Origin of the sequence: Streptomyces sp. NPDC002779 (genome assembly GCF_042888685.1) — a bacterium.
Taxonomy (GTDB): domain Bacteria; phylum Actinomycetota; class Actinomycetes; order Streptomycetales; family Streptomycetaceae; genus Streptomyces.
Genome location: NZ_JBIAQC010000023.1, coordinates 1 through 48,193 on the forward strand (window position 1 = coordinate 1; position 48,193 = coordinate 48,193).

General features: G+C 72.5%; 34 protein-coding genes and 1 pseudogene. 16 read left to right on the plus strand and 19 right to left on the minus strand.

Features of this window, described 5'->3' with window-relative positions; genetic code table 11:
- Positions 1–533: 533 nt before the first annotated feature.
- From ACFYW5_RS34540 to ACFYW5_RS34555, 4 genes and pseudogenes are all read left to right on the plus strand, one after another.
- Positions 534–2,306, plus strand: coding sequence for a S8 family serine peptidase (locus ACFYW5_RS34540; RefSeq protein ID WP_389421098.1), 1,773 nt, complete (start codon positions 534–536; stop codon positions 2,304–2,306).
- An 867-nt stretch (positions 2,307–3,173) separates the two neighbouring features.
- On the plus strand, positions 3,174–5,078 hold the full coding sequence (locus ACFYW5_RS34545) for a SpoIIE family protein phosphatase (RefSeq protein WP_389421099.1): 1,905 nt from the start codon (positions 3,174–3,176) through the stop codon (positions 5,076–5,078).
- A gap of 691 nt (positions 5,079–5,769) precedes the next feature.
- Complete coding sequence (locus ACFYW5_RS34550; RefSeq protein WP_389421100.1) at positions 5,770–6,267, plus strand: hemerythrin domain-containing protein; 498 nt, start codon at positions 5,770–5,772, stop codon at positions 6,265–6,267.
- Between the two features lie 382 nt (positions 6,268–6,649).
- Positions 6,650–6,772: pseudogene (locus ACFYW5_RS34555) on the plus strand (IS3 family transposase); the annotation flags it as partial.
- Between the two features lie 481 nt (positions 6,773–7,253).
- On the opposite strand, the gene ACFYW5_RS34560 reads toward ACFYW5_RS34555, so the two are convergent.
- From ACFYW5_RS34560 to paaA, 11 genes are all read right to left on the minus strand, one after another.
- Positions 7,254–9,341 (minus strand): NACHT domain-containing protein, encoded by a 2,088-nt coding sequence (locus ACFYW5_RS34560; protein WP_389421101.1) that lies wholly within the window; start codon positions 9,339–9,341, stop codon positions 7,254–7,256.
- Between the two features lie 811 nt (positions 9,342–10,152).
- Complete coding sequence (locus tag ACFYW5_RS34565) at positions 10,153–10,308, minus strand: hypothetical protein (protein WP_389421102.1); 156 nt, start codon at positions 10,306–10,308, stop codon at positions 10,153–10,155.
- 433 nt (positions 10,309–10,741) lie between these two features.
- Complete coding sequence (locus tag ACFYW5_RS34570; RefSeq protein WP_389421103.1) at positions 10,742–12,001, minus strand: kynureninase; 1,260 nt, start codon at positions 11,999–12,001, stop codon at positions 10,742–10,744.
- Positions 11,998–12,846 (minus strand): alpha/beta hydrolase family protein, encoded by an 849-nt coding sequence (locus ACFYW5_RS34575; protein ID WP_389421104.1) that lies wholly within the window; start codon positions 12,844–12,846, stop codon positions 11,998–12,000. The genes ACFYW5_RS34570 and ACFYW5_RS34575 overlap by 4 nt, the downstream gene beginning before the upstream one ends.
- Entirely contained in the window at positions 12,836–13,684 is an 849-nt protein-coding gene (locus tag ACFYW5_RS34580) for a tryptophan 2,3-dioxygenase (protein ID WP_389421105.1), read from the minus strand. Before ACFYW5_RS34580 ends, ACFYW5_RS34575 begins: the two co-directional genes overlap by 11 nt.
- A 25-nt stretch (positions 13,685–13,709) precedes the next feature.
- Complete coding sequence (locus tag ACFYW5_RS34585; RefSeq protein WP_389421106.1) at positions 13,710–14,486, minus strand: SDR family oxidoreductase; 777 nt, start codon at positions 14,484–14,486, stop codon at positions 13,710–13,712.
- A 33-nt stretch (positions 14,487–14,519) separates the two neighbouring features.
- Positions 14,520–15,635, minus strand: coding sequence for a 2Fe-2S iron-sulfur cluster-binding protein (locus ACFYW5_RS34590; RefSeq protein WP_389421107.1), 1,116 nt, complete (start codon positions 15,633–15,635; stop codon positions 14,520–14,522).
- A gap of 10 nt (positions 15,636–15,645) precedes the next feature.
- Positions 15,646–16,164 (minus strand): 1,2-phenylacetyl-CoA epoxidase subunit PaaD, encoded by a 519-nt coding sequence (gene paaD / locus ACFYW5_RS34595; protein ID WP_389421108.1) that lies wholly within the window; start codon positions 16,162–16,164, stop codon positions 15,646–15,648.
- On the minus strand, positions 16,161–16,901 hold the full coding sequence (gene paaC, locus ACFYW5_RS34600) for a 1,2-phenylacetyl-CoA epoxidase subunit PaaC (RefSeq protein ID WP_389421130.1): 741 nt from the start codon (positions 16,899–16,901) through the stop codon (positions 16,161–16,163). Before paaC ends, paaD begins: the two co-directional genes overlap by 4 nt.
- A gap of 55 nt (positions 16,902–16,956) precedes the next feature.
- Positions 16,957–17,268, minus strand: coding sequence for a 1,2-phenylacetyl-CoA epoxidase subunit PaaB (gene paaB / locus ACFYW5_RS34605; RefSeq protein WP_389421109.1), 312 nt, complete (start codon positions 17,266–17,268; stop codon positions 16,957–16,959).
- Positions 17,265–18,275: a 1,2-phenylacetyl-CoA epoxidase subunit PaaA gene (paaA, locus tag ACFYW5_RS34610; RefSeq protein ID WP_389421110.1), complete on the minus strand. Its 1,011-nt coding sequence runs from the start codon at positions 18,273–18,275 to the stop codon at positions 17,265–17,267. The genes paaB and paaA overlap by 4 nt, the downstream gene beginning before the upstream one ends.
- A 324-nt stretch (positions 18,276–18,599) precedes the next feature.
- Here paaA and ACFYW5_RS34615 point away from each other — a divergent pair, with 324 nt between their 5' ends.
- From ACFYW5_RS34615 to ACFYW5_RS34625, 3 genes are all read left to right on the plus strand, one after another.
- Positions 18,600–18,848, plus strand: a complete 249-nt coding sequence (locus tag ACFYW5_RS34615; protein ID WP_389421111.1) for an acyl carrier protein — start codon at positions 18,600–18,602, stop codon at positions 18,846–18,848.
- The gene (locus tag ACFYW5_RS34620) at positions 18,848–20,332 is read left to right on the plus strand and encodes a class I adenylate-forming enzyme family protein (RefSeq protein ID WP_389421112.1); all 1,485 of its coding nucleotides are present in this window, start codon (positions 18,848–18,850) and stop codon (positions 20,330–20,332) included. The genes ACFYW5_RS34615 and ACFYW5_RS34620 overlap by 1 nt, the downstream gene beginning before the upstream one ends.
- A 198-nt stretch (positions 20,333–20,530) precedes the next feature.
- Entirely contained in the window at positions 20,531–21,229 is a 699-nt protein-coding gene (locus tag ACFYW5_RS34625; protein ID WP_389421113.1) for a 4'-phosphopantetheinyl transferase superfamily protein, read from the plus strand.
- A 53-nt stretch (positions 21,230–21,282) separates the two neighbouring features.
- On the opposite strand, the gene ACFYW5_RS34630 is transcribed toward ACFYW5_RS34625, so the two are convergent.
- From ACFYW5_RS34630 to ACFYW5_RS34645, 4 genes are all read right to left on the minus strand, one after another.
- A complete protein-coding gene (locus ACFYW5_RS34630) occupies positions 21,283–21,477 on the minus strand; it encodes an antitoxin (protein ID WP_389421114.1) in 195 nt (64 codons plus the stop codon).
- Positions 21,478–21,548: 71 nt separating this feature from the next.
- Complete coding sequence (gene ccrA / locus ACFYW5_RS34635) at positions 21,549–22,778, minus strand: crotonyl-CoA carboxylase/reductase (RefSeq protein WP_389421115.1); 1,230 nt, start codon at positions 22,776–22,778, stop codon at positions 21,549–21,551.
- Between the two features lie 37 nt (positions 22,779–22,815).
- Positions 22,816–26,925, minus strand: coding sequence for an alpha/beta fold hydrolase (locus ACFYW5_RS34640; RefSeq protein ID WP_389421116.1), 4,110 nt, complete (start codon positions 26,923–26,925; stop codon positions 22,816–22,818).
- Positions 26,918–35,536 (minus strand): amino acid adenylation domain-containing protein, encoded by an 8,619-nt coding sequence (locus ACFYW5_RS34645; RefSeq protein ID WP_389421117.1) that lies wholly within the window; start codon positions 35,534–35,536, stop codon positions 26,918–26,920. Before ACFYW5_RS34645 ends, ACFYW5_RS34640 begins: the two co-directional genes overlap by 8 nt.
- A gap of 485 nt (positions 35,537–36,021) precedes the next feature.
- On the opposite strand from ACFYW5_RS34645, the gene ACFYW5_RS34650 reads away from it, so the two are divergent.
- Together ACFYW5_RS34650 and ACFYW5_RS34655 are read left to right on the plus strand one after the other, a co-directional pair.
- Positions 36,022–37,326 (plus strand): condensation domain-containing protein, encoded by a 1,305-nt coding sequence (locus tag ACFYW5_RS34650; protein ID WP_389421118.1) that lies wholly within the window; start codon positions 36,022–36,024, stop codon positions 37,324–37,326.
- 61 nt (positions 37,327–37,387) lie between these two features.
- A complete protein-coding gene (locus ACFYW5_RS34655; protein ID WP_389421119.1) occupies positions 37,388–37,906 on the plus strand; it encodes an RNA polymerase sigma factor in 519 nt (172 codons plus the stop codon).
- Between the two features lie 78 nt (positions 37,907–37,984).
- Here ACFYW5_RS34655 and ACFYW5_RS34660 read toward each other — a convergent pair whose 3' ends face one another.
- Entirely contained in the window at positions 37,985–38,671 is a 687-nt protein-coding gene (locus ACFYW5_RS34660) for a PAS domain-containing protein (RefSeq protein WP_389421120.1), read from the minus strand.
- 998 nt (positions 38,672–39,669) lie between these two features.
- Here ACFYW5_RS34660 and ACFYW5_RS34665 point away from each other — a divergent pair.
- Positions 39,670–40,431, plus strand: coding sequence for an isocitrate lyase/phosphoenolpyruvate mutase family protein (locus ACFYW5_RS34665; RefSeq protein ID WP_389421121.1), 762 nt, complete (start codon positions 39,670–39,672; stop codon positions 40,429–40,431).
- 174 nt (positions 40,432–40,605) lie between these two features.
- Here ACFYW5_RS34665 and ACFYW5_RS34670 read toward each other — a convergent pair whose 3' ends face one another.
- From ACFYW5_RS34670 to ACFYW5_RS34680, 3 genes are all read right to left on the minus strand, one after another.
- Positions 40,606–40,785, minus strand: coding sequence for a hypothetical protein (locus tag ACFYW5_RS34670; RefSeq protein WP_389421122.1), 180 nt, complete (start codon positions 40,783–40,785; stop codon positions 40,606–40,608).
- A 23-nt stretch (positions 40,786–40,808) separates the two neighbouring features.
- Positions 40,809–41,012, minus strand: a complete 204-nt coding sequence (locus tag ACFYW5_RS34675; protein ID WP_389421123.1) for a hypothetical protein — start codon at positions 41,010–41,012, stop codon at positions 40,809–40,811.
- Between the two features lie 273 nt (positions 41,013–41,285).
- Positions 41,286–42,278: an NAD(P)-dependent oxidoreductase gene (locus ACFYW5_RS34680; protein ID WP_389421131.1), complete on the minus strand. Its 993-nt coding sequence runs from the start codon at positions 42,276–42,278 to the stop codon at positions 41,286–41,288.
- 32 nt (positions 42,279–42,310) lie between these two features.
- On the opposite strand from ACFYW5_RS34680, the gene ACFYW5_RS34685 reads away from it, so the two are divergent.
- The 6 genes from ACFYW5_RS34685 to ACFYW5_RS34710 all read left to right on the plus strand — a co-directional run bounded on the left by ACFYW5_RS34685 (position 42,311) and on the right by ACFYW5_RS34710 (position 47,995).
- Positions 42,311–42,955 carry a TetR/AcrR family transcriptional regulator gene (locus ACFYW5_RS34685; protein WP_389421124.1) on the plus strand — a complete coding sequence of 215 codons (645 nt, stop codon included), beginning with the start codon at positions 42,311–42,313 and terminating at the stop codon, positions 42,953–42,955.
- A 48-nt stretch (positions 42,956–43,003) separates the two neighbouring features.
- The gene (locus tag ACFYW5_RS34690; RefSeq protein WP_389421125.1) at positions 43,004–43,249 is read left to right on the plus strand and encodes a hypothetical protein; all 246 of its coding nucleotides are present in this window, start codon (positions 43,004–43,006) and stop codon (positions 43,247–43,249) included.
- Between the two features lie 559 nt (positions 43,250–43,808).
- Positions 43,809–44,903, plus strand: coding sequence for a polysaccharide lyase family 1 protein (locus ACFYW5_RS34695; RefSeq protein ID WP_389421126.1), 1,095 nt, complete (start codon positions 43,809–43,811; stop codon positions 44,901–44,903).
- 11 nt (positions 44,904–44,914) lie between these two features.
- A complete protein-coding gene (locus ACFYW5_RS34700) occupies positions 44,915–45,913 on the plus strand; it encodes a polysaccharide lyase family 1 protein (RefSeq protein ID WP_389421127.1) in 999 nt (332 codons plus the stop codon).
- An 11-nt stretch (positions 45,914–45,924) separates the two neighbouring features.
- Complete coding sequence (locus tag ACFYW5_RS34705; protein WP_389421128.1) at positions 45,925–46,953, plus strand: polysaccharide lyase family 1 protein; 1,029 nt, start codon at positions 45,925–45,927, stop codon at positions 46,951–46,953.
- Between the two features lie 25 nt (positions 46,954–46,978).
- A complete protein-coding gene (locus tag ACFYW5_RS34710; protein WP_389421129.1) occupies positions 46,979–47,995 on the plus strand; it encodes a polysaccharide lyase family 1 protein in 1,017 nt (338 codons plus the stop codon).
- The last annotated feature ends 198 nt before the right edge of the window (positions 47,996–48,193 follow it).

The window sequence follows — 48,193 nt, forward strand, 5'->3', positions numbered from 1 at the left end:
CCCACCACAGTCACTGCCCGCTTGGACGACTTCGCCTGCCTCCAGCCGACAAAGCCCCCGGACCCCGCGTCTGGACTCGTATGAAATCGCTGAGCGACTGCGATGCTGGCGAACGACGCGGCCACGCCGCGGTTGCCGCTTACGCCTCGGCCCAATAGTCCATCAGCACACGGCGTATGAGGCCCTCGCTTCGGCCCCTCAGCAGGGCCTCGCACCGACGGCCGCGGCGGGTCCTTCGCTGTCGAGCCCCTCTGGGGCGACCGCCGCTCGGTCTCCACGCGTCCCTCAAGGGGAGGACCGCGTACCGGTCTACCTCCTCCCTGTTTCCTCGACCACGGTTCTCCGCGCTTGTACCTATAGTCGAAATTCAGCCACCGATTATCGAACTCCTCTGCCGTAAAAGACACTTCCATAATTAGCCGCGTGCATGACACCTTGCGTCCACCACCTGTTTCGTACGACCCGGCCTGACCCCCGGGTCATCGGAGGACGCATTGATACCCCACAGATCCAGCCGCCCTCGACGTACCCTCGTGCTGGCCGCCGGGCTCAGCGCGACGCTTGCCTTCGGGGCCCCCGTCGCGCTCGCCGACACCGCCCCCGTCTCCCCCTCCGGCACCGACGCACCTGCTCCCGCGGCGGCGCCCCGGGCCGCGGCCCCCGCTTCCTCAAGTGCGACCTGGGTTGCCGGCACCCGCGCGTACCTCGTGATCACCGCCCCGGGTGACACCACGGCGGTCCGCAACGCGGTGACCGCCAACGGCGGAACGGTCTTCCAGTACTACGACGCGATCGGTGTCATCACCGCCCACTCCGCGTCCGCCTCCTTCGCCGCGACGATGCGCGGTGTGAGCGGGGTTCAGCAGGTCGGCGCCACCCGCACCTCCGACGTGCCGGCGGACGCCTACAACCCGGCGCTGCCCGCCAACCCGGCACAGTCCACGACCCCTTCGGGCGAGCCGGTCCGCGCCGACATGACCCAGATCAAGGCCGACCAGGCATGGGCCGTCACCACCGGCTCCGCGTCCGTCAAGGTCGGCATCCTGGACACCGGTGTGGACGACCAGCACCAGGACCTGGCGCCGAACTTCAACGCCGCGGACTCCGCGTCCTGCGCGTACGGCAAGCCGGACACCCGTACCGGCGCTTGGCGCGACATCGGCACCCACGGCACACACGTGGCCGGCACGGTCGCGGCTGCCAAGAACGGCAAGGGCGTCATCGGCGTGGCCCCAGGCGTGAAGATCTCCTCGGTGCGCATCGCCGAGCCCGGCAGCTCGCTCTTCTTCGCCGAGAACACCATCTGCGGCTTCATGTGGGCTGGCGACCACGGCTTCAAGGTCACCAACAACAGCTACTACACCGACCCGTGGCAGTTCAACTGCCCGGACAACGCCGACCAGGCCGCGATCATCGAGGGCGTCAAGCGCGCCCAGGAGTATGCGGAGGCCAAGGGCTCGCTCCAGGTCGCGGCGGCCGGCAACTCCAACCTCGACCTGGCCAACAAGACGACCGACACCGAGAGCCCGAACGACTCGACGCCGGTCACTCGCACCATCACCAATGCCTGCCTGGACATCCCGACCGAGCTGCCGGGCGTCGTCACCGTCTCGGCGATGGGCACCACCGCGAAGGCCTCCTACTCCAACTACGGCCTGAACGTCGTCGACATCACGGCCCCGGGCGGAGACACCACCGGCATCTACAGCACCCTGCCGGGCGGCAAGTACGGATCCAAGAGCGGCACTTCGATGGCCTCGCCGCATGTCGCCGGCGTGGCGGCGCTACTGGCCAGCACCAACCCCGGCATCACCCCCGCGCAGCTGCGCGACAAGCTGGCCACCCAGGCCAACGACGTCGCCTGCCCGTCGGACAGCCGCTGCAAGGGCACCACGGCCAAGAACGGCTTCTTCGGCGAGGGACAGGTCGACGCCCTCAAGGCCGTCGGCAGCACCCCGCCGCCCGGCAAGTACTTTGAGAACACAGCCGACTTCGCCGTCGGTGACAACACGACCGTGGAGAGCCCGATCACCGTCAGCGGCGTAACCGGAAACGCCCCGGCGACCCTCAAGGTAGGTGTGAACATCGTGCACACCTACATCGGGGACCTGAAGGTCGACCTGATCGCCCCGGACAGCACCGTCTACACGGTCCACAACCGCTCGGGCGGCAGCACCGACAACATCAGCCAGGTCTACACCGTCAACGCCTCCTCGGAGGTCGCGAACGGCACCTGGAAGCTCCGGGTCAACGACAACGCCGGCGGCGACACGGGCAGGATCGACTCCTGGAACGTCACATTCTAAAAGTCGTCCTCCCCCGACGAAACCCTGCTGGAAGCGTTGCCGGGCTCAAGCCGTAGGCACGCCGACATCGAATGCGGCAGGGTACTGCCCGGCGCGTACTCCACGGCCCGACGAGCCGGACAGCCCCCTATGCCCGGTGGCGGGTCGCGAGAAGCGACCCGCCACCGAGCATGATCTTTAACGTCCTCACGTCGCACCGGCATCGCGGTCTTCGTCGTGGCCCTGGCCTATCTTGGCCTGCACATGCGACGCTCCGGTCGACGCCGCCCGCTGCGCTGACTTGAGACGCTCTGCGAAAACGCGGCGGCGCATGCCGAGTGAAGTCGGCCGTCCGGGCGCGGCACCCGTACCGCGCGTGCCTCAGCACGAGGGAGTTCAGTAGCACCAGCGTGCGGGCCGACGCCGCGCCCCCTTGGTGCTGCGTCGCCGAGTACCACGAGTGGGTAAAGACTGCGCGTGTCTCTTTCGGTACCCGGGCCGGATCGACGACACTTGTCGTAAGACAAGAGTTGCTCAGTGGTGAACACACGAGCATGGCATCCGCTGGCCTGCCGGCGCAGGGACAGTGGGAGATGTGCAGCGATGACCGCGATAGCCGCTGGAGCGGGTGAGGCCTCGGACGGGGATCGTCCGACTGGTCTGCCCGCAGGGCTCCTGCCCGAGGTGTTCGAGTGTCTGCCGGACGCTGTGACTGTCTCCGTTGCCGTGCGGGATGCCGACGGGCGTGCGGTGGATATGCGGCTGGAATCTATGAACGCAGCCGCTCGGGCCGGGCAGCCCGGCCAGGCGGCGCCTATCGGGGGGTTGTGCAGCGAGCTGTGGCCGCAGATGGTCGACAATGGCTCCTTCGCCGCTTGCATGAGGGTCTTGGACACCGGTGAGCCTGCGCAGGGAGCATTCACCTGGACGCAGGTGAGCGCGTATCGGGCGGCGGACTACGAGTTCCAGGCCGTGCGGGTCGGAGCGGATCATCTGCTGTGGGTGCTGCGCGACAACAGCGAACGTGTGCTGAGAGCCGAGCTGCTGGCCGAGGTCACCGCAGCGCTGGCGGCGGCGGACACCGTCGCCTCGGTCATGACGGTTCTCACCACGCATATCATGCCGGCCGTCGGGGCCGTGGTCGGTGCCGCCGTCCTGAGCGAGCCGGGCAGTGACTGCTACACGGTGCGGCACCTCCATGACGCGGATCAGACGCTCCAGCCTCCCGCTCCCTTCAGCGTCCACGCGCCCTACCCCATGGCCCACACCGCCCGAACCGGCCAGGCCCTGTTCTTCGCCGACCCGGCCGAGCGGGCGCAGGCCTTCCCCGAAGCCGCTCATTTCTTCACTGAACGATTCCAGTCGACGGCAGTCCTGCCCTTGCGCGTGGAGGAACGTCTCTTCGGCGCGGTCAGTTTCCATTTCTCCGTGCGCCACGTTTTCGCCGACTCCGAGCGTGGCTTCCTGAGCGCTCTGGCAGGGCAGTGCGCTCAGGCCCTAGACCGTGCCCGGCTGCTGCGCGAGTCCGCTGACAGGCAGGCCCAGCTCCAGGCTCTGTCCGATGTCAGCCGTGTCCTGGCCACATCCCTGGACCCGGAGACGACCTTCGCCAACATCGCAGCCACTGTGGTGCCGCGACTTGCCGACGGATGCCTTATCCATGTCATCGACGAAGCCGGGCAGCCGGCCCTGGTCGCCCTGGCCCACCGCGACCCCGCGCAAGAGCAAGCCTTGCGCGCGCTGCTGCGCGACTACCCTCCGCGGCTGGACGCCGAAGGCGGAGTCGGAGCTGTGGTCCGTACCGGCCGATACGAACTGGTCACCGATGTCGTCCGCACGCTGGACCGTCTGGCACGCAGCCCGGAACATCAAGCAGCCCTGCGCGGTCTGATTCCGGCGGCGTCCTGGCTTGCGGTTCCCATGACGCAGACCGGGGCCGTGATCGGCGCCATGGTCCTGATCCAGGCCGCCCCTGCGCAGAGCCTGTTCACCGAACGTGACATCCCCTTCGCCCAAGAGCTCGCGCAACGCGCCGCACAGGCAGTCGACAACGCACGGCGCTTCACAGAACAGAGCCAGGTCGCCAGCGCCCTTCAGAAAAGCCTGATGCCGGCCAGCCTGCCGGACATGCCCGGCGTGGAGCTCGCGGCGTGCTATCACCCCGGAGCCCGGGGCAGCCTGGTCGGCGGCGACTTCTACGACATCGTCCCGACCGGCCGCCGCAGCTGGGCCCTGGCCATCGGAGACGTATGCGGCAAAGGCCCTGAAGCAGCTGCGCTGACCGGCCTGGTACGCCACACCGCGCGCGCCGCCGGACGCCTGGGGACCGACCCGCGCACGGTGCTGGAGGCGGTCAACAGCGCCATCATCGCGGACCGGCCTGCTCACCGCTTCTGCACCGCCGCCTACGCCGACCTGGACCTGAGCGCCTCACCGGCTCGCCTGCGCCTGACCCTTGGCGGGCACCCGCACCCCCTGCTGCGCCGGGTCGACGGAACGGTCACCCGGCTGGGCAGAGCAGGCACCCTCCTTGGTGTCGTGAACGACCCCCCTCTGCACACCACTGAGGACGACCTTCATCCCGGGGACCTGCTCCTGCTGTATACCGACGGGGTCACCGAGCGCCGCTTGGGCGCCGCCATGCTCAGCGAGGACGGCGTGCGCGACATTCTCGTCCGTACGCGCCATTCTTCCGCCTCGGCCACCGTCGCCGCACTCGAGCAGCAGGTGCTCGGCTATGGCCCGACACCGCCAGAGGACGACTTCGCCATCCTCGCCCTGCGCATCACCTGACGCGAGACAGGTATGCGGCAGCTAGCCACATCCGGCCACCAGGCCCATGTGGTGCGGGCGAGCCTCACACAGCTGAAGCGCTCACGTGCGCGCCGCCGGCCCGGGCGCAGTTCCTCTTACTGACCCTGTCAGACAACCTTCATCTACCACCCTGACCCGGACATACCACACCCCTTGTCCGCATAGCCCAAAAGAACAGCGACTGGCTCATCCGGGCCAACGGTGACGAGGTGATCAAGCGAAATGCGATCGACCCCGTGGCCTGGTCACGAACAGCTGCCCGCTCGCCAGCGCGGGACCCGGGTTAGTCCAGAACCTGTTCGGGAGTGCTCTGAGCGGCGAAGTGCATCGCCCTTTCCCCACGCCGCAGACCTCCCAGCACGTAGGCGGTGACCACCCGGAATTTTCTCCGCATCGTCCGCGAACGCCAGACACAAGTGCTCGCCGTGGCCCGTCTCTTCGACCAAGTGCTCCCTGTCAGCCCGCATCGTCACTTCAGTCCCACGACGTTCAGCCCGCCATGAGCTCATGCGGGTAGCCAGGTCCGAAGAACTGGTTCCCACGTGAACCATCGGGCTGCCGCGCCAGGAGCATCGCCCCGAAGGTTTCCACGCGAAAGGCGTACGCCTGACCTGCGAGGACCGGGGTATCCGAGAGCGGAATCCCATCCGCTGACCCGTAGGAGGCCACCATGCCGTCCACAGACGTCGTCGAACTCATCCTGCAGGACCACCGACGCATGGAAGATCTCTTCCGCACCATGCGCAACGCCGAAGCCGACCGCGCGGCCGCCCTCGAAGAATTCGCGCATCTGCTGATCGCCCACGCCTCCGCCGAGGAGGACGAGGTCTACCCGGCTCTGCGGCGCTACAAGAACGTCGACGGCGAGGACGTCGATCACAGCGTGCACGAACACCAGGAGGCCAACGAGGCCCTGCTCGCCCTGCTCGAAGTCGACGACATCGGCTCCGATGAGTGGGACGAAAAACTGGAAGAGCTCGTCACCGCGGTCAACCATCATGCCGACGAGGAGGAGCGGACCCTGCTCAACGACGCGCGGGAGAACGTCGCCGACGACCGCCGCTCGCAGCTGGGCGAGGCGTTCCGCGAAACCCGCGCGAAGTACCTGGAAAACGACTGCGGCAGCATCGACAGCGTACGCAAACTGGTCGCTTCCAGCAGCAAGTGATCCCGCCGCACGGAACGTCACCTGTCGGCGCCTCCACTCAGCGGCGCCGACAGCGCGCAGGCCACCTCCGTGCGTGCGAAGCCGTGCGTCTCAAGGGCGCTGCACCTGGCCCGGGTGGTCACCGGCTCGCCGACACGGCGGGCAGGCGGGCCTGCGTCCTGGGTAACCGGGTTCACATGCGGTAAGGGCTGCCGTGAAGGTGGGGCTCGGGCTGGCGCGTCTCGGTGAACACCGTGGCCCGCCTCATGGCCGAACTCGGCCTAGCCGGACGGAAGACACGCCGTCGGCACGGGCTGACCCGGCCAGGCAAACGGCCGACGGCCCGGACTTCGTGCGCCGTGACTTCACCGCGGACGCTCCGGACCAGGTGTGGTGCGGTGATATGACCGAGATCATCACCGGTGAGGGCAAGCTCTACCTGGCCACCGTCATCGACCTCCTCTCGCGTCGATTGCTCGGCTACGCGATGGGCGCCTGTCACGAAGCCGAGCTCGTCGTCGCCTCCCTGAACATGGCCGCGGCCACCCGCGGCGGCGACGTCAGGGGTGTGATCCACCCGCACCGAGGCCCGGCTGAGGATCGCGACCTGGATCACCGGCTTCTACAACACCCAACGGCTACACGGCGTATGCAGGTACCAGAGCCCGATCGACTACGAACGAACCCACCAGGCCAACCCTGCCGTGGAGTTGGCCGCTCGAAAGATCTCCACGGCACGAGGGGATTGACATCAGCAGGTTCTCCGAACGCGCCCCGCACAGTACGCGGTAGTGAAACAAGGACGCACGTCTGTCCACGCACGCCGGCAAAAACGAGCCGCGAGCTTCGCCTCAATGCCCGCACTGACCCCTTGTATCCCTCGCCTACCGGCGCGGGTTGTCAGGCGCACAGGGCCCACCGGGCTGGTACTGCCCCGGCGCACGATCTGCTGCAGCTTCTGGCCCTCCTGGTCGGTCAGTCTGCGCACCCGCACAGTGGTCAGAGCACTAGCGGGATGCCGATACCTGCCCGGAGGTGCGTGGGATCGTTCCAGGTTGGTCGGCGAGCCACTCCTGCAGCTCGCGGTGGCGGAACTGATAGGCGTTGCCCGAGATGCGTAGCAGCCCGCCCTGGTAGGCCCAGTTGAGGAATGTCCCGAGCCTCCAGGGCAGGACCCGCCGCGCGCACAGCAGCAGCAGCACGGCGTAGCGTGTCCAGGCGTTTGCCACAAGGATCACCGCGAGCAGTGACACGGCACCCAGCGAAATACCGAATGCGGTCCCCATGGTGACCCCTGCTCCTGTCCCTACGACCAAGCCGAAGACCACCGCAACCAGGAGCCCTGAGACAAGGTCGCCGCGCAGCAGCCTCAGCGGATCGCTCACCGGGCGGTCCGCATCTCCCACGGGGCGGGAGGTGGCCCTGCCGAGGAAGGCCGTACTCATCACCATGACGAGCCCCGCCCCGATACCGAGAGCGGCCAGTGCGCCTGTGGCGAAGCGATTCGGGCGCATGTCGACCATGATCGACACTAAGGCCGCGCCCATGGTGCCCAGCATCGCCAGAGCACCCTGCAGACACGACGCCACAGCACGCATCCGCCGGTAGGGCATGAGCCGTCTTGGCCGGGGCCACGGTTGGCTCCACCGCGGCAGCCCCCAGAGGCACACCACGACGGCCGCGGCGACGACGAACAGGAGCGGCGGCGCGGGGCGAGTCAGCGAGGCCAACAGACCGAACCCGACCGCGGCCAGAGCGATGAGTACGGTGCACAGCGCCAGGTGGGCAAGACGCACCCGGCGGGGACCGGCCAGCAGCCACAGCCTGTGCGGCACGATGTCCAGCTCGGGTGCCGCTGGCGGGTGTGGATCGGCGAGACCCGCGCCCATCGGTCGGCCACGCCACAGCGCCAGACCGCTCACCGGAGGCACGGCTCGCAGGTGCCGTGCCAGCAGCCCCAGCCATTCCTGAACCGCCTGTGCGTCATAGCGGCCGGGATTCTTGGGGTGCAGCTGCACCGAGGCTGGCACGAACTCCTCCAGCAGATGCGTCTGTACGCTTCCGGCGGCGGCCCGCACGCACAGATGGGCCGGATCCCTGCCGGCGGCGTACACAGTAGCGGCCAGCGCCAGTTGCCACGGCGTCGACAGCGCCGCGGCCAGGCGACCTTGAGGATGCTGCTCCAGCTCGTCGAGCACGGGCCGCCAGCCGTTGTGCATGGCGCGACCGGCCAGGTAGTGGCGGGCCTGCTCGGCAATGACGGGCACCAAGTCGATCCACGCCGAGTCCCGCAGACCCCTGCCCGCGCCGCTGAGCACCTCGTACTGGTCGGTGCGGCAGGTGAGGACCACGGGTGCCGGAGCGCGTCCCTGGAATCGGGCGTTGAGCTTCTCCAGTGCGCTACGGGCGCGCGGTGTTGCGGCGAGTGACGCGGCAGACGGGTCCATCTCGTCCAGCCCGTCGAGGACGGGCAGCACGCGCCCCTGCCGCACCAGATGCCGAGCGACGGCCGGGTGCCGGTCGTACTCCTCCACCAGCTGCTCGACCAACCAGTCCTCGAACGCACGGTGTGTGTCCCAGCCGGCCAGGGCGAGTCGCACCGGTACGGGGTCTTCGGGCCTGCGGTCCTCCAGCAGGGCCAGCACCAACTCCACCGCCAGCACGGTCTTGCCTGCCCCGGCCCGTCCCGTGATCACTACGCGCCCGTAGCGGGTGAACCGGTAGAACGAGCCGACCTCTCCCAGCTGCCCGCCGGACACAGGCCCCGAAGGGCCTTGCACGACCACGGACCGCGCCTGCTCGCGGATCCGGAACTCCACATCGATCGCCACATGGTCGGCGCCCAGCAACTGCCTGCGCTGAAACGTCTCCAACTCCACGACACAGGCTGCGAGATCCTCGGCCAGCACCGGCGAGTCCACCGGCTCCCACGGACTGCGCCGCAGCCCCACCACCGAAACGATCAGGGCCACAACCGCGACCGCGAGAGCCACCACACTCGCCGTGTCCTGTGGCTCCAAGCCACCACCGACCAGAGCCTGCAGGGTCCATACCCCGCATCCCGCCACGGCGACGCCGCTGGCAGCGAACACCACCTGCCAGCCCCGCCGATGACCGCGTCCCCCAACCCGCATGTGTTCACTATCGCCGTTCCGCGCACCGACCGCGCGGACTTCCAGCTACCGCGATCAGCGTCTCGCCCCGGCGGAACCCCGACCAGCTCTGACCACGGAGCACTTCGCCCCGGTCCTCGGCGTGCTGAAAGTCCCCGGTGACCGCGCCAGTTCCTCGCCGAGGCGGTCCGCACCACGAACGAGGAGTTCGCCGGCACCCTCGGCGTGAACCTCATCGCGCCTCCGAGCACGATGGCCGTGCGCAGCCCCGCGCTGGCGAAGCTGTCTCCGAAGTCCGCTACGGCACCATTGCGTCGAACGCCTGGACCGGCGTCGGCTGTCTCACCGCAACCGCCTCCTGGGATGCTTTCCCGGGGCACACCCCGCGACGACGTGCAGAGCGGCATCGGCGTCGTGCACGACGCGCTCTTCATGGACGGGCCCGAGCGCACCGTGGTCCGGAGCCCGTCCACCCTGCTGCGCCCCAGGCGCTCCTGCACGGGGTTCAGCTTGATCGGGCTGGCACTCTGGGCACCGATGCAGCACGCCCGTCGCTTCTGTACCAAAGCGGCAGCATCCGCCTCACCCCGCAGCCAGGCAACTCATCGCCAACGAGACAGGGCGGGGTCGGCGCATGGCCCCGCCCACGGGATTCCCAACTGTCTCTCTGGCCGGGCTCTCACCTCGTCCCGGCCTCGAGTGGTCCAGAAGCTCCTCACGGTGTGGACTTTCCGACGCGCAGGGAGTCATGGACACATCGCTCGTCGCAGAGAGTTGGTGAGGCGCCCTGATTTTAGAAGAAGTGCTTGCGTCCACCGACCGCGCGACCGGTCGCACCCAGGAGCCACAGGATGACGCCCACCAGAATGAGGATGCCACCGATCGTCGTCAGCAGACCCATGCCTACAAGCAGGCCGATGATCAGCAGAATAAGTCCAAGAATGATCATTTTGTACCCCATCGTCAATTCCGGCTCAGGCGCGTGTGCGTATGAGCTTCACAAGGGCCTGAGTTCGTCCCTTGGTGGGTAGATCCCGACCAGCTCCGAATGCCAGGACCTTGGTGCGATAGCCCTTGTGCCCGGCGACACGGTGTTCACGCCCTCCTTCGGAACTTCGTTCAGAACGCCATCTCCTCGACCGTCCTCTGCTCCGGAAGGTCCTGCCACCCCGGACGGTTCGGACGTTGGTGACGGAGACACCGGGCAGCGGCGCCTACGGGCAGACGCCCCTGTAACGGGGGGACACTGAAATACCGTCCTGACCAGGTTGAATCCGGGTTCGGCAGTCGGCTACAGCCCACTTTCGATACACGGCCTGCGCTCGACCCCTTCGCTGTCTCCTGGTGGCGGCCCCGGTGCGCCTGGCCGCCGCCCGGTCCCCTCAGGTCACCGGTCCCGTGGTCGGCGGCGCGGGGTCGTAGGCGGCGTCCCGGGTGATGTCGCGCAGGCGCAGCGCGGCCGTGAGGAGGTCCCGGTGGGAGGTGAAGAGGGCGCTGACGCCGAAGCGCAGCAGGTCGGGTGCGCGCATGTCGGCGATCACGCCCCGCTCGGCGAGGGCGACGGCCAGTCCGCGGGCGTGCGGGTGGCGCAGGGTGACCTGGCTGCCGCGGCGGGCGGGGTCGGCCGGGGTGACGGAGGTGAAGCCGAGGGGGGTGAGGAGGGTGTCCGCGCAGTCGAGGAGGAACCCCGTCAGCGACAGGCTCTTGGCGCGGACATCGGCCAGGTCGACGCCGTCGAAGGCGGTGAGAGCCGCTTCGAGGGCGAGCAGCGACAGCACCGGCGGAGTGCCGATGCGGGCACGGGCGATGCCGGGGGCGGGCGTGTACTCCTGCGCCAGGGCGAACGGGTCGGCGTGGCCGGTCCAGCCGGGCAGCGGCGTCTCCAGGACTGCGTGGTGGCGGCGCGCCACGTACAGGAAGGCGGGGGCGCCGGGGCCGCCGGAGAGGAACTTGTAGCCGCAGCCGACGGCCAGGTCCACGCCGACCGCGTCGACGTCGAGGGGCAGGGCGCCGGCCGCGTGGCACAGGTCCCACAGCGTGAGGGCGCCGGAGTCGTGGGCGGCGCCGGTCAGTGCCCGCATGTCGTACAGCTCCCCGGTGCGGAAGTCGACGGGCGAGTAGCTGACGACGGCGACCCGGTGGCCCTCGGCATCGAGGAAGCGCGGGAGGTCCGCGGGCTCCACCCGCCGTACCTTCAGGTCCCGGCGGCGGGCGACCGCGTCGGCGAGGTAGCGGTCGGTGGGGAAGTGCCCAGGGTCGGTGACCAGCAGCGGGCGGTCCGGGCGGAGCGCGGCGGCGGCGTCGAGCGCGGTGAACAGCTGCACGCTGGTGGAGTCGCCCGCGACCGTCTGGCCGGGCGCGGCCCCGATGAGCGCGCCGATGGTGTCCCCGACCCGCAGGGGAGCTTCCCACCAGCCGTTCGCGTTCCAGGAACCGATGAGGCCGGTGGCCCACTGGTGCCGCACCACGTCGTCCAGGGCCGCGGGGACGGCGGCGGGCAGCGGGCCGAGGGAGTTGCCGTCGAGGTAGACGACGTCCGGCGGGAGGAGGAAGCGGGCGCGGAGGGGGGCCAGGGGATCGTCGGTGTCGAGCCGTGCGGCTCGCCCGCGCAGGTCGGCGGGGGCGGACAGTGCGGCGGTCATCGGTGTGCGGCCTCCTCGGCCGCGCGACCGGAGCCCTTCGGGGGGAAGGCGGCGGCCATGTCGCGGAGGGTGTCGGCGACCGCGCGGGCGCCGGGCGCTTCCGGTTCGATGAGGGTGTAGTGGCCGGTGCCGGGCAGGACGACCGTCCTGAGGTCCTGGTGCACGGCCGCGTAGTCGCCGAACTGGGTGAGTGGGACCTCCTCGTCGGCGGCGCCGTGCAGCAGCACGGTGGGGACGCCGGTGGTGCCGGTGTCGCGCAGCAGGGTGAGGGGGTCGACCTCGGGAAGCCGCTGCGCGAAGTGCTCATCGCCGCCGAGGAGTTGGAGGGCGGCGTCGTTGCTGAGGCGGTCGCGGCGGGTGGCGGTGAGGTCGGTGATCGGCGCGAGGGCGAGGACGCTCGTGGGCAGGGTGCGGGTGTGCCAGCGGGAATCGGGTGGCAGCAGTCCCCGGGCGGCGCACCACAGTGCCAGGTGGCCGCCGGAGCAGTGGCCCGCCAGGACGTAGGGGCGCCCCTGGGGCAGGGTGTCCACGATGCGGGCCACGTCGTCGAAGGTCTCGGGGTAGCCGCCCGCGCCGCCGGAGCGGCGGAAGCCGGGGAGCAGCACCTCGAAGCCCTGCCGGGACAGCCAGGCCGCGAACGGGGTCAGGTGCATGCGGTCGTAGCGCCAGTAGCCGCCGTGCAGCAGGATCACCAGTGGGGCGTCGGGGTCGTCGGACGGCCAGGCGTCGTAGGACTGGTGGGGGTGGTCGCCGTAGCGGCCGTGCGCCGGTGCCAGGACCGGCTTCAGGCTCAGGACCCGCTGCTCCTCCTCGGCGGCGAAGGCGGAGACGGCCCTAGATGTCACCACGCACCTCCCACAGTTCGGGGAAGACCGGGCGGGTGGCCCGCTGCTCCAGCCAGGCGAGCCCGGCGGAGCCCGCGCTGCCGGGTTTGGCGCCCATGGCGCGGCGCACCACCAGGACGTGGTCGTGGCGCCAGCGGGTGACGAGTTCGGCGATGTCGGTGAGCAGTTCGCCCAGCGCGAGGTGGGGGTGGTGCTGTGGCCCGGCGTAGATCCGCCGCCACGCCTCGGTCACTCCGGGGTCACTGGTGTACGGGCTGGTCATGTCGCGTTCGCGGACGTGGCGCGGGACGGGCAGGCCCTGCCGGTGGAGGTAGGCCAGTACCTCGTCGTACAGGGACGGTTCGCGGTAGGTCTCGGCGAGGGCGTCGTGGACGGCCGGGTCGCCGCGGTGGGCGCGCAGCAGCCCGGCGGACTTGTCGCCGAGGAGGAACTCCACGTGCCGGTACATCGCCGACTGGAACCCCGACGCCCGGCCGAAGGCGGCTCGGAAACCGTTGAACTGGGCGGGCGTCAGGGCGGCGATGGGCGCCCAGGCGCCGAGCAGAGCGGTCAGCGCGCGGCGGCTGCGCGTCAGGGCGTCCATGGCCGCGTGCAGGTCGTCCTTGGCGAAGGCCACCCGTGCCGTGCGCCACTCGTGCACGATCAGGGTGAACCACAGTTCCATCACCTGGGTGGTGACGAGGAAGCCCATCTCGTCCGGGGCCTCGGTGAGGGGGTGCTGGAGGGAGTTGAGCACGGACGCGTGGACGTACGTGTCGTAGGGGCTGGCGCCCGCGAAGGGCCGGGTCAGGGCGTCGTCCGTCACCGGCTCGTCGAGGGCGGACGTGCGGTCGTTCATCGCATCTCCTAGGAATGCGGCCGGGTCACACACCGAGGTGGGCGCCGCCGGAGGCGTCGATCCACTGGCCGGTCACCCAGCGGGCGTCGTCGCTCGCGACGAAGGAGACGACGTCGGCGATGTCCACCGGGTCGCCGAGCCGGCCGAACGTGGAGGCCTCGGAGTAGCGGCGGCGGATCTCCGGGACGGCGAGGGTGGGGTTGATCTCCGTCTCGGTGTAGCCGGGTGCGACGGCGTTGACGGTGATGCCCCGGGGTCCCAGTTCCTGGGCCAGGGAGAGGGTGAGGTAGTCGAGGGCGGCCTTGGTCATGGTGTAGGAGACGATCGCCGGGAAGGCGACGCGGGTGGCGACGGAGGAGATGTTGACGATTCGGCCGCCGTCGCGCAGGCGGTCCAGGCCGCGCTGGATGATGAAGAACGGCGCCTTGGTGTTGATCGCGAAGACGCGGTCGTAGTCGGCCTCGGTCACCTGGGCGAGGGGGCGGGGGACGGTGATGCCCGCGTTGTTGACGAGGATGTCCAGGCCCGCCGGGGCGTCCCGCTCCGCCAGGGCCGCGTCGAAGGCGGCCCAGAGGGTGTCGGCGTCGCCGGGGACGCCGAGTTCGGCGTGCACGGGGAAGGCGCGTCCGCCGTCGGCGTCGATCTCCTTGACGGTCCGCTCGGCGGCCGTCCGGTCGTGGCCGTAGTGGACGGCCACCAGGGCGCCCTCGCGGGCGAGGCGGCGGCTGATGGCTCTGCCGATGCCCCGGCTGCCTCCGGTGACCAGGGCGGTCTTTCCCTCGTGGCGGGCGGTGGCGGTCATCGTGGGTCTCCTTCGCTTCAGGGAGTGTACGGATCAGGTGTCGAAGTCGAGGGTGATCTCGGGGGTGAGCGGCCGGGCGCGGCAGACGAGGGTGTAGCCGGCGGCGTGGTCCCGTGCGTCCAGGGCGTGCTGGCCGTCGGCCGTCACCTGCCCGGACAGGACCTTGGCGCGGCAACTGCCGCATACGCCCTCGCGGCAGGCGTACGGCACGTCGGGGTGGGCGCGCAGCAGGGCGTCGAGGAGGACCGGGTCGTGGGGCTGAACGGTGGCGACACGGCGGCGGCCGTCGAGCAGGGCGGTGACCTGGACCTGTCCCGCCCCGGGTGCGGGTGTGGCCGGTTCCGGTGGCCGCTGTGCCGTCCCCCCGGGCGTGAACAGCTCCCAGCGGACGAGCGCCGGATCGGCGCCCTCCTCGGCCAGGACCCGCCGCGCGGTGTCGACGAGGCCGGGCGGTCCGCACAGGGCGTGGGCGGTGTCCGGGCCGGGGCAGGCGTCCACGGCCGCCAGCAGGCGGCGCAGCCCGGCCGCGTCGAGCCGTCCCGCGAGCGGGCCGCCCCCGCTCCCCCGGTCCTCGCGGGTCAGTACGTGCAGGACGGTGCACCGGTCGACGAACTCGTCCTTCACCTCGGCCAGTTCGTCGGCCAGCAGGGCGTCGGCGGCGGTACGGACCGAGTGGACGAGGGTGACGCGGCAGGCCGGGTCCCGGCGCAGCGCGTGGGCGGCCATCGGGGCCAGCGGGGTGATGCCGGTGCCGCCCGCGAGGAGGACGTGGTGGGCGCCGAGCAGCTCCGGCAGGGCGAAGGTGCCGGTGGGCGGGGAGAGTTCGAGGTGGTCGCCGGGTGCGAGGCGGGTGGCGGCGTGGGTTCCGAAGCCGTCGGGGGCGCCCTGTTTGATCACCAGGCGGAGGGTCGCGGGGGCGTGCGGGGGCGGGCAGACCGAGTAGCTGCGGCGGAATTCGCCGTCGCCGTGGCGGTGCCGGACGATGACGTGCCGGCCGGGGTGGTGGGCGAAGACCTCGCGCAGGGCGGCGGGCACGTCGAAGGTGACGGCCACCGTGTCGGCGGTCGGGTGGCGGACCTCGGTGACGCGGAGCCGGTGCCAGCGGGGGCGGGGTGAGGCGGCGGGCGGGGCAGGGGCGGCGGTGTTCACGGTGGGTGCCTTACTGCGCGGTCAGGTGGGGGAAGGGCTCGCGGCATGCCGTGCACCACAGCACCGACTGGCAGCGGGAGGGCCCGAAGGGGCTGTGCGGCCGGGTGGCCCGTGAGCCGCAGTGCGGGCAGGGCACCTCGCCGAGACCGACGAGGACCGGGCCGGGGCCACCGGGGGCCGGGGTGACGGGCGGGGCGATGCCGTGCGCGGCGAGTCGGCGCCGGCCCTCGGGGGTGATGCGGTCCGTCGTCCAGGGCGGCGCGAGGACCTGCCGGACCCGGCCCTCGGGGTGGCCGCAGGCGGTCAGGACCTCCCGTACGGCGGCGGTGATCTCGCCCAGCGCGGGGCAGCCCAGGTAGGTGGGGGTGATCTCCACCTCCAGTACGCCGTCGGCGGCCGGGGCGACGGAGCCCACCACGCCGAGGTCGCCGAGGCCGATCACCGGCAGTTCCGGGTCCGGGAGCGCCGCCACCCGTTCGCGCACCTCCTGGGCGGAGCGGCGGGAGGTGTCCGGTACGGTCCCGCTCACCAGGTGCCTCCGGGGAACTGCCGCCGCACCGACTGCAGTTCGGCGATGAGCGGCCCGAACTCCTCGGTGTGCAGCCCCGAGCGGCCTCCCGTGGCCGACCAGGCGGGCCGGGGCACGGTGAGCCCGGCCCCGGTGACGACCTCGGTGACCTGCCCGAGCCACGTCTCGCGCAGCGGTGCCGGGGAGGGCACCGTGCCGGAGGCGGCCAGGCGGCGCAGCACCTCGTCCTCCTCGAAGAGTTCGGCGGTGTACGGCCACACCCGTTCCAGGCCGTCCCTCATACGGCGGGCGCTCTCCTTCGTGCCGCGCCCCAGCGTCACCGTCCAGCGGTCGGCGTGCAGCCGGTGGTAGGCGACCTCCTTGGCGGCGCGGGCGCCGAACGCGGCGAGGTCGGGGTCGGCGCAGTGCGCGAGGGCCTCGTAGTACAGGACGGCGTAGTGGGTGTAGGCGAGCTGCCGGGCCACGGTCACCGCGAAGTCGCCGTTGGGGAGTTCGGTCAGCAGGGCGTTGGTGAACTCGCGGTCCGGGCGGCCGTAGGCGAGGTCGTCCTCGGTGCGGCCGGTGCCGTCGAGCCGTCCGGCGCGGGTGAGCAGGGCGCGGGCGTGGCCGATCAGGTCGAGGGCGATGTTGGACAGGGCGAGGTCCTCGTCGATGGTCGGCGCGCGGGTGATCCACTGGCACAGCCGCTGGCCGAGGACGAGCGCGTCGTCGCCGAGGCGCAGCAGGTGCCGGGCCAGGTCGGGTGCGGCGGAGGGTCCGTTCGGCCGGGGGTCCGGGCGCGCCGCCGGGGCGTCACTCGTGATGCTCACCTTCGGGGCCTTTCTCGGTCAGCGGCGCGAAGTGCTCGGGGTAGCGGTAGGGCTTGTGGCGGGCGCCCGCGAAGTACGGGTCGCGTTCGTCCGGGGACGCCGTGTGGACGGCGTCGGAGCGGACCACCCACACCGACAGCGGGTCGCCCCGGCGCGTGTACAGGTCGCGGGCCGCGGCCAGTGCCGCGTCCGGTGCGGCCGCGCGCACCGAGCCCACGTGCTGGTGGGCCAGGCCCCGGCGGGCCCGCACGAAGACCTCCCAGGACGCCGGTGCGCCCTCCCCCGTCCCGCTCATCCGTCCTCTCCTCCCCGCGCGTCTTCGACGGCGGCGTACGCGGCGGCGGCCTCGCGGACCCAGGCGCCGTCCTCGTGCGCGGCTCGGCGGTGCGCGATGCGCTGGCGCGCCCAGTGGGTGTCGTCGCCCAGTGCCTCGCGGTAGGTGTCCCAGTCGACCGGGGTGAAGTCGTAGTGGCCGCGCTCCTCGTTCCAGCGGATCGCCGGGTCGGGCAGCGTCAGGCCGAGGCGTTCGGCCTGCGGGACGCAGGAGTCGACGAAGCGCTGGCGCAGCTCGTCGTTGGTGTGGCGCTTGATTCCCCAGGCCATCGCGCGGCGGGAGACTCCGGCGCCCAGTGCGGCGCTCGGCGCGTCGGCGCCGCCCGCCTCGGTGTCGGGCGGCCCGAACATCAGCGCCACGGCCGGCAGCCACCAGCGGTCGACCGCGTCCTGGGCCATCTCCTTCTGCTCCGGCGTCCCCTCGCACAGGGCGCGCATCAGGTCGTAGCCCTGCCGGACGTGGAACGCCTCCTCCTGGCAGACGCGGCGCATCGCCCGGCCGTACGGCCCGTACGACGTGCGGCACAGGGGTGCCTGGTTGATGACGGCGGCGCCGTCCGTCAGCCACGCGATGGCCCCGGTGTCCGCCCACGTGAGCGCGGGATGGTTGAAGGTGGCGGAGGCCCGCTGCTGCCCGCGGTGCAGGGCGTCCAGCAGGTCGGCGCGGTCCACGCCGAGCGTCTCGGCGGCGGAGTACAGGTACAGGCCGTGACCGGCCTCGTCCTGGACCTTGGCGATGAGGACCGACTTGCGGTGCAGGGACGGGGCGCGGGTGAGCCAGGCGCCCTCCGGCTGCATGCCGATGATCTCGGAGTGGGCGTGCTGGGCGATCTGGCGGACCAGCATGCGGCGGTATCCGTCGGGCATCCAGTCGCGCGGTTCGATCGTCTCACCGGCGGCGACGAGCGCGTCGAAGTGCGCGAGCAGGTCGCCCTCGTCCACGGCGGGGGCGGTGGCCGGCGCGGTCACCGGCCACCGCCCGGGCGTCCGGTGACCGCCGCGGCGGTGCCGTACCGCGGGCACCGTCCGGGGGTGCGGGCCCGTACCGGCTGCCTGGGCACGCGCATCACTCCTTCGGTTCGGGACCGCCCGTGCGGGGCCGGGCGGAGCGGGTGGCTTCGTAGCGGTAAGAGGCCCTGGGCGCGGCCCGGCTATCCCCGCGGCGGCCGGTTCGGGCGCGTGACAAAGCTCACGGGCCGGTCCGGGGAGTGCGGCCCGGTCCCGTGCGCCTCTTCAGGGGGTGACAGTCGTACATCGCGCGGCGGCCGGCACGCCGAGGCGGAAGGGGAAATCATGAGCACCATCAGGGAGTTGCTGGTCGAACTCACCGGTACGGCCGAGTACGCCGACCAGGTCGGCGACGACGTCGCCCTGGTCGACACCGGCATCGACTCCGGTGATCTGGTGCGTCTCGTGCTGCTCGTGGAGCAGCGGCTCGGCGTGGAGATCACCGCCGAGGACGTGCAGGAGCTGCGCACCATCGCCGACTACGAACGTTTCGTGGCCGAGCGCACGGTCGCCGGCGCGAGCGGCGGTGCGTGATGTGGCTGACGCAGCTGCTGGAACGCAACCGCCAGTGCTGCCCCGACCGGACCGCCCTGGTCGACGAGGAACGCAGCGTCACCTGGGCCCAGTTCCACGACCGCACGCTGGAACTGGCGTACGGGCTGGCCGAGTTGGGCATCGAGCGGGGTGACCGGGTCGCCGTGCTCGCCAAGGACCGGATCGAGGTCCTGGAGAGCTACTTCGCGCTGGCCCGGCTCGGCGCGCTGTTCGTGCCGCTGAACCACAGCCTGGCCGAGCCCGAGGTCGCCGGGATCGTGGAACGCGTCGCCGCGGTGGCCGTCATCGGGGAGACGGAACTGCTGGACCGGCACCCCGAGCTGCCCGCGTCGGTGCGGATCCGGCTGGCGCTGGACAAGCCCGCCTTCGCGGCGCTGGGCACCCTGGCCGGGGCGCGGGAGCTGCCGCGGGTGGCCGACACCGACCCGATCGCCGTCCTGCACACCTCGGCGACCACCGGGCAGGCCAAGGGGGTGACCGTCGACAGCGGGTCGTTCCGGGCGATCGCCCTGGGCTGGCTGGTGATGGCCCGCCCCACCGACGGCATCGTCATGGTCAACTGCTGCCCGCTGTACCACGGCAGCATGGTCGTGTCCCTGACCTACCTGGCGGCCGGTGCCACGGTCGTGCTGATGCCCGGTTTCACTCCGCAGCGGGCGCTGGCCGCGGTGGAGCGGCACCGGGCCACGCACATGTGGCTGGTGCCGCAGATGCTGCGCTTCATGCTCCAGGCCAAGGGGTCCCACCGCACCGACCTGTCGTCCCTGCGGGAGATCCTGTACGGCGCCGCCCCCATGCCGCTCGACGTCTACACCGACGCGGTCGGGCGGCTCGACTGCGGCTTCCGGCAGGTGTACGGCATGACCGAGGTGGGCGGCCCGTTCGTCACGCTCGGTCCCGACGAGCACCCCGCCCCGGGGGACGTCACCGCCCGCATCCCCTGCGGCCGGGTCGTCCCGGGCATGTCCGCCCGCGCGGTGGGCGAGGACGGCCGGGAGGTGCCGCGCGGCGAGATCGGGGAGATCGTGGTGCGCGGGCCGGGCGTCATGCAGGGTTACTGGAACGACCCGGAGGCCACCGCCGAAATCACCCTCGACGGGTGGACCAGGACGGGTGACCTCGGCTTCGTCGACGACGAGGGCCGCATCAGCCTGGTGGACCGCACGAAGGACGTCATCATCCGTGCGGGCCAGAACGTCTACCCCTCGGAGATCGAGCGCGCTCTGATGACCCATCCGGCGGTCCGGGACGCGGCGGTCGTCGGGATGCCCGACGAGGACTACGGCGAGGTGCCGCTCGCGTACGTCGCCCTGGAACCGGGCGCGGAGGCGGGCGCGGCGGCGCTGCTCGCGCATGTCGGGGGGCTGCTCGCGCCGTACAAGCGCCCGCGGCGGGTGGAGTTCATCGAGCAGGTGCCGCGCAACCCCGCCGGGAAGATCGTCAAGAAACTGCTGCGGGTGTGACGCGTGCGGCGGACGCCGATGACCCCACGTTCCGCGCGGACCGGGCCGGCCGGGACGGAGACGTCCTGCCCGGCCCGGAACGGTCGGGAGTCCTCGGGCGCGGCGGGCGGTGAGGCCGGGCGGGCGGCAGGGAGCGCCCCTTGGCGGGCAGCAGGAAGTGAGCCTGGGCGGGCGGCTGGGAGTGGCCCCTGGCAGACCGTGGGCGGTGAGGCCGGGCGGGCGGCAGCCCGAGGGCCCGCCCGGGCCGCGGATGACGCGTCCGCGCGGGCAGCGGGCGGAGCGCTCGGGCTGGGCGTCGCGGCCGTCTGCGAGCCGGGGCCGCAACCGGCCGGGCCCGCCGAGGCGGCCGCAGCGGCGTCGATGCCGCCGAAGCGTCGGCTGGAGTTCCTGGCCGGACGCCGGGCCGCCCGGCGGGCGCTGCGCGCGGTAGGGCTGGAGTGCGGGGAGATTTCCAGGTCGGGCCGGCTGCCGGTGTTTCCGCCGGGCCGGGCGGCGTCGATCTCGCACAGTGCCGGGATCGCCGTCGCAGTTGCCCGCGCCCCGGGCCGGGACCTGCCGCTCGGCTGCGACCTGGAACTGCGTCCCCTCCCGCGCGGCGCGGCCCGCCTGGTGCTGCGCGCGGACGAGGAGGCGCTGCTCGGTGCGGGAGCGCAGGCCTGGTCGGTGACGGAGCTGTTCTCCGCGAAGGAGGCCGCCTGGAAGGCCCTCGTGGGGCCGGACGGCGAGCACCCGGCCGGACCGGTGGAGAGCCTGCGCGACCTGCAGGTCCGCCCCGACGGGGACGGTCTGCGCGTCTGCCCGCGCGCGGAACCCGCACACGCGGTGCGGGTGCGGGTGGTGCGCGTCGGGGCGGGCGTGTTCAGCTACGTCGTCGGCCGGGCCGACGCCCACGGCTGAGCGGGGTCTCCCTGCCCCCGGCGCGCCGGGGGCAGGGAGACCCCGCTACCGGGTCAGCGCTGCGTGTTGCCGCCGTCCCGGTAGGTACGCCGTGCCGCGTCGGCGGCCGTGTCGGTCTTGGCGTCGTACTTGTTGCCGGTCCGCTCGTCGACCACGCGCTCGGCGCCCGAGACGCCCTTGTCGGCCTGGTCGGGGGGGCCCTTGGCCATCTGCTTGGCCTTGTTCATCATGTCGCCCAGCTTGCCCATGAGAAGTACCTCCGGCGGGGGTGGCGTGAAAGTCGTACCCCGCCGCAGGTACCCCTCTGAACCGGGACGAATCACCCCCGGTCGCCCACTCGGGCGGCCATGTTCCCCGCCGGATGGCGGTTGTCGTGGATGAGCTGGTGGGCGAGGCCGATCTCCTCGAAATCGAAGGTCCGGGACAAACACGGGTCGATGACGCCCTGGTCGATCAGCCGGGTGATCTCCCGTGCCTCGCGGGCGGTGGCGACGTGCGAGCCCTGCAGGCGCTTCTGCCGCATCCACATGAAGCGCAGGTCCACGTCGCCGTTGTAGCCGGTCGTGCCGCCGCACAGGACGACCATGCCGCCGTTGTCACACAGGTACAGGGACGTGGGGATAGTGTCGGCGCCGGAGTGCTCCAGCACGATGCGCGGGCTGCGGCGCTCGCCGAGCACCTCCCAGAAAGCCCGTCCGAAGGCGCGGGCCCCCGACAGCCAGCGGCCCATCGCCTCGTCGTCGGAGGTGTCCGGCAGCCGCCCCCAGTGGTCGAACCGCCGCCGGTCGATCCAGCCCTCCGCGCCCAGCTTGAGGCAGAACTCGCCGCGCTCCTCGCTGGAGACGACCGCGACGGGGATGCCGCCGACGTGCCGCACCAGCTGGATGGCGATGCAGCCGAGGCCGCCTGCGCCGCCCCAGATCAGCACCGGATCACCAGGGCGCACGGTGTGCGGGGACCAGCCGAACAGCTGGCGGTAGGCGGTGGCGGCGGTCGCCATGTAGCAGGCGGCCTGCGCCCAGGACAGCCGGACGGGCTTGGGGTGGAGCATGTAGTCGTCGACGACGGCGAACTGGGCGAAAGAGCCGTAGTTCTCCTCGTAGCCCCACACCCGCTGGCTGGTGGACCAGGTGGGGTCGCCGCCGAGGCGGATGTCCTCGGCCCTCTCGTCCCAGCGGTTGGCGAGGACGACGACCTCGTCGCCGAGCTTCACCCCGCGGACGTCCTCACCGACCGCCCAGACGATCCCGGACAGGTCGGAGCCGCCGATGTGGAAGTCCTCGGTGGCGCCCGCCTTCTGCCGGGCGGCGATCACGTCGAGCGGCTCGCCCAGCGCCGCCCAGACGTTGTTGTAGTTGATGCCGGCGGCCATCACCTTCACCAGGACCTGGCCGCGGCCCACGGGCGGGACGTCGACCACCTCGGTACGGAAGGCGTCGACGGGTTGTCCGTAGCGCTCACGGCGGATGAGCGAGGCGTACATCTTCGTCGGGACGGTGCCGATCTCGGGCGCGTCCCCGAGTTCGTAGAGGTCCTGGGTCGTTCTCACGCTGGTTCTCCTCAACACTCAACACGGGTGCACGGGTTCACGGGTTCACGGGGGGTGTGGCGGTCCGGTCGCCGGGGCCGCGCAGGGCCTTGGCGACCGCCTCACCGATGCGGGCGATCGGTTCGGGTTCGGTCATCTCGTAGTGGCCGCAGGGCACGTGGTGGTCGTGGAGGGTGCCGTCGACGTAGGGCCGCCAGCTGTCGGCCTTGCCGGGCAGCACCGCCAAGTCCGCCGGGAAGTCGGTGGGCTGCTCCTCGGCGGCGCTGAAGAACAGCACGTCTCCGCGGTAGACGCCGGGGGCGAACTGGGGTGCGATGCGCAGGTTGTTGCGCATGACGGCGGCGATGGCGGCGGCCTCGGCGCGGGTGACCGGCACGCTCGCCGGGTCGGCAAGGACGCGGGCGTCGATCCGCTCCAGGACGCTCTCCACGGCTGCCTCCGCGTCGACGGGGAGACCGGCCACCCGCGACAGCAGGGCCGCCACCTGGCGTTCGGCCGCGTCGGGGTCGTGGGCGGTGCCGTGCGGCTGGGGGGCGTCGAGCAGGGCGAGGAGTTCGACGCGCTCGCCGTCGCGCTGGAGGGCGCAGGCCATGGCGTGGGCGACGAATCCGCCGTAGGACCAGCCCAGCAGCCGGTACGGACCGTGCGGCTGCACCTGGCGCACCAGGTCGAGGTAGTGGGCGACCATGGCGGCGGCGTCCGGCGCGGGCGGCCGGGTGCCGTCGAGGCCGGCCGCCTGGATGCCGTGGACGGGCTGGTCGCCGCCGAGGTGGGGCAGCAGACCGGTGTAGCGCCAGGAGACGCCGGCGCCGGGGTGGACGCAGAACAGGGGCGTGGCGGTGCCCTCGGCGCGCAGCGGCAGCAGCGGTCCGAGCGCGGTGGGGGCGGTCCGCTGCGCCTCCCCGTCCTGCTCGTCGGCGGCGGCGAGGACTCCGGCCACGGTGGGCGCGGCCAGCAGGGCCGCCGCCGCGACGTCGAGGACACCGGCCTGGCGCAGCCGGCCCGCGAGCAGCACGGCGCGCATCGAGTCGCCACCGAGGTCGAAGAAGTTGTCGTGCAGGCCGATACCGCCGATGCCGAGGGTGTCCTCCCAGAGCCGGGTGACTTCCCGTTCGCGTGCGGTGCGGGGCGGTACGTGCTCCGTGGCCAGCCGGGGCCGCGGGGCGAGGCCGGAGGCGGTCTCTTCCGCGGCCGGAGTGTCGTCCGGGGCGGTGCGGGTGCCGGGGGCGTCGATCCAGTGGTGCCGGCGTTCGAAGGCGTAGGGGGGCAGCGGGGCCCGCCGGGGCGTCCCCGGCACCGCGGGCAGGGCGCTGTCCACGCCCACGCTCCACAGCCGTCCCAGCGCCTCGGCGAGGACGAAACCGTCGGACGCCTCGGCCTTGGCGTGCCGCATGGTGGTCACCGTCACCGGTGCCGCGTCGGCGAGCCGGCCGGTGGCGAGCCTGGTCAGGGTGTCGCCCGGCCCGATCTCCACGAGGACGGGGTGCAGGCGGTCCCACAGGGCGGCGATGCCGTCGGCGAACCGCACGGTGTCGCGGGTGTGGTCGAGCCAGTGGCGTACGGAGGTGGCCTGGGCGTCGGTGACCCAGGTGCCGGTGACGTTGGTGACATACGGGATGCGCGGCGGGCGCAGGGTGACCTGGCGCAGGTGGGTCTCGTAGGCGGGCAGGAGCGGGTCCAGGACGTGGGAGTGGGCGGCGGCGGGGATGCGCAGGCGGCGGAACGGGACGTCCCGGCGGGTCAGTTCGGCCTCGAAGCGTTCGACGGCGTCGAGGTGTCCGGCGACGGTGCAGGCGCCGGGTGCGTTGACGGCGGCCAGGGACAGGCCATCGTCGAGCAGCGGGCGGATCTCCTCGGCCGGGGCGGCGACGCCGACGGTGGCGCCGCCGGCCGTGCTGATGAGGCGGATGCGTTCGGTGACCAGGGGCAGCATGTCCGCCAGGTCGATGACCCCGGCCAGGCAGGCGGCCGTGTACTCGCCGAGCGAGTGGCCGATCAGCGCGTCGGGGCGGACGCCCGACTCGGTGAGGGTGCGGGCCAGGGCGTATTCGGTGACCACGAGCCCGAGGAACGCGGCGGTGTCGTCGGGCCGCCGCTCCTCGAAAAGGGCGGTGCGCACGTCGGCGCCGAGGACGGGCCGCAGGATGCGGGCGCACTCGTCGACGGTGTCGCGGTAGACGGTGTCGTCGCGGTACAACTCCGCGCCCATGCCCGGGTACTGGGTGCCGCCGCCCGGCAGCAGGAACGCCACGCGGGCCGGGTCGTCGGAGAGCGGCGGGGTGGCGGGGGCCGCGGAGCGCAGCGCGTCGAGGGCCTCGTCGCGGGAGGCCGCGGTGACGGTGAGGCGGTGGCGCAGCGCCGGCCGGTCGGTGCGCAGGGAGTGCGCCACGTCGTCCAGGCGCAGGTCCGGGCGGCGTTCGAGGTGCCGGGCGAGTGCCTGGGCCTGGCCGCGCAGGGCGCCCGCGGTGCGCGCGGACAGCGGCAGCACCAGGCGGCGGCCGTCCTCGGGCGGGCGGGGGGTGCCGGGGGCGGTGGGCGGGGCCTCCTCCAGGATCACGTGGGCGTTGGTGCCGCCGATGCCGAAGGCGCTGACGGCGGCTCGGCGGGGGTGGTCGCCCTCGGGCCAGTCCTCCAGTGCGGTGGGCACGCGGAACGGGCTCGCGTCGAAGTCGATGAGCGGGTTGGGGCGGTCGAAGTGCAGGCTCGGCGGGATCTGCCGGTGTTCCAGGGCCAGGACGGCCTTGATGAGTCCGGCGATGCCCGCGGCGGCGCCGAGGTGGCCGATGTTGGTCTTCACCGAGCCGAGGGCGCAGAAGCCGGTCCGCCGGGTGCTGTGCCGGAACGCCTCGGTGAGCGCGGACACCTCGATCGGGTCGCCGAGCTTGGTGGCGGTGCCGTGCGCCTCGATCAGGCCGATGGTGCCGGCGTCGACCTCCGCCTGGGCCTGCGCGGCGAGGATCACCTCGGTCTGTCCGGCGGCGCTGGGCGCGCTGAAGCCGACCTTGCGGCGGCCGTCGTTGTTGACGGCGCTGCCGCGGATGACGGCGCGGATGCGGTCGCCGTCGGCGAGGGCGTCCTCCAGCCGCTTGAGCACGACGGCCCCGACGCCGTCGCCGGAGGAGGTTCCGGCGGCGTCGGCGGCGAAGGCGCGGCAGTGGCCGTCAGGCGAGAACGGTCCGTCGGGCACGTGGCGGTAGCCGAGCGCGGCCGAGGGGTTGAGGGAGACGGCGGCGGCGAGCGCGGTGTCGCAACGGTGGTCCAGCAGGTCCTGGCAGGCGGTGTGCACGGCGACCAGCGCGGTGGAGCAGGCCGTCTGGAGGGACACGCTCGGTCCGGTGAGGCCGAGTTCGTAGGAGACGCGGGTGGCGAGCGTGCCGAGGGAGTTGGCGGTGGCCGCGTGGACCAGCTCCACCGAGCCGGGCTGCCCTGCGAAGCGCGGGTGCACGTGGGCCGGGTAGTAGCGGCTGTCGCCCGCGCCCGCGTAGACGCCGACCGCCTCGGCCGTACGGTCGCCGCCGAGGCAGCCCGCGTCCTCCAGGGCGTGGTAGGCCGTCTCCAGCAGCAGCCGCTGCTGCGGGTCGACGACGGCGGCCTCGGCGGGGCTGTAACCGAAGAATCCGGAGTCGAAGCGGTCGATGCCCTCGACGGCCGACACCATCCGGATCAGCGTGGGGTCGGCCAGGCCGCGCGGGTCGCCGCCGGCGGCGAGGTACTCCTCGTCGGTGACGGGCCGGATCGCCTCCCGCCCGGCCGCGAGGTTCTCCCAGAAGGCGTCGAGGTCGTCGGCGCCGGGGAAGCGGCCCGCCATGCCGATGACGGCGACGGCGGGGAACTCGGGGAACTCCTCGTCGTGGGGTGCGCTGGTGTCATGCACGGCCTGTGCCTCGTCCTCTCCCGGCTCGGTGGTGTGCAGCGTGGGCTTCGCCCGGTCGTCTCGGGGCTCGGTGGTGTGCGGCGTGGGCTTCGCCCGGTCGTCTCGGGGCTCGGCGGGGTGTGGGGTGGGCTTCGCCCGGTCGTCGTACGGCTGGGTGCGGCGCGGCTGGGGCTGCGTCCGGTCGTCGTACGGCTGGGTGGAGCACGGCAGGGGCTGCGTCCGGTCGTCGTACGGCTCGGTGGGGTGCCGCGTGCCGCTCGGCCTGTCAGGCACGGTCCCGGTCCTTGCCCTGCCGTGCGGTGCGGCGCGCGCGGGCGGCGCGTTGCCGCTGTGCCTGCTCCCTGGCGCGGTCCAGGCCGTCGGCCTCCTGCCGTGGCGGCTGTTCGGCGACCGCCGGTGCACCGGCCCCCGCGGCCGACAGGTGACGGGCCAGGTCCCGGACCGTGGGGTGGGCGAACAGGTCGACCACCGACAGGTCGGTGCCGAAGGCGCGGTTGACGGCGGTCTGGGCGGTGACGAGGAGCAGCGAGTTGCCGCCCAGGTCGAAGAAGTTCTCGTCCCGGCCCACCCGGTCGCGGCCCAGCACGCCGCACCACACCTCGGCGAGCCGGTTCTCCAGCCGCCGCAGTTCCTCCCCCGCCCCCGCCTCGTCCGGGCGTGCGGTGGTACCCGCCGAGCGCAGCGTCCACGTGTCGTCCGACAGCTCCGCCGCGCGGGCGCCGTCGGCCGCCGCGCGGTACAGGGCGCCCAGGTCGGTGCCGTCCTCCAGGCCGACGCGGGCGGCCAGGCGCCGCGTCTGGCGCACGGGGGCGACGACGTGGCTGCGGACCCAGGGGGCGGTGCGGTCGGCGCCGATGAGCAGGTGCGGTTCGTCCAGCGTGCGGGCCAGGTCGAACGAGCGCAGCGCGGCGGGCGCGTCGAGCAGCCGGTAGCCGCGGGCCTCGGTGAGGGCGGTGAGCCCGTAGCCCCGGCTCATGCCGCGTTCGCGCCACATGCTCCACGCCAGCGACTGCGCGGGCAGGCCGAGGCTCCGGCGGTACCGGGCGAGGGCGTCCAGGTAGGCGTTGGCGGCGGCGTAGGCGGCGTTCATGGCGCCGCCGAAGAAGCCGTTCACCGAGGAGAAGGTGACGAAGGAGGTGACCGGGTGGTCGGCGGTGAGCCGGTGCAGCGTCCACGCGCCGCTCGTCTTCGCCGCGAGGGCCCGGCGCCAGGTGGCGGCGTCCAGTTCGCCCACGGGGCGTTCGACGAGCGCCCCCGCCAGGTGCAGCACGGACGACAGGGGCGCGCCCCACGCCTCGGCGGCGGCCTCCACCGCAGCCCGTACCTGGTGTTCGTCGGTGACGTCGGCGCGGGCGTAGCGGACCTCGCCCAGCTCGCGCAGGCGGGCAAGGCCCTCGGCCTCGGATTCCGGTGTGCGGCCCGTGATCAGGAGCCGGGTGCCGGGGGTGCGCAGCAGATGGGCGGCGAGCTCGGCGCCGACGCCGCCCAGGCCGCCGGTGAGCAGCGCGAAACCGTCGTGGGCGGGCGGCTCGGCGCGGGACGGGGTGTCGGGCAGGGCGGCGAGGCGGCGTGCGTAGCGGTGTCCGTCGCGGTACGCCACCTCCGCGCCGTCCGCGGTGACGGTCGCCTCGGCCGTCAGCAGGGCCAGCGGGTCCGTGCTGTCGTCCGGCGGGAGGTCGAGGTGCGTGCCGCGCAGCCAGCCGAACTCCTCGGCCAGCGACTTGAGCAGCGCGCCCGCCATGGCGTGGGCCGGGGACGGGCGGTCGCCGGGGCGTACGGCCTGGGCGCCCGCCGTCACGTACACGAGGTCGACGGGGCGCTGCCGGCCGGGCCGGGCGGCGAGGGCGCGGGCGAAGGCGAGCAGTTCCTGCGCACCGGTCGTGTCCCACGGCGCCGTCCGCGGAGCACGGGGGCCGCGCAGCCCGTCGAGGTGGAGGACGGCGTCGACCGGCCGCCGGTCGTCGTCCAGCCGCCGCAGCAGCTCGGCGTAGTCGGCTTCCTCGGCGGGCCGCAGGCGGTGGTGCGCGGCGTCGAGCCGGGTGTACGACGTCCCTTCACCGACCACGGTGCACAGGCCTCCGCCGGACCGCAGTACGTCGGCGAGCCGTTCCGCGAGCCGCTGGACCCGGGGGTCGCCGCCGGTGAGGACGAGGGTGTGCCGGCCGGGCGGCGTCGTCCGGGCCCGGGGGCGTTCCGTGCGCTGCCACACCGGCCGCAGGAACCAGTCGGGGACGGTCGCGGCGGTGCCCAGCAGCAGCTGGGTCCGGCGGACCTCGTCGTCGAAGGCGCCCGCCTCGAAGCTCTTGCGGAGCCTGGTGCGCTGGATCTTGCCGATCTCGGTCTTGGGGATCGCGTCCCGCACGACCGGGATGAGGAAGGCCGGGCTGACGCCGATCTCCCGGGTCACCTTCCCGGCGATCTCACGCAGGGCACCGGGGGTGACCTCCTCGGTGACGTGGAAGAAGAGCGCGAGTTCGTCGGTGGGCGACGACGGATCGGAGCGCACCGCGACGGCGGCGGTGAAGCTGCGCTCCACGTAGGGCAGTTCCTCGACGCACGCCTCTATCTCGTGGCTGTAGTGGTTGACGCCGTTGACGATGATGACGTCCTTGGCGCGGCCGGTGATGTACAGCTCACCGTCGCGCAGGTACGCCAGGTCGCCGGTGTCGAACCAGCCGTCCTCGGTGAACGCCTCCGCGTTGGCGCCCGGGTTGTCGTGGTAGCCGCCGGTCACGGAGGTGCCGCGGACCTGGAACCGGCCCGCCTCGCCCTCCGTGAGGAGTGTGCCCTGCTCGTCGACGATCCGCATGGCGAACCCGGGGTAGGGCAGGCCGCAGCTCACGAACGTCCCCTCGCCGGGGACGGGTTCGGCGGGCAGGACGGCGTCGGTGACCACGGAGCAGGTCTCGGACATGCCCCAGCCGGGGTGCATCACGTCCTGCGGCAGGCCGAACGGTTTCAGCGTGTGCAGGAACCGGCGGGCGGCCGGGGCCACGATGACCTCGCCGGCGTTCATCACCAGCCGCATCGGCGACAGGTCCCAGGTGCGGCCGGTGAAGCGGTGGGAGTGCTCGGCAAGGAGTCCGAAGGCGAAGTTGGGCGCCCAGGTGACGGTGACCCGGTGCCGGTCGGCGAGGTCCATCCAGCGCGGCGGGTCCTGGAGGATGTAGGAGGTGGGGGCGTGGATCTGGCGGCAGCCCAGGTACACGTCGCGCAGGTGGAACATCACCACGCCGGTGACGTGGTCGAGGGGGATCCAGTTCAGGGAGACGTCGTCCGCGCCGAGGCCGTTCAGCTGCTCGGTGGCGGCGGAGCGGGTCAGGACGTTGCGGTGGGTGAGGCGCACCGCCTTGGGCAGGCCGGTGCTGCCGGACGTCATCAGCATCAGCATCAGGTCGTCCGGTGCGGCGGGGTGCCAGTCGTGGTCCTCGGGCGCCTCGCGCAGCGCGTCGGCCGTGGTGAGCCGCAGGCCGGGCCAGTCCTGGCGGGCGGCGACCGCGCGCAGCCCGGCCTCGCGGCCGGCGGAGCACACGATCCAGGGCCGGCCGAGCATCCGCCAGATGCCCTCCAGCTTGGCCAGGGCCGCCGACGGGGTGTCGTAGGTGGTGGGGACGGTCAGCGGGACGGCGACGAAGCCGCCGAGGACGCACCCCCACAGCACGGCGAGGAAGTCCTCCGTGGCGTCGCACTGGAGGATGACCTGGTCGCCGGGGCGCAGGCCCGCCCGGCGCAGACCGGCGAGCACGCGGGAGGCCTCGGGGATCAGGGAGGCGTAGGTGCGCCGGTGTTCGCTGCCGTCGGCGTGGACGTGGACGATGTCGCCCCGGTCCTGTGCGGCTGCGCGGCGCAGGGCCTCGGCCCAGCCCGGCACGGACGGCTCGGTGAGGGCGGGGCCCTCGCTGAGGGCCGGTACGGCGGAGGCGGCCTGGGTGCGGGCGGCGGGGGCTGGGTTTGTGGTGCGGTCGGGCAGGCCGGTGTGGCGGCGTTCCAGTTCCTCGGGGGTGTTCTCCACCGTCACGTCGGCCGTGGTGACGCCCGGGATCTGTGCCAGCCGCTCCCGCCAGGTGCCGGCGGCGGTGCGGTCGATGGCGGGCAGGGCGTGCAGCGCCGCGGTGTCGACGGTGCCGTCCTCGGCGCGGGGCAGCGCGTTGACCGCCGTGACCCGGACGGTGCCGTGGCCCGCGCGGTCCAGGAGTTCCTCGACGCGTACGGCGGCGTCCGCCCTCCCGGGGACCACGTACAGGCGCGTTGGGGTGCCGTCGGTGCCGGGCAGGGCGCGGGCGTCGCGGATGCCGGGCACGGACAGGGCCGCTTCCTCCAGTTCCGCTGGGTCGGCCGCGGCCGGGGCGGGGGTGCGCCCGGGGAGCGCGGGCAGCTCGCCGACGCGGGTGCCGGGCTCGGCGCTCACGGTGCCAAGGACGTCGTGCAGGGCGCGGGCGAACGCCTCGGCGGTGCCGGGGTCGTACAGGTCGGTGGCGTACTCGATGTGCAGGGTCAGGCCGTCGGGGGTGCCGTCGGGGGTGTGGCGTTCCAGGACGTCCACGAAGAGGTCGAACTTGGCGGTGCCGGTGGCGGTGGGCCGTAGCTCGGCGCGTGTCCCGTCGAGTTCGAGGACGGCGGGTTCGTTGTTCTGCAGGGCCAGCATCACCTGGAACAGGGGGTGGCGGCCGGGTGTGCGGGGCGGGTTGAGGTCGTCGACCAGCCGGTCGAAGGGCAGGTCCTGGTGGTCCAGGGCGGCCAGGTCGGCGGTGCGCAGCCGGGCGATCAGGTCCCGGAAGGCGGGGTCGCCGGAGGTGTCGGCGCGCAGCACCAGGGTGTTGGTGATGAGCCCGATCAGGGGGTCGAGGGCGGGTTCGGTGCGGCCCGCGACGGGGGTGCCGAGGACGATGTCCTCGCCGGCGCCGCAGCGGGTGAGCAGGGCGCTGACGGCGGCGTGCAGCACCATGAAGAGGCTGGCGCCCTCGCAGTCGGCGAGGCTCAGCAGGCTGCGGTGCAGGTCGGGGCCGACGGTCGTCTCGACGTGCGCGCCGCCGCCGCGCGGTGCGGTGGGGCGGGGCCGGTCGCCGGGCAGGGTGCACTCCTCGGGCAGGCCGTCCAGGGCGGTGCGCCAGTGGGCGGTGAGCCGCTCCAGCCGCCCGGGGCCGTCCGGTCCGGGGGCGAGCAGGGCGCGCTGCCACAGCGCGTAGTCGGCGTACTGCGCGGGCAGCGGTGTCCAGTCGGGTGCCCGCCCGGCGCGGCGGGCCGCGTAGGCGGTGCTCAGGTCCTCGGCGAAGGGACGCAGCGACCAGCCGTCGGCGGCGCTGTGGTGCAGGACGAACAGCAGGGTGGAGCCCAGCAGCCAGACGGCGAGGGGGCTTTCGGCGGTGAGGTCGAAGCGGTACCGCAGCGCGGCGGTGACGTGGGCGGCCGTCTCCGCGGCGGGGCAGTCGACGTGCCGCAGGACGGGGCGCAGTTCCCCCGGCGGCAGGATGCGCTGGTGGGGGACGCCATCGTTGTCGGCGATCACCGTCCGCAGGATCTCGTGCCGGTCGCAGAGGTCGCCGAGGGCCGCCCGGAGCGCGTCGGTGTTGACAGCGGCGGCGAGCGGGACGAGGAGCGGGATGTTGTAGGTGGCCGCTCCGTCGTCGAGCCGGTTCAGGAACCACATCCGTTCCTGGGCGTACGACAGCGGCACCCGCGCCGGGCGTTCGGCGGTGCCGAGGGCCGGACGGGGCAGGGCGCCGTCCGCCGGTACGTCGAGCCGCCGGGCGAGGGCGTCGGGGGTCGGTGTCCCGAAGAGGGCGGTGATGGGGATCTCGACGCCGGTCTCGTGCCGCAGGCGGGCCAGCAGACGGGTGGCGAGCAGGGAGTCGCCGCCGAGGTCGAAGAAGTTCACGTCGGTGCCCACGGTGTCCCGGGGCAGCTTCAGCACCTCCTCGAACAGGCGGCACACCAGGGCCTGCCGCGGTGTGCCGGGCCGGGCGCCGGTCGCGGCGGCGGTGAAGTCGGGGGCGGGCAGGGCCTCGACGTCGAGCTTGCCGTTGGCGGTCAGCGGCAGCGTGTCCACCGGGACGCAGGCGGCCGGGACCATGTGCTCGGGCAGGTGCGCGGCGGCGTGGGCGCGCAGCTCGGCGGGGCCGGCCGGTGCGTCGCCGGAGGGGACGGTGTAGGCGACGAGGTGCAGGGCGCCGTTGTCGGCGCGGCGGGGGACGACGGCGGCGCGGGTGACGCCGGGGTGGGCGGCGAGGACGGCCTCGATCTCGCCGGGTTCGACGCGGAAGCCGCGGAGCTGGATCTGCGCGTCGGCGCGGCCGAGGTAGTCGAGGGTGCCGTCGGGGCGGCGCCGGGCCAGGTCGCCCGAGCGGTACATGCGGGTGCCGGGCGGGCCGTAGGGGTCGTCGAGGAAGCGGCCGGCGGTCAGGTCGGGCCGGTTCAGGTATCCGGCGGCGACGCCGGGGCCGGAGACGTACATCTCGCCGGTCGCGCCGGGCGGCACCGGGCGTCCCTGGGCGTCGAGGAGGTGGACGCGCAGGTCGGCGAGGGGGGTGCCGATCACGCTGCAGCGGCGCGGGTCGTCGAGGTCGGCGCGGGTGAGGCGGTGGTGGGTGACGTGCACGGTGGTCTCGGTGATGCCGTACATGTTCACCAGCGCGGGGCGGTCCAGGCCGTGCCGGTCGGCCCAGGGGCGCAGCCGCGCCGGGCGCAGGGCCTCGCCGCCGAAGACGACGTACCGCAACGCCCCGGTGCCGCCGCCGCGTTCGAGGTCGGCGTCGATGAGCTGCTCGAACGCGGAGGGCGTCTGGTTGAGGACGGTCACGCCCTCGCGGTGCAGCAGCTCCAGGAACTCCCGGGGGGAGCGGCTGACGGCGTACGGGACGACGACGACCCGGCCGCCGTGCAGCAGGGCGCCCCAGATCTCCCAGACGGAGAAGTCGAAGGCGTAGGAGTGGAACAGCGTCCACACGTCGTCGGCGCGGAAGTCGAAGTGCTCGGCCGCGGCGGCGAGGAGGCGGACGACGTTGGAGTGTGGGACGGGCACGCCCTTGGGGCGGCCGGTGGAGCCGGAGGTGTGGATGATGTACGCGGTGTCGGACGGGCTCACCGGCCCGTGCCGGTCGGCGTCGGTGAGGTCGGCGGCGGAGCGGCGGGCCAGGTCCGCGGCGACCTGCTCGTCGTCCAGGCGGACGACAGGGAGCGCGTCCCCGGCGAGGTGGGCGTGGGCGCCCTCGGTGACGAGGACGACGGGGGCGGCGTCCTCGACGACCAGCCGCAGCCGTCCGGCCGGGTGGCCTGGGTCGAGGGGCAGGTAGGCGGCGCCGGTCTTGAGGACGGCCAGCAGGGCGGGCAGCAGCCGCGTCCCGCGTTCCAGGGCGAGGGCCACCACCCGGCCCGGCCCGGCGCCGTGGTCGGTCAGCAGCCGGGCCAGACGGTTGGCCTCGGCGTTGAGCGCGGCGTACGTGAGCCGTTCGCCCCCGCAGGTGACGGCGGTCCGCTCGGGCCCGGCCGCCACCCGCTCCTCGAACAGCTCGGTGAGGGTCCGCTCGGCCGGATACGTGTGGACGGGCGTGTCGCGGGGGTGCTCGCCCGGCAGCAGGACGTCCAGGTCGCCCAGCGGGGTCGTCGGGTCGGCCTCGGCCAGGCGGCGCAGCACCGTGAGGAACCGGTCCCGGTGCAGGGCGAGTTCGGCCTCCTCGTACAGGGCAGGGTTGGCGTCGAAGGCCAGCCACAGTCCCCCGGAGGCGGTGCCGGGCCGCACCGAGATCTGCAGGTCGTCGACGGCTCCGCCGGACAGGTGGTGCCAGGTGGTGGGGTGCCCGCCGAACACCGGGGACTCGTCGAACGGGACGATGTTGAGCACCGGCCCGTACAGCCGCCGCCCGGTGCCCAGCAGGCCCAGGTCGCGGCGGAGGAACTCGGCCCGGTACCGCTGGTGGCGGCGCAGCGCCTTCAGTTCGTCCGCGACGGTCGCCGCCAGCTCCGCGAGGGGCGTGTCCGGGGCGGCGGCCACGCGCAGCGGGAGGACGTCGGAGGCGGTGCCGGGGGTGCGCAGGGCGGCGCTGCCGAGGCGGCTCATGGTGGCGAGGCCGAGCACCAGGTCGCGGGCGCCGGTCATCCGGTGCAGATAGGCGGCGGTGGTGGTGGCCAGCAGGTCGGTGCGCCGGACGCCGAGACGGGCCGCGGCGGCGTCGAGAGCGCCGGTCTCGGCGGGCGTCAGCTCGGCCGTGCGGCGCAGGAAGGGCGTGGTGGGGGCGGCCGTGCGGGAGGTGAGCCGGGCGGGCTCGGGCAGGCCGGACAGGCGCCGCGCCCAGTGCTCGCGGTCGCGGGCGTACGCGTCGGAGGCGCGGTAAGCCGTCTCCTCCTCCTGGAGGCGGCTCACCGGCGCGAATCCGGCGGGGTCCGGCTCACGTCCCTCGGCCAGCGCGTTGTACGTGTCGGCCAGGCGCCGTCCGAGGAGCTTGTAGCTGTAGCCGTCGAGCAGGAGGTGATGGGCCCTCAGCAGCCAGAGGTGGCGGTCGGGGGCGAGGGTCAGCAGGGTGTGCGCGAACAGCGGGCCCTTCTCCAGGTCCACGGGCGTCGCGAGGTCGGCGCGGACGTGCGCCCACGCGGCGGCCTCAGGGTCCCCGGCGCCGCTGACGTCCGCCCGGTGCAGGGGCCAGTCGCCGGCGTCCGCGGCGGGGCGGCAGCGGGGCCCGTCGTCGGTGTCGGCGAACTTCAGGGCGAAGGTGTCGGCCTCACCGACGACGCGCCGCAGCGCCGTCTCGAACAGGCCGGTGTCGAGGGGGCCGTGGATCTCCACCGCCTCCGCCGTGTTGTACGCGGCGCTGTCCGGTGCGAGCCGTCCGGCGTACCAGAGGCCCTCCTGGGCCCCGGACAGCGGTCGACGTTCGTCCTCCTGGAGTGACATAGCACAACCCTCACGTGGCAAGCCGTAATGTCCCGGACGGCGAAGGCCCGGCCGGATCGGACGGGTGCGGCCACCGCTCCGTGCCGCCCGCGCGTGTCGGTACGCGCCGGGCGGGCCCACGGGTGGAAGGGCAGGTGGCACGCCGGGGGCGGGGGCGATCACGTCACCCGGCCCCGGTCTTCCGGCACAGCACGGTGGGCCACCGCAACGGGCCGGGTCAAGCGGAACCCGGCTCTCCGGACGCACTTCAGGGGTTTCCCTGAAGAATGCGATGCCGGGGAGTGCGCGGCGCCACTCCCTCTTCCCGGCCGCCAACTTCTAGGGAAATCACGCGACTTCCCCGCACGCCGGGCTCCGCACTGGATTCGGCCACGCTCCGCCGTGCACTCTCAAAAGGCCCCCGCCCCCCGCGGACAGCCGCGGCGGCACACCGATTCCCGGGCCGTGGGACCCCCGCGACGAACGACGGAAAGAAGGCTGACGGCATGCACCGTGCGCTGTGTCCGGTCGAGACGCTCTACGTGGGCCAGAGAAGCAGGGCCGTGCTCTCCTGCGCCTTGCGCGGCCCCGTGGACGCCGCCGCGCTGTCGGCCGCCTACGACGCCATGACCGAGGCCCACCCGGGGCTGCGGTCACGCATCGAACAGGACGGCACGGGCCACGTCCTGCGCCTCCTGGACGAGGACGAACGGCCCCGTCTCACCACCCGGTCCGGCGACGGGGAGGAGGCCTACGCGACGGAGCTGAACAGGCCCCTGCCGGTCGGGGGCCCGCTGAGCCGGGCCGTCCTGGTCAGCGCACCGGACGGTGAGAGCCACCTGTTCGTCCTGGTGATCGACCACACCATCACCGACGGCCACAGCAGCATCGCCCTGCACAACGCCCTGTGGGACCGCTACCGGGCGCTGGTCGAGGGGGAACCCGCCGCCGAACCCGCCGCCTCCGGGCCGCGCTGGCCCGAGCCCGTCAGCCGGCTGCTGCCCCCGGCCGACGAGTCCGACACGGCGAAGTACCTCGACGGCCGCCTGGAGGACGTACGGCGGCACCCCGTCGAACTGGTGCCGTACGACGCCGCCACCGGCGACGGGACCGGCCCGCAGGGGCGCATCGAGGTGCACCGGCTGACCCTGGACGCGGACCTCACCGCGCGGCTGCGCCGGACGGCACGCGACGCGGGCGTCTCCGTGCACGCGCTGATCGCCGCGGCCCTGCTGGCCGCGGCCCGGCGGCGCCTGGACGGCGACGGCCCCCGCACCCTCGGCTGCCTCTCCCCCGTCGACCTGCGCTCCCGGCTGACCCCGCCGGTGCCCGCCGCCGCCCTGGTCCCCGCGGTCACCACCCACCTCCAGACCCTGGACGTGGCCGGGGACTCCGAACCGCTGGAACTGGCCCGTACCGTGCACGGCCGCCTGGCCGACTTCCTCGCCCGCGGCGACCAGTTCCACGAGATGCGCATCACCCCGGAGATCCCTCGCACCCCCACGCTGCAACTGGCCACGGTGATCGCCACCAACATGGGCGTCGTCCCCGGCCCGCGGCTGCCGGACGGGCTGCGCGCGGTCGACGTGCGCCTGGTGCCTGCGCGCGAGCAGTACTTCCCGCAGGCGGGACGCAGCCCCGTCATGGCGTGCGTCGTCTCCTTCGAGGGCCGCCTCTCCATCGAACTCCCGCACTTCACGGCCTGCTTCAGCCCGGCCTTCATGCGGGCGTTCCGCGACGACGTACGCGGCGGCCTCCTCCGCTTCGCGACGGCGGCGGAGCCCGGGCCCGCCGACGCCGTCACGGCCTGAACACCTCCCCCCGCTCACGCTCCCCCGCCCGCCCGGCTGCCGTAAGGAGTCTCAGCCCGACATGTCCACCGTCAGCGAACTCCCCTCCCCCCTGACGCTGCTCCCCCGAGCCCAGGCGGGCGACGAGCACGCGATGAACCACCTGCTGACCGGCATCACCCCCTACGTCGCCCGGATCTGCCGGTCCATCACCCACGACGACGGCGCCGACGCCACACAGGAGGCGCTGCTCGCCATCTACCGCGGCCTGCGCTCCCTGCGCGAACCGGCGGCGTTCTACGGCTGGGTGCGCTCGGTGACGGTCCGTGAGGCCGTCCGCACCGCCAAGCGATACGGCGAGGAGCACAGCTGCTCCGAGCTGGAGTCGCGGCAGGAGGAGAACCCCCTGGACGCGGTGCACATCACCGATGTGCTGGAGCGGCTGTCCCAGGCGCACCGGCAGGTCCTCACCCTGCGGGCCTATGGGCTCAACGAGGAGGAGATGGCCGAGGTGCTCGCCCTGCCCGTGGGCACGGTCCGCTCCCGTCTCTTCCGCGCCCGCCGCCGCTTCCAGGAGGCGTGGCAGCCCTCGGCGGCGTGAGACGCACGCCGGCGGCCGTGGCGGTGTTGGTGTCACCGCCACGGCCGCCGTCCGGGCTCCGGGTGGGCCCGGTTCGTGCTACCGGACGCGTTCCGGAAGGACGCGCGGGGGCCACTGCCCGGCGGCGAACATCCCGAGCGCGTGCGCACGCGCCACCAGCGCGGGGCGGTTGGGCGCGTCGAACCTCCGCAGCATCTGCCCGACGCGGTACTCGATTCCCTGACGGCTCAGATAAAGACGGGAGGCCAACTGCACGGTGGACTGGCCACTCGCGACCCCTTCCAGAACCTGCGCGTCGAGGGCACTGAGCACCGGCCCGCCGGACACCTCGTCCGCGGTGCGGCGCAGAAAGACCACCACGCCGACCAAGGCGCCCGAGGGATTCCGGACGGCGACCCCGGTGATTTCCGCGTGGAATTTCTCACCGGTTCCGTCCCGGCCCGTCACGCTTTCCGTGAAGCGCCGACAACGCCCCGCGGAAAGGGCGGTGAACTGTTCTCGGAGCCGGGCGGGAACGGGTGAACGGAGAAGATCGAGAAGACCGTGTCCGCATATCTCGTCGGCACTCAGGCCGAATTGCCGGGCGAATTCGGGTTCCGCGGCCGTGATGACCAGGTCCCCCGGTGAGGCGTGGGCGATGCAGGCGCCCGCCGACGCGGCACCACGAGGCGCGCCGTTCCCGGCGGGTTCGCGGTGGGCGGGAGGAGCCGGGGTGGCGGCATTCTTCTTACGGGGCGAGGCGTCGGGGAAACTCGTGGTCGCCACGGACGTACCGTCCTTCTTCCTGCGCGTGGGGGGCTCGTGAGGGAGGGAAGGGTGAACGAACACGGAACGGACCGATGCGCTGTGCCTGGGTGTCGGCGAGCGCCCGGTGACGGCGGGTGTCACCTCGTCGGTGGCGGGGCCGGTGTCCGCGTCGTCCCGGGCGGGCCGGCGGCGGGCGCCGGGCTCCCGGGAGGGATCAGGCTGGGCAGAGGGTGCGGCGCCGAGGCGGCCGGCAGGGGAACGGGGACAACACAGCGGATAACGTTGTCATGATCACTCGATCTCGGTGGTCGAACGCGGGCCCGGACGGAAGCTGGGCAGCACGAAAACCTCCACGGGACGAAGAGGGGAATCGCAACAGGGGGAACGACGCATTCGAGATTAAGGGGCGGCCACTCCTGTGGCAAGGGTTGACCCAGTGACCTCGGCAACCCGTCAACTCCTTTACGATCGGGCCTTTTTCGGGCACCGGAAACCCCCGATACAAACATTCCCACGGAGCCGAACACCGCCTCTGAAACGGGCAGTTGACCTGCGCTTAATGGAATGTCGGCTCTTGCCGCACTCATAAAGCCCTGCAACTCCGCGCGCCCGAACGGGCAGGCCCGCACAGGGGCGGGGCCGGAGAGGCCCCGCCGATCACGCCACGGAACCACAGGGCGAGGCAGCAGGGACACGCCTCGTCGGGCCGGACTGCGACGAGCGGTCCTGAACACGCGGAGTCCCTCAGCAAGGGCGGACGTGCGTGGACAGCGGCTCGCGCGTCCCGGCTGCCCATGGGTCTATCAGCGATCCGGCTCCGGTCGCGTCCTCCCGTGCCTCTCGGGGACGAACGCCCGCGCAGGTCAGGGCCGTTGATCCCCGCGGTCACGGCCGAAGCGGAGCCGAACAGTCCTATGCGTGCTGCGAGAGGCTTGCCGGGTGCGTCCACGATGCGGGGCGTTGCGAACGCCGGTCGCCCGCCCGGTACTTGGCGGTGCCGGGGTAGCGTTGCTCGTATGGATCTCCACACCGTTGTTGAGCGCGCTCAACGCCTCAAGCAGCTGCACGCCGAGTACCAGCCGCTCGTGTTGCCGACCGTCTGGGACGTCTGGTCCGCGCGCACGGCAGTGGCCGCCGGGTTCCCCGCGCTGACGATCGGCAGCCATCCCCTCGCGGACTCCCGCGGGGCCGACGACCACGAGGGGCAGACCTTCGAGGAGGTCATAGCCGCCGTCAAGCCGATCGTCGCGGCGGTCGACGTCCCCGTGTCCGTAGACCTGGAGGCCGGGTACGGGCAGGAGCCCGCTGACATCGTCGCCGGGCTCATCGGGGCCGGCGCCGCGGGCCTCAACATCGAGGACACCGTCCACTCCGACGGCGGCCGCGTGCGCAGCACCCAGGAGCACGCCGCATTCGTGGGCGGCCTGCGCGCGGCGGCCGACGACGCGGGGGTCCCGCTCTGGGTGAACGGGCGCACCGACCTCTTCCTGCACGCGCAGGACGCCGCCGGCGTCCTCGACGAGGCGATCGACCGGCTGCGGGCACTGGAACAGGCCGGTGCCGACAGTGTCTACCCGGTGGCCATCCAGGACGACGACGAGCTGCTCGCTGCCGTGACCAGCGCCGTCGGCGTTCCCGTGAACTCCACCGCCCATCCCGTCAAGCATGACCTCGAGCGTTTCCGCCGTCTTGGCGTCGGCCGGGTCACCTACGGCCCACTGCTGCAGTTCGCCCTGACGGACGCGATGACGGACATGCTCAAGCCCTGGGCGCCCTGAGAAGTCGGCCGAGCAGCCCGGCGAATCCGCCGGTGTCCGTCACCCCACGGTGGAGGTGACGCACGCACCGCGGGCGCGCCGCGCTGTTCTCCCGTCCGGCTTCGGGACCGTTCCCGCGTCACACGCGGAGCGCGTACACCTTGCTTCGCGTTCGACGTCGGGAACGTGGTCGGCTCACCGTCGTAGGACGACCGCCGCATTGATCCCGCCGAAGGCGACGCTGTGGCACAGCGCGACGCGTACCGGTCCCAGGGCGGCGGACCGTCCCACGAGAGGGAGTTCCTCCGCCAAGGGCTGTTCGGTGTTGGGGTTGCCGTGGCGGAAGTCTTCCCGCATCTGGATCAGCGTCGCCACCAGCTCCAGCAGCCCGACCGAGGTCAGGCAGTGTCCCAGCAGCGGCTTGGTGGAGTTGACCAGCGCGTGCCGGCCGGGGCCGAAGAGTCCAGCAGGGCGTGCGCCTCGGCCGCGTCCCCGGCGACGGAACCGGTGGTGTGGGCGTTGACGTAGTCGACCTCCTCCGGACCGACCCCCGCGTGCGCGAGCGCCGCCCGGAGGGCGGCCGCCTGAAGGTAGGACCGCATAACCTCGAAGAAGAGATCACCGAGTGGCCGTCGATACACCACTTCCGCGGACGTGACCGAGAGCCTCACCGCGTTCGCCCATGCCATAACTGAGCGGCCGGTCATCGACTGCCTCAAGAGCTGGGCTGCGACCTCCCAGGACCCAGGCATCCAGAAAGTCGGCCTGGTCTGTTCACCACACCTGAGTGAGGCCATGCCTGTGACACGGGGGCCATTCGGCTGAGGGTGGAGCGGCGTACGGGATTCCCGAGGGCCCGACCGGGACTGACCGCCCTACGGTCGGGCGGCGCCCCGCCAGTTCCCCTTCGCGGTGCGTGCCTCCAGCGCCCGCAGCACTGCGGCCATGTCCTCGCCGCCGTACCCCGATGCCACGGTCTCCTCGAACAGCGCGTGGCACACGTCGAGCAGCGGTGAGGCGAGCCCGGTCCCGCGGGCGGCCTCGGCGATCAGCCGGTTGTTCTTCAGCACGTCGTGGGCGGCCGCCTGCACCGCGAAGTCGCGGTCGAGCAACTTGGACGCATTCATCCGGGAGACGGCGCTGGCCATCGGACCGGCGTCCAGGACGTCCAGGAACAGCTGCCGGTCGAGGCCCTGCCGCTCGGCGAAGTGGAACGCCTCGGTCAGGCCGGTGACCTGCGTGATCAGAAACAGGTTCACCGCCAGCTTCATGAGCAGGGCGTTCGGCGCGGGGCCACAGACGAACGTCGTCCGGCACACGGGTGCCAGCAGCGGCCGTACGACCGTAACGGCGTCCTCGGCTCCGGCCAGCATCCCCACCAGCTGCCCGCGCTCCGCGGGGACGCGGGAGCCGGAGACGGGCGCCTCCACGTACCGCCCGCCCGCCGAGCGGACGTCGGATTCCAGGTCCCGCGAGTACGCGGGTGAGGTCGTGCCCATGTGGACGACGACGTGGCCGGCGACGCGTTCGGCGAAGTGCGGGGTGCCGCGGCCCAGGACGCTGTCCAGGGCGAGGTCGTCGGCCAGCATGAGGAGAACGACGTCCGTCCGCGCGAACACCTCGGCGGGTCCCTCCACCACCACAGCGCCGGCCTCGCGCAGCGGTTCGGAGCGTGCGCGCGTGCGATTCCACACCACCAAGGGGGTTCCGGAGCGGGCCAGTCGCAGCGCCATGGGCTGTCCCATGACGCCGAGCCCGATGAAGCCGATGTGCCGCACGGCGTACCGCCTGTCCGAGGTGGGGCGCTTGCTATGACAGCGGTCATAGTAGCGTCGGTTATGACACCGGTCATAGAGTGGGCGGTGCAGGGCTGCTGCGGGACGGCGGGAAGAGGTCGAGGATGGCGGAGTCCGCCCACGGGCCGCGCGAGCGGATGGTCTTCAGCGCGGCCCAGCTCATCCGCCGCCACGGGGTCACCGCGACCGGCATGCGGGACGTCGCCGCGCACGCCGGGGCACCCCGGGGCTCCCTCCAGCACTACTTCCCCGGCGGCAAGGAACAGCTCGTCAACGAGGCCGTCGACTGGGCGGGCCGGTACGCCGGCAAGCGCGTCGCCCGCTTCCTGGCGGGGCTGCCGGAGCCCACGCCCGCCGGGCTGTTCGCGGCGATGGTGCGGCAGTGGACCGACGAGTACGGCACGGCGGACTTCGCGGCGGGCTGCCCGGTCGCCGCGGCGACCGTCGACTGCGCCGAGTCGATCGCCTCCACCCGAGAGGCCGCCGCCACCGCCTTCGCCACGTGGACCGGCCCGGTCGCCCGGGCCCTCGCCGACATGGGCGTCCCACAAGAGCGCGCGGAACCCCTCGCCACGCTGATGATCAGCACCCTGGAGGGAGCGATCCTCATCGCCCGAGCCGAACAGGACGTCCGAGCCCTGACGACCGTGACACGGGAGCTGGGGCCGCTGCTGGACGCGGCAGTGAAGGCGGAGGCCGAGGAAGGAGACGGTCCGCAGGCCCGGGCTCCCGGTCCCGAGACTCGATGAGGACGACATGAGGACCGGATTGTCAGTGGTGCGCAGTACGGACCTGGCATGGCGTCCGTCATCGACCTGACGACTGCACAGACGGTGTTGGCGTATACGGCAAGCTTTGCCGCCCTGCCCGTTCTGACCGACATCGCTGCCGGCCGCGAATCAGGCGACGTTGTCAGGCCCTTGGACTGGCCGGCCACATGGTCGTCGAAGAGCAACACCTGCACGAGCGCGATTACGTCCAGACACGCTATCCGCCGCGATCAACGAGCTCCACTGTTCGGCAATGGCGACGCCCTCCCCTGAGTCAGACGCTGTGGGCGAATTCGGGGGCGCGCGTGACGTCGGCCTTCAAGACCCGGTTGGGGTCTTGAAGGCCGACTTTGTCGTACGGGGTGGGTGCGGGCGTCGATGCAGCCGACCAGGCCGGGCGAGATCCCTTTTACGGCCGCCGGGGATGTCCTCAATGGCACACTTCCACCTTTCCTGCCATGTCTGCTTCTGATGGAAACTGGCGACTTCCGTACCGGCGCCGTGAGTTGACGCACCCCAGGGAAAGCGCTTACTTTCCGAAGAAAGCGCTTGCACCCTCTCGGTCGGGCTCTTCCGGCCGCACAGCGCCCAGAGCCGCACACGTTCCGCGCCCCGCGGCCCCGCAGTTCCGGAGCCGCACCGCCCCGCCGCCAGTCAGCGCAGAGCCGCAAGCAAGCCGCAGTAGCTAGCCGCACCCTGCAGAGCCGCAAGCCTCACCCGTACCGCCCCGCCTAGGGCACCGGCCGGTCCGGCCTGCCTGGCCTGCCTGGCCTGCCCACGCAACGCCACAAGGACCGGAGAAGCAGGAAAACCGGAGAAAGGGACACCCGTCATGCGTCTGCTCACCCCACGACCCGCCGGACCGTCGCGATTACCGGTCCGTCCGCCGTCGCCCGTCCGGCGCCGTACGGCACGGGCCGCGCTCACTGCCCTCGCCGCCCTCGCCGCCGTCCTGATGGGCCCCGCGCCCACCGCTGCCGCGGCCCCGGAGAGCACCGCCGCCATCGCCACCGCCGACGGCTTCGCCTCCGTCAACGCGCTCGGGCAGAACGGCACCACCGGCGGCGCGGGCGGTCCCGTCGTCACCGCCACCACCACGGCCCAGTTCCTGGACTACATCTCCCGCCCCGGCCCGTTGACCGTGCAGGTCAGCGGCACGATCACGCTGCCGACCGGTTCCACCGACGGCATGCATCCGGTGGCCTCCGACAAGACGATCGTCGGGCTCGGCGGCAGCGCCCGCATCACTGGCGGCGGACTGCACATCGGCCTCCCGGTGAGCGACTCCGTCACTTCACCGCCCGCGAACGCCGTGCACAACATCATCATCCGCAACCTGCGGTTCGACGGCGCCAGCGACGACCTGATCAACATCCAGATGTTCTCCCACCACATCTGGATCGACCACAACGACTTCTCCAACGGCGACGACGGCGCCGTCGACATCAAGCGCGGCTCCGACTACGTCACCGTCTCCTGGAACCGCTTCCACGACCACGACAAGACGCTGCTGCTCGGCCACGACGACGACAACGCCGCCCAGGACCGGGGCCGGCTGCGCGTCACGTACCACCACAACTACTTCGACGCCTCCGACCAGCGCAATCCGCGCATCCGCTTCGGCGATCCGGTGCACGTCTACAACAACTACTACCGCGACAACAGCTACGGCGTGGCCTCCACCATGGACGCCGGGGTGGTGCTGGAGGGCAACTACTTCTTCAGCGTCAACAACCCCGCGCGGGTGGACTTCAGCGGTGACCTCGGCCGTCTCGTCGCGCGCGACAACATCCTCGTCGACTGCAACCACGCGATCGAGACCCGGGGTTCGGTGACCGAGCCGCGCACGTACTACGCGTACACCCTCCACCGGGCCGCCGAGGTGCCGACCGTCGTCCCGGCCGGCGCCGGCACAGGAAAGATCTGAGGGGGCCGGCCATGACCTCCCGTCCCCGGCCCACCCGTCGCGCCGTGCTCGCGTCGGCGGGCGCCTCCGCCGCCCTGCTGGCGGCCGGCTCCCCCGCGCGGGCCTCCGCCCGCCCCGGCGAGTACGCCCCGTCCGCCACGCAGCGCGCCGACGGCTTCGCCTCCATCGCCGCGCACGGCCTGTCCGGCACCACCGGCGGCGCGGGCGGCCCGGTGGTCACCGTCACCGACGCCGAGACGTTTCTCGACTACTGCGACCGCGAGGGGCCGTACGTCATCCAGGTCTCCGGCACCATGGAGATCACCAGCAAGCAGGGACTGCGCTCGAACAAGACGGTCGTCGGACTCGGCGACGACGCGGAGATCACCGGCGGCGGACTCGACATGTACCGCCGCCACAACGTGATCATCCGCAACCTGCGCTTCACGCACGCCGACGACGACTCGCTGAGCATCCAGCAGTCCTCGCACCACATCTGGATCGACCACTGCGACTTCAGCTCCGGCGCCGACGGCCTCATCGACATCGTGCGCGGCGCGGACTGCGTCACCGTCTCCTGGAACCGCTTCCACGACCACAGCAAGACCATGCTGCTCGGCCACTCGGACGCCAACGGCTCCCAGGACCGGGGCCGGCTGCGGGTCAGCATCCACCACAACCTGTTCGACGGCACGGCCCAGCGCCACCCGCGCGTCCGCTTCGGTGAGCCCGTGCACGTCTACAACAACCACTTCCGGAACAACACCCTCTACGGGGTGGCGTCCACCGAGGACGCGGGCGTGCTCGTGGAAGGCAACCACTTCGAGAACGTGCCCCACCCGATCTACTCGGGCTACGACGAGAGCGGCCCCGGCCGGGTGGTCGAGCGCTCCAACGTCTACGTGAACTGCGGCGCCCCCGAGCGATTCGGCACCGTCACCGAGCCGCGCACCTTCTACGCGTACACCCTCGACGCCCCCGCCACCGTCCCCGCCCTGGTCGCCGCCGGTGCCGGCGTCGGCCGGATCTGAAGGAGACCTCCATGCCGGACACACCCCCGCTGTCCCGTCGCGGCCTGCTCGCGACCACCGCCGCCTCCGCCGCCCTGCTGGCCTCGGGCACGGCCGCCACCAGGGCGTTCGCCGCCCCCGCTGCCGCGCCCACCCCGCAGCGGCTCGCCGCCCTGGCCGCGCAGAGCGCCGACGGCTTCGCGAGCGTTCCCGCGCTCGGCCTCACGACCACCACGGGCGGCGTCGCCGGGCCCACCGTCACCGTCACCACCGGCGCCCAGCTCGCCGACTACGTCAACCGCAACTCCCCTTACGTCCTCCTCGTCTCCGGCCGCATCGAGATCGACGGCATGCTCACCGTCGTCGCCAACAAGTCGATCCTGGGCGTCGGTTCCACGGCGGAGATCACCGGCGGCGGGCTCCAGCTCGGCTCCACCACCCGCCCCGGCAACAACGTCATCATCCGCAACATCCGCTTCACCCACGCCTCGGACGACTCCGTCAGCGTCACCAACCGCGCCCACCACGTGTGGATCGACCACTGCGACTTCTCGCAGGGCTACGACGGGCTCCTCGACGTCAAGCGCGAGTCGGACTACATCACGATCTCCTGGAACCACTTCCACGACCACAGCAAGACCTGCCTGCTCGGCCACAGCGACAGCTACACCGCCGACCGGGGCAAGCTGCGCGTCACCTACCACCACAACTTCTTCGACGGCACCGACCAGCGCCACCCCCGTGTCCGCTTCGCCGAGCCCGTACACGTCTACAACAACCACTACCGCAACAACCGGCTCTACGGAGTGGCCTCCACCGAGAACGCGGGCGTGCTGGTGGAGGGCAACTACTTCGAGAACGTGCCCCACCCCATCTACTCGGGCTACGACGACAGCGGCCCCGGCCGGGTCGTCGAGCGGAACAACGTGTACGTCAACTCCGGCGCGCCCGAGACCCTCGGCACCGTCGTCGAGCCGCGCACCTACTACGCGTACACCCTCGACGCCGCGTCGAGCGTCCCCGGCATCGTCGCCGCCGGCGTCGGCACCGGCCGGATCTGAGCCCTCCCACCCGAAGGAGTCGCAGATGCACCGCAAAGGCACCCTGTTCCTCGCGGCGCTGGCCACCTTGGCCGCCACCGCGGCGGCCCCGGCCGCCACCGAGGCCCCCGCGGCCGCCCTCGCCGAGTCGGCCCCCACCGGCTTCGCGAGCGTCAACGCCTGGGGCCAGAACGGCACCACCGGCGGCGCGGGCGGGCCCACCGTGACCGTCTCCACCGCCGATGCCCTGATCGCCGCCATCAAGACGACCGGGCCCAGGATCGTCCGCGTCAACGGCATGATCACCCTGCCCGACGGGATGTACGACGTCACCTCCGACAAGACGATCGTCGGCGTCGGCGCGAACTCCGGGATCACCGGCGGCGGCCTCAACATCGGCCTCCCCGTGAGCACCGTCACCTCGCCGCCCGCGAACGCCGTGCACAACGTGATCGTGCGCAACCTGACGTTCCGCGACGCCAGCGACGACTCGATCAACATCCAGATGTTCTCCCACCACGTCTGGATCGACCACAACGACCTGTCCGCCGGATACGACGGACTGCTCGACATCAAGCGCGGCTCCAGTTACATCACGGTCTCCTGGAACCACACCCACCACCACGCCAAGAACATGCTGCTGGGCCACTCCGACAGCAACGGCGCCCAGGACACCGGCCGGCTGAAGGTGACGTACCACCACAACTGGTACGACCGCACCCCGCAGCGCAACCCGCGCACCCGCTTCGGCGACCCGGTGCACATCTACAACAACTACTTCTTCGACAACAGCGACACCGGCCCGGCCTGCAACGCGGACTCCGGCTGCTTCATCGAGGGCAACTACTTCGAGGACGTCGAGGAGCCCATGACCAACAGCTACTCGGGCCCCGACGGCGCGATCGTCGAGCGCAACAACGTCTTCGTCGGCGACACCGGCGAACCCGTGACCGGCGGAAGCGTCGAGGACCCGGCCGACTACTACAACTACACGGTCGACAACCCGCAGTCGGTCAAGGACGCCGTCATGCGCGGCGCGGGCCCTGGCACCATCGGGCTGTAACCCGGACCCCACGCCTACGGCCCAGCCTCCCCGGCCGTCACGCCCCGTCCGACTCCCCACCGACGCTATTGGCGAATTCGAGGACGTGCGTGACGTCGGCCTTCAAGACCCGGTTGTGGTCTTGAAGGCCGACTGTGATGGAGCACTGTGACTGAGCCTGTGGCCTCTTCGGCCGCTACGGCGCGCAGCTTCCCGGGA

Coding starts and splice junctions, on each gene's coding strand:
- ACFYW5_RS34675 (WP_389421123.1), bottom strand. CDS start 41,012: ATGCGGTCCTACCTTCAGGCGGCCGCCCTCCGGGCGGCGCTCGCGCAC.
- ACFYW5_RS34700 (WP_389421127.1), top strand. CDS start 44,915: ATGACCTCCCGTCCCCGGCCCACCCGTCGCGCCGTGCTCGCGTCGGCG.
- ACFYW5_RS34690 (WP_389421125.1), top strand. CDS start 43,004: ATGGCGTCCGTCATCGACCTGACGACTGCACAGACGGTGTTGGCGTAT.
- ACFYW5_RS34585 (WP_389421106.1), bottom strand. CDS start 14,486: ATGACCGCCACCGCCCGCCACGAGGGAAAGACCGCCCTGGTCACCGGA.
- ACFYW5_RS34550 (WP_389421100.1), top strand. CDS start 5,770: ATGCCGTCCACAGACGTCGTCGAACTCATCCTGCAGGACCACCGACGC.
- ACFYW5_RS34695 (WP_389421126.1), top strand. CDS start 43,809: ATGCGTCTGCTCACCCCACGACCCGCCGGACCGTCGCGATTACCGGTC.
- ACFYW5_RS34650 (WP_389421118.1), top strand. CDS start 36,022: ATGCACCGTGCGCTGTGTCCGGTCGAGACGCTCTACGTGGGCCAGAGA.
- ACFYW5_RS34615 (WP_389421111.1), top strand. CDS start 18,600: ATGAGCACCATCAGGGAGTTGCTGGTCGAACTCACCGGTACGGCCGAG.
- ACFYW5_RS34705 (WP_389421128.1), top strand. CDS start 45,925: ATGCCGGACACACCCCCGCTGTCCCGTCGCGGCCTGCTCGCGACCACC.
- ACFYW5_RS34655 (WP_389421119.1), top strand. CDS start 37,388: ATGTCCACCGTCAGCGAACTCCCCTCCCCCCTGACGCTGCTCCCCCGA.
- ACFYW5_RS34620 (WP_389421112.1), top strand. CDS start 18,848: ATGTGGCTGACGCAGCTGCTGGAACGCAACCGCCAGTGCTGCCCCGAC.
- ACFYW5_RS34570 (WP_389421103.1), bottom strand. CDS start 12,001: ATGACCGCCGCACTGTCCGCCCCCGCCGACCTGCGCGGGCGAGCCGCA.
- paaB (WP_389421109.1), bottom strand. CDS start 17,268: ATGAGCGGGACGGGGGAGGGCGCACCGGCGTCCTGGGAGGTCTTCGTG.
- ACFYW5_RS34565 (WP_389421102.1), bottom strand. CDS start 10,308: ATGATCATTCTTGGACTTATTCTGCTGATCATCGGCCTGCTTGTAGGC.
- ACFYW5_RS34630 (WP_389421114.1), bottom strand. CDS start 21,477: ATGGGCAAGCTGGGCGACATGATGAACAAGGCCAAGCAGATGGCCAAG.
- ACFYW5_RS34580 (WP_389421105.1), bottom strand. CDS start 13,684: ATGAACGACCGCACGTCCGCCCTCGACGAGCCGGTGACGGACGACGCC.
- ACFYW5_RS34645 (WP_389421117.1), bottom strand. CDS start 35,536: ATGTCACTCCAGGAGGACGAACGTCGACCGCTGTCCGGGGCCCAGGAG.
- ACFYW5_RS34665 (WP_389421121.1), top strand. CDS start 39,670: ATGGATCTCCACACCGTTGTTGAGCGCGCTCAACGCCTCAAGCAGCTG.
- ACFYW5_RS34685 (WP_389421124.1), top strand. CDS start 42,311: ATGGCGGAGTCCGCCCACGGGCCGCGCGAGCGGATGGTCTTCAGCGCG.
- ACFYW5_RS34710 (WP_389421129.1), top strand. CDS start 46,979: ATGCACCGCAAAGGCACCCTGTTCCTCGCGGCGCTGGCCACCTTGGCC.